Raw genomic sequence first — 57,671 nt, forward strand, 5'->3', positions numbered from 1 at the left:
GGCAACAAGCTTCTTTTCTTCAAACCGGCCCGTAAGAATTTCATAGGCGGATTCTCTGTCGATTATATCCTTGTACTTATAAAGAAGGGGAGACTCTTCAACAATAGCTTTAAGTTTTGCCTCTCCTACGGTTCCTATCTTACTCTTAGGGGGAGCTATCAGAACCCTTTGACTTACAGATGGACTTCCGTCTTCCTGTAAGAGGGAAACAAGGGCTTCACCCGTTTTAAGTTCGGTAAGGACCTTAGCCGTATCGAATTTAGGATTAGCTCTGAAGGTTTCGGCCGAAAGCTTTATGGCCTTTTGGTCTTTGGGAGTAAATGCCCTGAGAGCATGTTGAAATTTATTTCCCAACTGGCTTAAAATACTTTCAGGCAAATCGGCAGGATTTTGCGTAACAAAAAAAACTGCAACACCCTTTGAACGGATAAGCCTGATCATTGTCTCTATCTTTTCGATGAGGACTGAAGATAAATTATTAAAAAGAAGATGAGCTTCATCAAAAAAGAAAACGATTTTCGGTTTTTCCGTGTCTCCTGCTTCAGGGAGGTTTTCATAAAGCTCGGACAAAAACCAAAGCAAAAATGTCGAATAAAGATTAGGCCTTTGATAGAGGCTTGTAGAATTTAAAACATTTATATAGCCCCTCCCGTCCGAGGTAAGCTTAAAAAAATCGGCAATTTCCAAGGCAGGCTCTGCAAAAAAGTTATCGGCACCCTCTCCTTCCAAAATGAGGAGAGCCCGTTGAATTGCTCCTATAGAAGAATCGGAAATATTACCGTATTTAAGCTTTAAGTCTTTGCTGTTTTCGCCTATATAAACCAAGATCGATTTTAGGTCTTTTATATCCAAAAGAAGTAATCCATCCTCGTCTGCTACTCTAAAGGCAATGTTTAGAACACCTGCTTGAACCTCGTTTAAATTTAAAAGTTTAGATAAAAGAAGGGGTCCCATCTCAGATATGGTAGTGCGTATCGGATGGCCGGTTTCTTTTAAGATACTCCAAAGGCGTATAGGATAGGATTTAAACTCGAATTCGGAAAGACCTAAAAGGCCAAGCCTTTCGTTTATTTTTTGATTAGCCTCGCCCTTTTCGGCAAAACTGCATAAGTCTCCTTTTACATCGGGCAAAAAAACGGGAACACCCATGTCGCTAAAGGCTTCTGCAATTACCTTTAAGGTAATAGTCTTTCCCGTTCCCGTAGCTCCGGCAATAAGGCCGTGCCTATTTGCACGATTAGGCAGAAGTTCTACCCTGCTCTCTCCTACTCCGACAAAAATTCCTTTTTCCATTATAAGCCTCCTAATCCCCCAAGACTTCCATATTCGGAATCATAATGCTTTTAGGACCGAGATAGTTTGAATGTTGCACCCTTTCCTTTGAAAAGTAAAATTCTTTTTGGGCATCAAACATATTTCCCGAAATTGAGCCGTTATTTATTATGTGCAGAGCCTTTCCGTCAAAATAGCGGGCAAGCCTAAACTCGCCGCCGAAGTCTCCGGTTACTTCATCCTGAAAAAAATCGGAAAATGTTAATATTTCGACATAGGGTTCTTTTTTTAGGTCGGCTTCCGTTTTAGCTCCTGCACCGACTTCAAAATTTATTATATTGCCCGTAGGTTCTACATTTAAGTAATGAGCAAACTTTATAGAGCCGTGGTAAGTTTTTACAATGCCGTCCTTATAAAGCTCATGCTCTTTTAAAAGAAGACCGTCCCCGTCGTAGGGAGCGGAATAAGGAGATCCCGCCATATTGGGAACGAGCTTGATGTTAACCTTGTCTCCTTTTACCCCGCTTCCTTGAAAGTTTTCTCCCAACTTAGCAGCGGAAGACTTTGTATAAACCATTGAAGCGGAGGCTTGCAAAATATAAAAGTCAAAAAAAGAAGCGGCTGCCGTATTTGTGATTATTACATTGACCGATTTAAGGTGCTTGGCTTTTTCGGCGAGAGCCCTTTCTTCAGTTTCCTTTAATTGCTCCGAAACCATATTATCTATGAGCTTTTCACTTTCAGTCGAAAAAGAATTGTCCCCGTAAATTTCAACTTCTTCTTTACCGATAGAACAATCCGTTATAACTTCGATATAGCCCTTGTATTTTTTAAACCGAACATCCACACCTTCGGAGTTTAATATTTGAACTTCCATGTTGTCGATAAAAATTTCGGTAGAATTGATTTCGGCCTTCGTATCCCGCTTTTTATAAATTGCTTTTTGAATCTTGACCAATTCTTCATTTAAGTTTTCGGTATCGAATGAAGAAGAAAGACTAAAGGGCTTTTCGGAAGAAGGACGGCTAAGAGGATACCATTCGTTTTTAACAAATTGGGCGGCAAAAGCAGCCTCTTCAATTTTTTTGTTTATTTCCTCCTCGTCCATTGTGGGCGAAAGGCTTACATCGGCAGAACCCCTGTATTTTTTTCCGGCCTCTTCAAAATCTTTATAAACCGTGAGCGAGGTATGAAGAACATTTTTTGCACGGTTCATATCCATCTTATCCCTTACCAAAAACATCTCACCCGATCTTATCTTTGTAAGAACAAGCCTGTATCCGTCTATGTTTTTTTTATTCTTTAAAATAGAAATTATCTTATCTTTCATTATCCAAGTCTCCCGCGTGCCTTAATATATCCGCCTCCTGCAGAGGTTCTTACATATTCTTTATAACCCTTTCCGCAAAAACCTGAACCGCCGAGCTCAAAGTCTTCATCGCCTGAAATCATAGAAATCGAGGAAAGAAGTTCGGGAACATAGCCGGTCAAAAAAATCGGGCCGACTATTTTACCTGTAAGTTTTCCGTCCTTTATTTCGTATCCCTTTTCGACCGCACATTGAATACCCCAGTTTTTAGGATCTTCCATTCCGCTAAAATAGCCGTCCAAAAGATAGCCAAAATCGACCGATTTTATCATCTCATCGAGGGAAGAATTTTTTGTACTGAAAAATGTGTTGGTCATTCGGGTGTATGCCTTGCGCTCAAAGGATTCCCTTTTGCCGTTACCTGTGGGTTTTATACCTAAGCTCAAGGCCGAAAGGGTGTCACAGATTCCCCGCTTTAAAATTCCTTTTTCGATAATCCGCGTATCTTGAGCCAAGACTCCTTCATCATCAAATAGATATGAAGAAACCTGCTCCGCAGCGGCAGCCCCGTCGTGCATATCGGTAATTTCGGAAGCGACCTTTTTGCCGATAAACTCCTTAGCCTTTGCACGGTTTTTAACGAACATATCCATCTCGACCCCATGGCCGAAGGCTTCATGGGCTATAAGGCCCGTAACATTTTGCTTACAGATAATATCGTAAACTCCCGGCTTAATCCTTTCGGCATCCAAAAGCTCCTTTACAGCATCAATGCTTTTTTTGATATTGTCTTCAACCTTGTGTAAAATTTCCATACCGCAGTTTCCCGAAAAAGCTTGGTAACTGTACTTTACAGCTTCGCCCTTTTTTAAATAAGGAATAAGATAAGAAATTGCATAAGCATAGGCCTGTTCCAAATCTTTTTTTTGCGAAAGGAAGATTTTACAAACGGAAACCTCTTCATACCTGACCTGAAAATCTATCATTTCGGGGCAATAGTCAAATCCCTTTTTCATTACGGATTCAAGCCTTTTTATTTTTTGCTCGTCATTCATCGAATCAAAACTTTCTTTTACTTCGGCATAAAAACTTTTTGTTAAAGCCTCTTCCTCGATTACGGGATACTTAATTCTTTCAAGGTTTTTCGATTTTAAAAACTCGATATCGGTTTTTGCAATACGCCTGATTTCTTTTTTGATATTTTCGGCATCAATTACATCGAAAGAATATTCCGAATATCCAAGGCCGTTATAAACCCGCAAGACAAAACCCCTTTCGGTCGAAAAAGAATCCCCAACCGAAACAGCCGTTTTGCGTACCGAATAAGATTTTCCCTTTGAGTCAGTCCCCAAAATTGAAACATACTCAAATTCTTTAGAAAGTTCTTCTATCAGTTTTTTTAAGACAGGTTTACTGTCCGTTAAAAACTTACTCATCTTTTGCTTCATTTTTATAATACCTCCAAATTGGGCTTAAAGTTCAAATAAAATTATTAATTTTTCTCTATCAGCTTTGCCAAGTTTTCTGACGTGAAGCCTAGGTGTTCTGCGACCTTGGCTCCGGGGGCTGAGGTGCCGAAGCGCTCAATCGAAAAATTGTCGCACTTGCAGCCCGTCCAGCCTTCCCAGCCTTGGGCGACTCCCGCCTCGGCGGTAACGACACGGATATGCTTTTTACATCCGCCTAAAACTCCATGTTTAAAATCCTTAGGCGAGTTTTCAAACCTTTCTTTAGACATAACGGAAACAACTCTGACCTTTTTATCCTTTACAAGACTTGCAGCCTTTACTGCCATACTTACCTCGGAACCCGTAGCCAAGACTGTTACATCAGGAGTCCTTTCCGGCTTGCCTACCGTACAGCCTGAGGCCGAAGCCTCTACATCCTTTACAATGTATGCACCGTTTTTAATCGATTCCCTCCAAAAAAGATCGCTCTTTTCCAAGACAGGTAAATTTTGGCGGCTCAAGATCAAGCAGACGGGGCCGTCCTTGTGTAAGAGAGCCTGCTTCCACGCCTCCCCTGTTTCCTCCGCATCGGCAGGGCGTAAAACAAGCACATTCGGAATAGCCCGCAATGAGGCTAAAAGTTCTACGGGCTGATGGGTGGGGCCGTCCTCCCCTACAAAGATTGAATCATGGGTAAAAACATAGATTGAAGGAAGCTTCATCAGGGCTGCAAGACGAAGTGCCGGGCGTAAATAATCGGCAAAGACCAAGAAGGTCGCACAAAATGCCCTAAAACCTCCGTGAAGCTGAATGCCGTTTGTGATTGTCCCCATTGCAAATTCCCTGATGCCGAAATAAATATATCTTCCCGAAGGATTTTGATGGGAAAAGGCTGAGATTCCGTCCAAGCCTACGGCATTGGGGCCTTCCAAGTCGGCAGAACCTCCGACAAGGTTGGGAAGAACTTTTGCAAACTCGTTTAAGGCCTTTTTTGAGGCGGCACGGGTTGCAAGACTCTCATCTTTTTTGAATTCGGGGAGCTTTACAGATTTTACAAGGGCGTCATCAGCTCCGCCTTGGGCAAAGGAAAGATCCCATTCTTTTCTTTTTTCGGGATTGGCCTTTGACCAGACTTCAAAGGTTTTATTCCATTCGGCTTCAGCAAGAGCCAGCTCTTCATTTCTCTTTTTAAAGAAAGCATAGGCCTCTTCTGCAACATAAAAGTCGCCTTTTCCTTCGAGTAAAAGATTTTTCTTGGCTTCGGCAATGCCGTCTTTTCCTAAGGGAGCGCCGTGTGCCTTGTTTTTGCCTGCAACCGTCGGAGCCCCCTGACCTATAACGGACTTTAAGATAATAAGAGTAGGCCTTTCATCTTTTTTGGCTTCAAGAGTCAGGCGTTCAATATCTTCAAAGGAGTACATCGAGCCCCGCAATACCTGCCAGCCGTAGGCCTTGTACCTTTCTTCGATGTTTTCGGTAAATGTTAAGTCGGTTGAACCGTCAATCGTAATCTTATTTTCATCATAATAAACTATGAGCTTTCCTAATTTTAAGTGGCCTGCCAAACTTGAGCTTTCGGAGGAAACGCCCTCCATCAAACAGCCCTCACCTACAAGGGCATAAGTATAGTGGTCTACTATTTTATGCTCGGCTGTGTTAAAGCGGGCGGCAAGCATTTTTTCGGCAATAGCCATACCTACGGCTGTAGAAATTCCTTGACCCAAGGGGCCTGTGGTAGTTTCAACACCGGGAGTGTCGCCGTATTCGGGATGCCCCGGACATTTGGAGCCGAGCTGCCTAAAACTTTTTATATCTTCGATCGAAACATCGTAGCCTGAAATATGTAAGGCTGAATACAAAAGCATCGAACCGTGGCCTGCAGAAAGCACAAAGCGGTCCCTGTCTTTCCAATCCGGATTTTTAGGATTGTGTTTTAAGATTTTAGCATACAGGGCAGCACCCAATTCGGCAGCGCCCAAAGGCAACCCCGGATGCCCTGAGTTGGCTTTTTCGATTGCGTCCATCGAAAGACTTCTGATTGAAAGAGCAATAGCTTCCAGTTCGTTTTTCATAAAAAACCTCCAAGATTATTTTTAGGTGAGGGCCGATATTTTATTTCTGATTTCGACCTTCACATCAGTATATACATAAGACAGATTTTCAAGAGACATAGACATTACTTCAATAAAATTAGAATCTTCCGGAGACATAGAAGAAACGAATTCGCTCCACTGAAAAATCTTGTCAAAAATTTGATAAATCATTAAGGCTGATTGACCATCAAAGTCCGATGTTTTTAATTTACGTTCATCAAGCTCATTAAAAAACAGAACAAGATTTTTATAAAAGTCTACCAAGTCTGCGCGTAAATCTTTTGAACCATCGTCCTTAAATGGATTATATAGGTTAACCCAATAATCGTAATGCATCTCCAAATAAGTTTTACACTTTGAAGATACGGTTTTATAGTTATTTATAAACTCCGGAATAAAGAAGTCTAAAGATTCTTTTATAAAAAGTCCTTTTACCTCATCATCAAAGCGGGCCACATAATGTGAAGATAAAAAATCCAGAACAAAGCAATCTATAACGGCCTCCGTAACAGGCCTGTTTATAGAATTAAAAAAATTGTCCTCTTTACTTTCGTTATAAGGATAATAAAACCAGCTGTTGGGACAGGCTATCGGTTCATCTAACACTCCAAATTTTTCCTCGATGCCGTAAGGCATAACACCGAATACATCCTTACGTTCAAAAAACAATTCCATCGGCGCTGCATTTTCATTAAAAAGAGCATCCTCAGCCAAAAAGAAAGCAAAGGAAAGAATCTCTTGAGTTGTCGAGTCCATAGGTAATATCTTTAAGGAAGAGCGGACGGCCGTTTCAAAGAGACTAAACCAATTCGAAATATCATCTTCTAAAAGCTCATGGCTTTCTTTTAAGATTTCAAATTCCGCATTTGCCCAGTCCTTGATATGCACAAAAAAACGCATAGGATAATCAAAATTACATTCATCAAAAACAGCCGAAAAATCCCAAGCAGTTACGGCAAAACGGGCTTCGGGATTAAAACTATCATGTAAACGGGAAAAGGTCTCTACATTTTCTTCATGGTCTTCACATAAAATATTGGAAAGATCGCTTTCGGTATATAAAAAATAAAAGGAAAAAATTCTATCAAAGCTCAAATACACCCTGCGTTTGGGGATTTCTTTTCCCTGATAAAAAAGCTTTGCCTCATGAGCATATTTATCTGCCGGCAAAAAGGGTAAAAACCTCGAGCCGGGGATAAAAATTTTCATTTCATTTTCCGTATCCGAAATTTGTACACAAAATTTTTTGCCGGTAAAAAATCCGTGCTTGCTAATCCATACCCCGTCATCCGAATCGGGATCAGGGAAAAAATACGCGAGCGACAAGGAAATTAAAAAAATACCCAGAGTAGAATCATCAAAATTTTTTAGACCGATAAAATTTTTAAGATCTTCAAGAGTAAAGGCTTCCCCAACATTTTTTAAAAATAAGTTAATTTTAGGCAATAATGGTTCTAATCGGTCAAACATTGTGCGGTATTTTAGCATATTAATCGTTTTTTTTCAAGATCGAGGAAAAAAGGTGTCGAAACTTGATTGAATGACAGAATGTGGGAAAAATGATATAATGGGATGGACGAGAAATTGACAAGTTAGAATTTAGAGGTAAATATATTAATGATGGATTTTATACATGATAGAAGCAGTAATATTCCTTTTAGCCTGCATGATAGTAAAATAAAGAAAATCATCTTTAATGACGACATATTGACATTAAAGATAGATAAATTATTTCGGTATACCGAAAATGGAGAAAAAAAATATTCCGGAGATGTCGTATTTTACGGCAGCGACTTAGATGAATGTAGTGTTTGGATATTCGACAAAATTGTTTATGAAGGAGATTTTTCCGGGAAAGCCATCGGGTTAAAAGAGTATATTGAAAAATTTTCCGGCATGGAGTTTGAAATTTTAACGGAAGGATACTTCGGGTATAACACAACATATACAGGATGGCTTTGGGAAGAAGGAAAAGAGCCTGTGTCAGCCGCTATGTATATTTGGAATACCGGCGATATGTTTTATAGGATTGATGAATAAATTAGAATCTTTAACAATAAAGGAGCATAGACAAATATGTTATTTGAAGAAATTATGTTAAATCATAGTGAAAAGAAAATCATCTATATAAACCGCCCTGCGTCTATACCGAAGATTTCAGAAAGCAAATAGGCGGTTTTGCGGCTTATAGGCTTTTGTCCTGTTTCCATGTTGGAGATGAACTGTTTTGTAACACCTAGTTTTTCGGCCAATTGTACTTGAGTAAGTTTATTAAGTGTTCGATAAAAACGCAAAGTCTTAGCAGGGGTTTGTCTTTTTTCGGCTTCTTTATACCAGTCCATCGTTGAAGCTTCAACATATTCATTTTTTTCGTCTTCAAGTATAAGATGTTCCTTATAGTAAGTTTTTAATATACTTAAAATATTTTCAGGAATATCGCCCGATACGGTAAAACTAGTATGGGGCATTTTCACGACTGCCAACATATTCGACCTCCACTATGAGTTTATTTTTTTCGCATCTCCATACCGCTACCCATTTATAAAGTAAATGGCAGTGATAGGTATTTGCACTCAATTTACAGTAGTTATGATATTTAGGCTGTACGGGACCTGATTTTTTTATGTCTAAAATTAGATTATGCAGAACATCTTGAGCTTTTTCAGGCATAAGTCTGATTATTTTATCCAATTTTTTAGGCATAACTACCGTATATTCCATATTCATATAGTAATATATTTTTTATTACTTGTCAAGACTAGTTTAATTTTTCAGTCTCTCGTGTAATTTATATTACAATATCTATAACCCGCTCCTTCCCTTGACTTTTTTTGATAATAAGTTAAAATAGTCTTATGAGTGAAATTAAAGGTTTTGAGTGGGAAGACTCATTAAGCGTAGGGTATAATACAATAGATTTACATCATAAAAAACTTTTAACCATCATGGGGCAGTTTAAAGATTTGTTCGACTTGCCTCAAGAAGAATACAAACTAAAAATCGGTAAAATACTGAAAAATTTATCCGACTATACCTATTATCACTTTGAAGAAGAAGAAAAAGTAATGAAAGAGTATGGGTATCCCTATTTAAAAGAACATGCAGAAATACATAAATCTTTTATAAAAAAAATAAGAGAAGCGATTGTGCCTTTAGCCTCCGGCAATATCGAAACGGGACTTCAATTTTACGATTTTTTGGGCAGGTGGCTTGTTGAACATATAGCCGGAGCCGATCACGACTGGGCGGAATACATCCATAAAGAGCATCCCGAAGCCCAATTTTAAGCATTCTCACTTTGACATCTGTACTTTGTTACGTCCTACTTGAAATTTGCTGTATTTTGGTCTATACTTGAAAATGTTGGAATTTAAGGAAAGTAAATGCTTGAAAATATATCGGTAAAAAACATAGCTCTAATAGACAGTCTCTTTGTAGAATTTGAAAACGGCTTAAATGTTTTAAGCGGTGAAACGGGAGCCGGTAAGTCGATATTAATCGGCTCCTTAACGTTCCTCCTCGGAGGAAAAACCTCAACAGATTTAATCCGTTCAGGTACCGATGAGGCAGCCGTATCGGGAAGTTTTTTTATCGGGAATGAACACAGCGAGGCCTTAAAATGGCTTGCAGATCACGGAATTGAGCCCGAAAACAGCCGTATTCTTATCCGCCGCAATTTAAAACAAAACGGCCGATCCAATGCTTGGATACAAAGCACGCCGGTAACAAGGAACGAACTTGAAGACTTCACCTCTCTTTTGGTGGATATCCACGGCCAACACGATCATCAATCTCTTTTTAGAATTGCAGAACACCGCCGTTTTTTGGACAGCTTTGCAGGCATAAACAACGAAGTGAAAATGTTTACCTCGCTTTATGCCGAACTTGCCGAAAAAAGAACAGAGCTTGAAAACTTAAACCTTTCCGAAAAAGAACTTGCCGAAAAACAAGAGCTTTTGCAGTTTGCCATCGATGAAATAACAAAAGCAAAATTAAAAGAAGACGAAAAAGAAGAACTGGAAGCTGAAGAAAAAAGATTAAACCAATTTGAAAAACTCTTCGAAGCCTTAAACACGGCATCTCAGCTTTTTTCCGATGAATCGGGAATAATCAGTCTTACAAAAAAGGCAATGCATAACCTTGAAACTGCCAAAAATTGTGATGAGGGGCTTGAAGACCTTTCAAAAAGACTTGAAACCGGCTATTACGAATTGGACGATATAAGATCTTCGATAGATTCTTATCTTTCAAAGCTTATCTTTAATCCTGAAAGGGTGGAACAAGTGCAAGAAAGGCTTTCTTTAATATATAAGTTGACAAAAAAATACGGGGCAACGATACACGATGTCTTAAACTATGCTCAAAATGCCGAAGAACAGCTTGAAAGTCTTTCCAAACGGGAGGCCGGAAAATCGGAGCTCGAACAGAAAATAGGAATTTTGCAGTCAAAGCTCTTAAAACTGGGAAGAATCCTATCCGAAAAACGCAAAGAGGCATCTTCAAAACTCCAAAAGGAGGTTGAAGAAGTTCTTTCCAATTTAGGAATGCCCAAAACAAAATTCCAAGTGCGGGTTGACACTCGGCTCCCTGAGGGAAATAGGCTTTCGGCAAATCCTTACGGGTTTGACGATATCGAATTTATGATAAGCCCCAATGCCGGGGAACCATTGCGGCCTCTTGCAAAGATTGCATCGGGGGGAGAGCTTTCTCGCGTTATGCTTGCCTTAAAAACGGTACTTGCAGAAGGAGATGAAGCGGACACCTTAATATTTGATGAAATCGATACCGGCATCGGCGGAGAAGTTGCGGTAAATGTAGCTTCCCATATGAAAAAGCTGTCGAAAAAAAAGCAAATTCTTTGTATTACTCACCTTGCGGTAATCGCATCTCATGCCGATAATCACATTAAGATAGAAAAGAATACGATAGGGCAAACTACCAAAACCTCGGCAGCAGCTGTTTCAGGCAAGGCGAGGCTTGAAGAAATAGCAAGAATGCTGGCCGGAGACGAATTAAGTGAGGCTTCTCTCAGACATGCTGAAGAGCTTCTGTTAAAATATGTCCGATAGAGGAGATTATTGTGGACGGGGAAAAAAGCGGAAACAGAGAACTTTATACAAAACGGGTTTATGAATATGATCAGGTAATAAACCAAGTTTTAAAACATGAAGAAAATATTCTTTCGCTTATAAAAAAAGACACATTCGGTGCCGCTTATAAAAGGCTGGTACTTGCCGATGAGATGATTTACTTGGCAACCCTTTATCTGGCCAAATTCAGGCTATCGGTAGCCCTCCTCGGCGGAAAAAACGAAAACATTCTCAATGAAGCACGAAAAACCCTGTATAAGCCCATAATCTACCTTGAAGAAATTGTAACCGACCTCATAGATGCTCCTTTTTCCGAATATGAAGAAGGAGTTGACCGGATTTCAAAGATTACCGAAAAACAAAGATATTATCTTATACGAAAACTGGGCCTGGTAATAAACTTGGTAATAGATGCATACGGGGAAAATACCAAATGGCGTTGGTCCTTTATCGACATAGAAGCCCGTTTTGCAGTAGTTGCAAAAAACATAATGGACCTAAAAGAAATAAGCCAAACAGGCTTAAACCCTCATGCGGAGGATTATGATACCGTAATATATCATCTTAGACTTGTAAAAAAACTTTTTACAAAGGCAGCCGACAAATACCGCGAAAAATACGAAATTGTTACAAACAACATAAGCGACTTCCGCACTGCAATCCTTTTTTTGGAAGGCTTAAGAAGGGTACACATGGTTTTAAATGAGCACAGGGAAGTTGAAGAAATTAAACGTAAAATCGAAATCTGGAAAGATAAGATGGAAAAAGATCTAAAGCAAAAGGATAAACCTAAAAAATGATTTTTACGACAAAAACCGTTTTAAAATTATTTGAGGCCTTCTCAATCCAGCGCTGGAACGATCTTATCAGGCCATTTGAAATAGTCGAAATGGATAAAACAGCCGAAAAGACCTTTTTAGCCTATATAATCGGAAAATACGAAGAAAAAAAAGGTAAAAAAATCGATTGGGATAGGATAATCGACGGTTCCGTTTTCGATATTTTAAGAAAAATAGCCCTTTGCGATATAAAGGCACCGGTGCAAAGAAGAATACGAAAAGAATACCCTGAAGAATACAAAAAAATTAACGAATGGATATTCGAAAAATATAATGATATTTTTCCCGACGGAGAATTTAAGGCTAAATTTCATTCTTACCTTTTTGAAGAACCCGATAAAGACGATATAACATGGAAGGTTTCACGGGCAGCTCATAAATATTCTACAATAAGAGAATTTGAAATGCTTAAACCGGTAAACGAAGCTTTCCGTTTAACCGAAATTGACGGCTTTTTAAAGGAAGAAATCTGCGAGTTTATGGATTTAACAGGCATTCAACTTCTCCTTGCAAACCAAAATCCTCATAAACTTATAACCGAAATAGAAAAATTGAGATTTCAGATCCGCTGGAATCAGACGCCGAGAGTTCCTCCGACAACAGTGCTGGGCCACTCCTTTTATGTTGCAGCCCTAACCCTTTTAATGTGTTACGATTTAAACATTAATAATGAAAGAAGATATAACAACTTTTTTTCGGCCCTATTTCATGATCTCCCTGAAGCGGTTACAAGGGATATTATTTCACCTGTAAAACAGGCAACGGATCACTTGCCCGCTGTCGTAAAAGAAATCGAAGATCGCATAGTAAAGGACGAGCTTTTACCCTTGATGGACGAATCTTTTATAGATGAGGTTATGTATTATATATCCGATGAATTTGAAAACAGGGTTATTGTAAACAAACAGGTAAAAATTGTAAGCTTTGAAGAGTTATCGCAAAAATATGCCGATAAGGAATTTAAGGCTACGGATGGACGCTTGGTGAGGGTTGCCGATCAGATAGCAGCCTTTGTTGAGGCCGAAAGCTCAATCAAATACGGAATTACCTCCAAACATTTGGAAGAAGGCCGTAAAAATATACTGGGAGCTTATCCTGTAGGAACAAAGATAAATAATTTAAGCACGGATGTATTTTTTAATGCATACCGATAATTGGGAGTAGATATGAACAAGGTAGAAATGGATAGAGACATTTTTTTTCAAGAAGTAAAACAAACAGCTTTTTTTTCGTGCATGGAAGATGCGGATTTAATGCAGATAATAGATTTTTCTGAAATTCTTTCCTATGAACGAGGAGAAAGCATTATTACCGAAGGTACCGAAAACAACGGCTTTTTTGTATTATTGAGCGGAAAACTTGAAATAGTAAAAAGCGGAAAATGGGGAGATGTGAAAATAGGTATTTTACAAAACAATGCAAGTTTCGGTGAAACATCTCTCTTTAAAGATCAGCCTGCAACGGCCACAGTAAACGCCTTAGATCCTTCGACAATCCTGCTTATATCTAAAGAACAATTTACGGCATATATAAATGCTCATCCAAAGGCAGGAAACGTTATCTTAACATATATAGTTTTTAGCCTATTGCAAAAACTCAATACTACAAATAAAGAAAGGGTACAGGAAAAGAACCTTGAATTCTCTCCGGAAGATTTAGCTTTTATGGTTGATATGTTTACCCCTCCAACAGAGGCTTAATGTATAAAAAAAACATCTTAAGGCCTTTATTTTTTATTTTGTTCTCATTTTTCTGCTTTGCAGAAGATATCGTGCATATAATCGAAAAAGGAGACACTCTTTATTCTATCAGCAAAAAATATAATACGCCTATAGATTCTATTCTCAAAAAAAATAACTTAAGCGACCCTTCAAAAATAAAGATAGGGCAAAAGCTCATAATTCCGGTAGAAAGTTCTGCAAAAAACGATAAAAAAACTAATGCCAAGACCGGTCCGGAGGAGATCACCCATGTGATACAAAAAGGAGATACTCTTTATGCCTTGGCAAAAAAATTCGGCGTCAAATTTTCCGATATACTTAAACTAAATGGCCTTAACGAAAAAACGTCCTTAAAAATAGGCCAAATTTTAAAAATCCCTCAAGGAAAATCCCAAGGCACGGCCCAAGAGCAGGAGAGCAAAGCACCTCAAGACGGCAAACAAGAAAAAACCTCAATTACAAAGGCAGGCTCCGATAAGGAAACTCAGGCCGTAAAGCCGAGCACTTCTACAAAGCAAGCCGATTCCAAGCTCCTTTGGCCCGTTCCGGCCTCAAAGGTTGCCTATCTTTCAGGAAAAATCACCGGAGTCGTTATAGATTCGGTAAAGGGACAGGCCGTAAAGGCTGTAAGCTCAGGGAAAGTCGTATCCACAGGCCCTCACCGAGGCTTCGGTCAGGTCGTATTTGTTCAATCTAAGACAAAACACATCTATGTTTACGGCGGAATGGAGAAAATCGTCGTAAAAAAGGGAGATACAATCGCCGTAGGCCAAAAGCTGGGAGAGCTGGGAGTAGAATTGCTCACAGGCAAAGCAAGGCTCTACTTTATGGTCTATGATAAAAATAAGCCCATCGACCCTGCAAAGGCCCCGAGAGGCCTCTAGTTTTTAATAAAGTCAGTTTTCCGCTCAATTTCATTTTTTTACCATTTATCCGTATTTTAAGCTCGACTTTTGAGCAAAAGTGTAGTATCCTATAAGTACAATGAAATTGTGTGGAGGAAATTATGAACATTAATATTCAAGCAGTAAAATTTACGATGGACGAGGATCAGAAAAAATATCTGGATCAAAAGTTTAAAAGAATCGAATATGCGGATAATCTTATTACCGATATTCAGTGCTTTATCAAACTGGACAAAAAGTTTATCTACGACACAACAATTAACTTTAGGTGGGGGGGCACGGCCCATGTTTCAACCGAAAACTATGAGTTTGAGGCCGGCGTCAATAAAATGATGGATATAGCCGACCAAAAAGTCAAAAAAGAAAAGGACAAGGTTCAAGAAAAGAAGTAAGCTTAATTTAAGTTTTTAATTTTGGGGGAGCTCTAAAAGGGCTCCCTTTTTTATTTTAAACTCATAAATTTTAAATTATGAAAACAACCGAAAATCAGGCAAAGTCTGTTTACAAAACAGCCTTAAATGTGTATATTAAAAACATGGCTAACATAAGCTTTTCGGTGCTCAATCTTTTGGAATTAGACCTTAAAAAACATGACTCCCTTGAATTAACCTGTGTATCGGGAAGAATGGGGCTTTCCAATAAGATTCTGGAACCCAATATCAACCGTCCGGGGCTTGCCCTTTCAGGCTTTTTCGATTCATTTGCAAATGAAAGAGTTCAGCTTTTCGGACGAGGAGAATACGCCTATCTTGCCACCCTTACGGAAAAAAAAGACCTGTCCACAATCGAAAAAATGTTTTCTTTTAAGATTCCATGCTGTTTATTTTCAAACGATTTAAAACCTCCAAAGGAATTTTTAGAAATAAGCGATAAGCATAATTGCCCTATTTTGACTTCAACTCTTTCTTCAAATGAACTGGCCTTACGCCTCTTACGAATCCTATCAAATACCTTTGCCCCTAGAATTTCTTTACATGGAGTCTTGGTTGAAGTTTTCGGCCTAGGCATTCTCATAATGGGCAGCTCAGGCGTCGGAAAAAGCGAAACAGCCCTTGAACTTATTGAAAGAGGGCACCGCCTCGTAGCCGACGATGTAGTCGAAATCTCCTGCATAAACGGAAACACCCTTGTAGGACGGGGAGCCAATAAGATTATAGGCCATCACATGGAAATAAGGGGCTTAGGAATAATAAATATACGCCAGCTTTACGGTATAGGAGCTATACGGGAAGTAAAGCAGATTCAGCTGGTTGCAAAGCTTGAAGAATGGGATGCCGAAAAGGTTTATGATAGATTGGGAACTGAGGAACTTACAACGGAAATTCTTGATGTTAAAATTCCTCTGTTGGAAATACCGGTTAAACCCGGAAGGAATGTGCCGATTATTTTGGAAACGGCAGCTAAAAATGAAAGACTAAAGAGTATGGGGTATTTTTCTGCAAGAGAATTCAGCAGAAATGTTCTTAGATGGATCGAAACCGATTCTGCAAGGGCACCCTACTACACTGATAACGACACCTATTAGAAGGAATAAATTATGATTTCAAAAACTATTAAGGTTCAAAATCGGGCAGGAATACATGCCCGGCCGGCAGCTCTTATTGCACAAAAATCGAACAATTTTTCTTCGGAAATTTTTTTATGCAAGGAAGATGCAAAAATCAATGCTAAATCGGTAATAGGGATTATAACTATGGCTGCCGCCTACGGCACAGAGCTCACCCTTACCTGTGATGGGCCTGATGAAAAGGAAGCCTGCGAAGCAATCGAAACTATTTTTAACAATAAATTTGAAGAAGAATAAAATTTTTCGGAAATTAATATTTCCTGCAAAAACTTTTTATGGAGGTATATCATGAGATTTGATGATTTAAAGAGCCATGCAAGGCTTTTTTCGGAGTACACCGAGCTTAGGGTTCAAAATGACAGCTTTATGACTGTGGCAGCTGTAAACGGAGACCTTATAAACAATGTTCAAGCCCGAAAAGCCGGAGTTTGCGCCCGCTCTTTTAAGGACGGGGTATGGGGCTTTGCCTCATCGCCTGAACAAACGGACGAGGCCATAGCCTCATCTATAAAATCGGCAAACGAAAACGTTAAGTTTTTAGCCAAAAAAACGGGGAGAGGTCAAGCAGAACTTCCTGCCTTTACGGGACAAGGCACCTACGGAAAGTACGATCCTTCCAAGGATGCCGATCAAAAGGAAGCAATAGACTTTATAAAAGACCTTGAGAACTACACGGCAAAAAAATATCCCGAACTTCAATCAAGAATTTTTAGAATCTCGGCAAACGGAACCGAAAGGCATCTTATTACATCGGACAAGGCTGATGCCCACACCTATATTTCAAGAGCAAATTTAGTGATGAGCTTTAAGCTCCTCTCGGAAGGCCAGCCCATAGACCTCTACGATGTATTCGGAGGCTACGGCCAATTTAAAAATCTCTTCGATAAGCCTAATCTTTACTATTCTAAAATAGATGAAATGGTTGAAAACCTAAAACAAAAGGCGGCCGGAGTCTATGCCAAGCCCGGTATTCATGATGTTGTACTCGGCCCCGACCTTGCAGGTATCCTTGCCCATGAAGCAATAGGACATACCACAGAATCGGACTTTGTAATGTCCGGTTCCATTGCGGCAGACTTTATGAATAAGGAAGTTGCGACTCCACTGGTAACTCTAGTAGACTTTGCCTACGAGTGTAACGGCAAAATATGCCCCGTTCCGATCTGGATAGACGATGAGGGAGTTGCTGCAAAGGATGCCGTTATAATAAAGGACGGAATCTTACGATCCTATATGCATAACAAACAGTCGGCAGCCATCTTTAAGGTAGACCCGACAGGAAACGCCCGTGCAAACGAATTTTCGGATGAGCCTTTGGTGCGTATGCGGAACACCGCAATTCTCCCCGGAAAAGATAAGCTAAAGGACATGATAGCGAGCATTGATGACGGCTACTATTTTGTACGCTCATCGAATGGGCAGGCCGATTCTACAAGCGAATTTATGTTCGGCGTAGTGCTCGGTTATGAAATTAAAAACGGAAAAATCGGCAGGGCCGTAAAGGACTGCACTATAGCGGGAGTAGCCTTCGACATGCTTAAAACCGTAACAATGGTAAGCGACGATATGAGTTGGAGCAATGCCGGCATGTGCGGAAAAAAGCAGCTCATCAATGTAGGAATGGGCGGACCTGCAATCAAGTGTAAAATCGGAGTAGGAGGACGGGAATAATGAGCGGATTTGACGGAATAAAACATGCGGAATTTATCTTGGATACCCTTAAAAAAGAGGGAGCCGATAAGGCAACAACAAGGGTTTCAAAAAGCGTAAAAAGCGAAATGAATATTGATGCAGGCCGTTTAAGCCTTTATAGGAGTACCACTGATATCTCAGTTGCAATGACCTCTCTTGTAGAAACCAAGAAGGGGCATATTTCGGGAAATGATTTAAGCGAAAAAACCTTAAAAGAAGAGGCTGCAAAAGTTGTTGCCCTTTCACGATCTTCCGAAAAGGATGATGGAAACGATATTGCGCCTATGCAAAAGGGAGAAACTCTTTCCTACGGTGATACTGCACCCAATAACGAAAAAATGTATGAGAGGCTGAAAGAATTTTTGGATTATACAAAATCAGCCTACCCTACCTTACAATTAAATCAATGTGTTTTAGACTTTACAAGAAGCGAGCAAATCCTTGCAAACTCAAACGGAGTGCGCTTTACACAAAGCTCAGGCATATACAATTTTGCTGCAATGTTTTTTGCAAAAGACGGCAAGGGTACGAGCAGCTTTAACTATAGCGGAGCCGCTCACCTTAACTTGGATAAGCCCTTAAAGGACTGGGGAAACCTCGATGAGATAATGAGGGAAAACTGCGGTCAAACGGTTACCGCCCCTCTTTCAGGTTCCTTTACAGGCGATATAGTCATAACTCCTATGAGTATGATAGATTTTGCAGGTACGATGATAGGGCTTTTTATGAGCAACATGCCCCTAATTACAGGAACCTCTATTTGGAAGGATAAATTAAACCAAAAAGTACTATCGGATTTATTTACCCTCCATTCATTTCCCCGAAGACCGGCGGGTACTGAACTTGAAAGCCTTTACACCGGAGACGGCTTTAAAACCGAAAACAAAACACTTATTGAAAATGGTGTTTTAAAAGACTTTGTTTTGAGCCTTTACGGTTCCAAAAAAACAGGCCTTCCCCGCTGCGTTTCGGGAGGAGAAGGCTTAATAATAGAAAGCGGAAATACGGCAAAGGCTGATATGATTAAGAATGTCAAAAAAGGAATTTTACTCGGCCGTTTTTCAGGCGGAAGTCCTGCCGCAAACGGAGACTTTTCGGGCGTTGCAAAAAACTCCTACCTCATCGAAAACGGCGAAATTACAAAACCTCTTTCCGAAACGATGATAGCAGGAAACATCGTAAAGATGTTCAGCGATATAATTTCCGTTTCAAAAGAAAAAGTAGACTACGGAAACGCAATAGTTCCGTGGATGCATTCTACGGGAATTACAATTTCGGGAAAGTAAACGCTTAAAATCTTATAAAACCGCTTTAAGGTGCCGAGCTTACAAGTTCTATAAAAAGCTAGGGCTTGAGCACCGGGCGGTTTTTTTGAGGAAAAATGTTACCTTCTAAAGAAGAAGCTGAAAGATTACTTGAAGAAGCCTATTTAAAAAATCCAGGTCCTTGGAAGGATCACTCCATTGTTGCGGCCAAGTGTGCGCAAAAAATTGCTTCCGCATGCAAGGACTTAAACCCCGACAAGGCTTATATTTTGGGACTCCTCCACGATATAGGAAGGAGGGAAGGCGTAACAGGTCTAGCCCATGTAATAGACGGTTATGAGTATCTTATGAAATTAGGCTATGATGAGGCTGCCCGAGTATGTATAACTCATTCTTTTTCTATAAAAAAAATAGAAACCTACATCGGCAAAAACGATGTCAGCCCTGAAGCGTATAAAAAAATAAAAAAGCTTATCGACAAATACGAATATGATGACTACGACAGGCTCATTCAGCTATGCGACAGCATTGCTCTCCCTCAAGGCTCTGCAAAAATCGAAGAGAGAATGAGCGATGTAAAAAAGCGCCATGGTTATTATCCCCAAGACAAATGGAATAAACATATCGAACTAAAAAAATACTTTGAACAAAAATCCGGCTTGGATATAGATGAGCTAGGGATTAGGGTGTAGAGATTGTTTTGATATGTTCTTATTTATACAAGTCCTTTACTGCTTCAATAATACTTTTAAGATGATGCCGCTTTATTTGTGCATCGGAAGCGTTACCTTCATTAATTTCTTGAATGGGCCATTGGTTAATCGGATACCATAAATGTTCTTTTGCATATTCAATATTATCCTCGTTAATAAAATCTTTGATCGGTGTTACTCCTTCATATTCGGTAAAAGGGCCTTGACAAATATAACCGTCACAAAAATCCTTTAACATAAAAGGTTCATAACCATATTTATAATAACTTGTTTGCGATGTCAGTAAACCGAAAGGTGAAGAAGCCGTATCTACACCGAAGTGACGGTTTTCTTTAGGAAGGAGTGCCATAGCATAGTCAATTATACCGTCAACCGGTAAAACACTAGGAGCTTCATAGCCTTGTGCAGACACCCACGGATAATGCAGCGAAATAGTAAATACCTTATCTTTAATTTTTTCATATAGATAGTTTCCAAATCGAATATCGCCAAAACGGATAAAAGCTCCTAGACTTTCATCTGCAATAGGTTGGCGGTATTTGGAAAAAGCATGATGCATACCGCAATAGCAAAGCACCTTTTCTCCCCTATCGAGCACTTCGGTTTTTACTCTATACGCCCAATTTTTTTCAGAAAAATTACGGAAAATTTTTTTACGTATTTCAGGATTATTTCTATCTGCTTCCGTTTTTTGAAGAGACCAATCGAGAACATCGTTTATTCCGAGTATGCGCATTTTTTTTGAATCGGGAGGAAGTGAGGCATTTAATTTCCATGCTGCTTTAAAAATATCGCAGTACTCATGATAACCTCCAAGTCCTATACTCAAGAATGCATTTAAATTTATCTTTTGAGCCAGTTTTTCATCATATTCCGATGCAGTAACAAGAGCATCGATAAGAGGCTGATCTTCATATAAGGCAAATTCAATTGCTACAGTGTAAATTCCGTTTTCATACAACAAGGGAATTAGCCTTTGTACAAGAAGAGGATCATGTTTTATTCTATGGTTTTCGCCTAAAATAACGGCATCATGATCTTTAAATTTTTCTATAACATAGGATTCGGGTGTCATATAGTTTTGTAAAACATAATCAGCACAATCCTTAGCCTCTTTCGGAAATTCCTGTTTTGTATTATCCGAAAAACAAGAAATAAATAAAAACACACATATTGCCGCTATTCCGAATAGATAGATTTTCTTTTGTAAGTTTTTCATATTTTCCTCCAAAAATGTTTACATAAAATTCACAAGATATATAATAGCATATAAATTTTAATCGGTAAAGGGTAAGCTTCATAAATTTCAATAATTTATAAAATGTCAATTCTTTTTAATAAATTCGAATATTTTCAACATCTAAATATGCTTAGTTTTCAGTCTCGGCTAAAGTATCGGTTTTTACTTCATTAAAAGTTTTTCGCACTTTTACATATTTGATAATATCAATTATCAGGATTATGAGAGCCATAATAAAAATTATAAAATAAATAATTATTAAAAAATAAAAATATACATACTTAAATAAAAATATAAAAAAATTATTAATTGAATGAACAAGAATAGGAACATAAATATTATCGGTTTTTTCATAACAATAAGTCAATAAAATTCCGTCAAGCACAAGAGAAAACATTTTTATATTAAATCCATAACCTGGTATATGTAAAAAAGCAAAAAATATTGAAGAAATAAATACAGCAATAAATACATTGCTTATTTCTTTTAATTTATTATACAGAAGCCCTCTATAAAATATTTCTTCAAAAATAGGGCCAATGATTACGGTACCTATAAGCATAAAAGGTTCAAAGCGGGGTCTTTGCAATTTTTCTAAAACCAAAATATCATATACAGTAATATTTTTTTTACCCGTTAAAACATCATTAAAATATTTAAAAAAATTAAAAAGAAAAGTATTATCAAAGATAAATTGTATTATATAATATATCATCGTGATTGATGACAAATAAATCAAACCTTTTACAATAACAGATAAATTTAATTTTTTATAAGTAAATATTATCTTTAAATCTTTTGAATAAAATAAATAGAAAATGATTATAAACAGTAAAAATAATAAACTACCGAAAATTCCATTATATTTACCGAATAAGGTATAATAGTAATTATAAAAATTTTTAAAAAGAAATTTACCAGTGTAAGAAATTATCAAAAAAACAAGAATATACAATACAAAAAGAATGCACAGATCTTTTATTACTTTTTTATTAATATTTTCCTCCAAAGATGTTTACATAAAATTCACAAGATATATAATAGCATATAAATTTTAATCGGTAAAGGGTAAGACACATAAATCTCTTTGCACTCTTAGCGGCCGTTGCGGTTAAGTTTCCTACATCAAGCTGCCGAGTTTTTCGCGGATGAATTCGCTTTTTTCTTTTAAGCCGATTTTGCCGGTTTGGAGGATGAGGACATTCGGGGCTTTTGGGTCAAGGCTTACACGGCCTGCGGATTCTTTTATCATACGCAAAAGTTTATCCACCGAGATTTTTGATACACGGGCAAACTCTATGCGGGCGGCAGCCTTTCTTTCTTTTAAGCTTGCAATCGAAAGATGATTACAGATAATTTTTATTTCGGAAAGAGCCAAAAGACTTTCCACTTCGGAGGGGGCCGGGCCGAAGCGGTCAAGAATTTCGGAGTAGACTCTGTCGAGGTCTCCCTGCACCTTAACGGCTGCAATTTTTTTATAAACTTCCATTTTGGTTTCGGGACTTGAAATATAGGAATCGGGAATAAAGCCCGAATACTCAAGCTCGATAACGGATTCTTGAACAGGCTCATAATCTTGGTTTTGAAGTTTTTGAACAGCCTCGTCCAAAAGACGCAAATATAAATCGAAGCCTACGGAATAAATATCCCCCGATTGTTCCCTGCCCAAAAGATTTCCGGCTCCTCTTATTTCCATATCCTTCATCGCAATCTTAAAACCGGAGCCGAGCTCGGTAAAGTCTGAAATAACTTGAAGCCTCTTCATAGCAATTTCGGAAAGAGCCTTATCGTCAGGATATAAAAGATAGGCATAGGCTTTTTTGTCGGAGCGGCCTACCCTTCCCCTCAACTGATAAAGCTGGGAAACGCCGTACATGTCGGCTCGGTCTATGATGATGGTATTGGCATTCGGAATGTCAATGCCGTTTTCGATAATGGTGGTCGCAATTAAAACCTGAAAGCCGCCCAAACTAAAGCGTTCAAAAATTTCTTCCAGTTGGTTAGGAGACATTTGGCCGTGTGCCGTTTCAATCATAATTTCAGGCAAAAGAGATTGAAGCATAAAAAGAGTTTCATCCAAACTTTCAACCCTGTTATGAAGATAAAAAACCTGCCCGCCTCTCTCCGATTCCCGTCTTATAACTTCGGCAACTTTTTCCGCATTGAACTCGGCGATGACCGTCTCAACAGGTTTTCTGTTTTGAGGAGGAGTTGCGATTACGCTCATGTCCCTTATTTTTAAAAGCGACATGTGAAGGGTTCGCGGAATAGGAGTTGCAGAAAGGGAAAGACAGTCCACATTGTGCTTCATCTGTTTTAATCTTTCCTTATCCTTAACACCGAAGCGTTGTTCTTCATCGACAATCATCAAACCCAAATCCTTAAAAACAACATCTTTTTGAATTATGCGGTGAGTTCCGATTAAAATATCCACTTCGCCTTTTTTTAATTTTTCCAAAACTTTTTTTTGTTCACCCTTTGGAACAAAGCGGGAAAGACGGGCTAACTTTACAGGGAAGTTTTTAAACCTCTTGTCCAATGTTTCAAAATGCTGCTCGGTCAAAATAGTTGTAGGCGATAAAAAGGCAACCTGCTTACCGCTCATCACGGCCTTAAAGGCTGCCCGCATTGCAACTTCTGTTTTACCGTAACCTACATCTCCGCAGATAAGCCTATCCATGGGAACAGGCTTTTCCATGTCCTCTTTTACCTCAGCGATGCAGGTAAGCTGGTCATCGGTTTCTTCATAAGGAAAAGCCGCTTCAAAGGCTGTCTGCCATTCATCATCTTTTTGAAAAGCAAAGCCCGTACTCGCCTTTCTTTTAGAATAAAGGTCGATGAGTTTTGCGGCTATATCTTCAACCGATTTTTTTACCTTGTTCTTTCTATTCTCCCACGATTTGGAGCCGAGGATATCGAGATGAGGCGCCTCTCCCTCGTTTCCTATATAACGCTGAACAAGGTCGGCCTGCTCAATCGGAATAAAAACGGTTTCATCATTTGCATATAAAAGATTTATATAATCCCTTTCCGTATCCAAAATTTTAACGCGTTCGATACCGCGGAATTTTCCTATACCGTAATTTACATGAACAACATAGTCTCCCGGATTTAATTCGATAAAGGCATCAATAACAGAACTCTTTGCAGTCTTTACCGATTTTGGAATTCTTCGGCGGCGGCCGAAAATTTCGTTTTCATGGATTACCAAAATTTTTAGATCAGGAATACCGAAGCCGCCTGAAAGGTTATAAGGTAAAATTTTTATTCTGTCTTCGTGCAGAATTTCTTCGATACGGAGGGCTTGATTATCGCTTTCGGCAAATACGAAGATAGACCAATCATCATTTAAAAGATTATTTAATTCTTCGCGTAAATAAACTATGTTCCCAAAAAAACTGCGGGGCGGATCGGTTTTAAATTTAAGAGTTTTATTTTTATCTTCTTGTTCGGCTAAGGTTCTAAAATAAATCGACTTATTATATTTTTGTACATTGTTTTCAAATTGAAGTAAGATGCGTTGAGGTTCGGGATATTCCGAGATAAGAGCTTTTCGTTTTTCGTTTTCGTCAAATTGAGTTTTTGTTTTTTTATAAAGCCCCATATATTCTCTAAGTAAAATTTCCGAAGAATTTTTCTGCCTGTCATAGTCCGAATAAAAAACAGGAATCTTATTTAATTCCGCATATTCTAAAACGGAAGAAGATTTTTGAAACGCAAGAGGATAAAAAATTTCTTCTCCCTCAAAGGTTTTATATTCTTTTAAGGCATCAATAATTTTAAAAATATTTTCAGAAAATTCCGAATAGGTTTTTAAATTTTTTTCCAAGCAGTCAATACGCTCATCATTCCAAATTACTTCCTTTACGGGATAGAAGTTAATTTTTTTATATTCCTCTAAAGAACCTTGGCTTGCTATATCAAAGCTTTTTATTTTTTCTACCTTATCAAAATCAAATTGAATTCGGTAAGCCGTTTTTTCCGAACCCGAATTAGAAGCTAGGCAGATATCCAAGACCTCTCCCCTAAGAGCAAACTCGCCTCTCACGCTTACACGCGGAACTCTTATATAACCCCAAAGACTTAAAAGCTCTGCAAGGCTTAAAATATCAAGGCTTGAACCTGCAGCAATTTCTACCTTGTTTTGTTTTAAATAATCTGCCGGAGGAACCGGAGTTAAAAAAGAACGCTGACAGGTGATAAAAACCGGAGGCTTGTTTTTTGTATAAGATTCATTTCCGGATTCAAGCAGTCGGATCAGCACTTCGGCTCGTTCGGAAAAAACGGGGGCTGTCGGCGAAATAGGCCTATAGGCAAGAGAGCCCCACCAAGGCAATACAAAATTTTCTATTCCTGAAAAATCCAAGTCGGCTCTTACGGCCTCCGTTTCCTTTTCAGTCGGAACAACCACGAGGACAGGTTTACGGGTTTTGTACAAATATTCCGTTAAAAAAAATCCGAAAAGACCTCCGGAAATTCCTGTAATGTTGTAGGGATAAGAATTTTCATCTATCTCATCGAAGGCATTTTTCATGTCCTTCCATGAGCGGATAGAATTTTGTAAGGAATCTATTAGAGGCTGAGGCATTTAAATCTTTACCCGTTTGAGGGCTTCGGCTGCTTCCTTAAACTCGGGGCGAAGTTTTACTGCCGTTTGATAGGCTGCAATCGCACCTTCTTTTTCTCCGGCCGCTTCACGGACAATTCCAAGCCTATACCACCAAAGAGAATTGGAAGGCTCCAAGTGCACTGAAATGGAATAAGCGATATCGGCCTTGTGATATTTTTTTGTATTTCGGTAAATCTCTCCGACAAAAAAGTGGGCAACGCTTATGCGCTCGCCGTTGGGAGCCATCTCGATATACATTTCCATATTCCGCAACGCATCTTTATAATTTCCAAGGAAAAACTGAGCCTCGGCCAAAGTTTCGATAATTCGTGCATCCCTCCCGATTTTTAAGGCATCACTACATACCAATTCGGTGTCCTTATATCGGCCCAATCGAAAAAGGCACCATGTATATACGGCATAAGAATCCATATTCTTAGAATTTACCTTTAATTCGTTACGGCAAATTTCTATGGCGGACAGATAAGCGGTTCTGGCATCTTCGCGCCTTCCTATGGAATCAAGGCTTCGGCCCTGCCTGTAAAGCTTTAAAGCATCAGGTTTATCTTGTGCAAAAAGGCCTGCAGCAAAAATAAAAGTCAATAGAATAAATTTAAAACGTTTTCCGGTTATCATAATTTTCTCCATCCATTATTTTACATAAATTTTTATTTTATTCAATCGGGGGAATCGAACAGAACCTAATACACAAATTTATCGTCTTCATCTTTTACTATAATAACTCTTCCCCGCTCTGCTTCATTTTTCACTCGGGCTAAAAAGTGGTCAACGGTATTATTTAGATCACGCTTTAGAACAGGTCCCATATACTGCTCTTCATCGAGAACCAAGGCAGCACGGCTTTTAGACATATTCGCCAAGATTACCTTTCTAAATTCTTCACTTTGATTATGTATTAAAAGAGCCAACTCTTTATCGGTCATAGGAGAGATTAGATATTGAATGTGCTTTGGATTCATATTTATAACATCATCAATGGTAACAAGTTTGCGTTTTATAGTTTCGGTCAAATTTTCATCTTCAAGATCAAGAGAATCCAAGATACTCGAGCCGGTCTCATAATCCAGTTTACGCAAAATATCGGCCAATACGGAAACACCGTCAACCGAGCTTGTGCGGTTTAAATTTACATCGGCAAGTTTCTTTTTTAAGGCCTCACTTACCTGAGTAAGAACTTCAGCATCTATCTTTTTGAGTTTTGCAAGGCGTAAGATTATGTCTTTTTTTTCGTCTTCATCTTCGATGGAACTTATATAGGCAGCAGCCTGTTTAGGCTCCAATTGAGAAAGAACTATGGCCTTTGTAGCCGGAAGCTCGCCTTGTAATATCCTCGTCAGGCGATCCTTATCCATACCTTCAAGATACTCAAAAGGTTTAGGCATTTTAGGAGGCACGGCAGTTTCAAGAATTTTTTCTGCCCTGGCCTCGCCGAAGGCTTCGGTTAAGATTGTCTTAGCCGTATCGACACCGCCCAAAAGGTTTTTGTTTTTATTGTAGATATCGTTAAATTCATTTAGAATATCATAGGCTTCTTTTTTATCTATCGATTGAACCGTAACAAGTTCTGCTACAACCTTGTCTATCTGCTCCTTGGTTAGCTGCCGCAAAACGTCGGCAGCCTGCTCCGCCCCGATTATAAAAAGAAATTTGGCGACCTTCCTATACGGGCTTTCTTTTCCGGCACTTTTTTCATCTACAGGAACCTTTATAAGACCATTCTTTAACATTTGACTTTCAATATCGCTCATAAAAACCTCAGGGGATATTATAGCACGGATTAGCCTAAAAGGGCAAGAGTAAAAGAAGGATGTAATTTTTTTCAAGCTGCCCTATACTTTAAATTTATTAACCTCAAATGCCAGATTTTCAATACTGCTTTTATTTTTTTGTGTAATTTCATTTACTTCCTTCATGGCATTACTTATCTGAACGGCACTGCAAGCCATCTCATTCATGCTTAATGTAATTTTTCGGGTTAAGCCGTCTAATTTAGTCATCTCTTCAGCAACCTGTTCTCCGCCCCTTAACATTTCAGCCGAACCGTTACTTACTTCAAAAGTTACGGAATTAATATTTTTTATAGCATTTAAAATTTCTACACCGGCATTTTCCTGCTCACGCATGGACTGGGTTAAAAATTCACTCATAGATTTTACTTGTTCGGAAAAACTAAAAATTAAACTGAATTTTTCTTCAGCCGTTTTAGAAGATACTGACAAGGAATCGATTTCGCCGCTTAAGGCTTTAAGCGTTGCTGTAATTGTTTTTCCCTGTGCACTTGACTCTTCAGCTAATTTTCTGATTTCGTCGGCAACTACGGCAAATCCTTTTCCGGCTTCTCCTGCATGAGCTGCTTCAATAGCCGCATTCATAGCCAAAAGATTTGTTTGACTTGCAATATGTTGAATAACACTGCTTGCCTCTAAAAGACCGCCCGATTCTTCCGCAATTTTTTGAGTTACGCTATTTGATTTAGAAACAATTTCTTTTCCGTCCTCAGTCGATTCGGCAAGAGTTTTAATAAGCTCATCGGTCTTTTCCAAGGTTTGAGTTATGGAAGCAATATTGGCAGTCATCTGTTCTATTGAAGCCGACGAGCGTGAAACGCTTTCAGCTTGATTTTCAATTGAAGCATTTAGCTGTTTAATATTTTTGATTATCTGTTCAATTGTTGCAACCGTTTCCGTAACACTTGTAGCCTGCGTCAAAGCCTGCTGTTTTACACCATTGATATTCTCGGTAATTTCATGAACGGAATCTGCTGTCCGGTTCATATTTAAAGCTAGGTCTGATCCGATTTCAGCCATTGAGCGGCTGTTAACTCCTACGGACTGCATTGAATTTCCTATTTTTTCAATTGTTCTATTAAAATATTCAGACAGCTCGGTAATTTCATTATTACCGATTAAAGGCAGTCTTACAGTTAAATCGCCCTCGCCTTGCGAAATATTTTTAAGAACTTCAATTACTTTATTAATCGGTTTGACAATATTATTTGCAGTAAAAAATCCTATGAGTACCGCAATAAGTATACCGCACAAAGCAACAACGATAAAAATATTTAACAGGTTAGATACATTCTCCGAAATAAATTCGGAAGCCGGAGCCGTTATCAATAATTTCCATCCTGAATATCTCATTGCAGATAGAGCCGAAATATGTTTTACGCCGTTTATTTTAGAAACTTGCACAGCCGATTTTTTTGACTCTAGAGCATCTTTTAAAAATATTGAAAAATCCGTTTTCTCCGAATTTAATATTTCGGAAAAAAAATTCTTATATAAAATTTCCGGCCTACGGCTTCCCAAAATAATTCCTGAAGGGCTGATAAGATAAGCCTGCCCTGTTTCACCGACAATTATATCGCTGATTAAATTCGATAAAGAATCGCCTAAAATTGAAGCAGTAATAGTTCCTACAATTTTTCCCTGTAAATCGCGTAAGGGAATTGCAAGTATGGAAACATATTTTCTTTTTGTTAAAGACATTTCAGGTTCCGTAATTATATATTTCCCCTTTATGACAGATTTAAACCACTCGGTATTGTTTATCTTTTCAGTTTTACCGTCCGTATTATACAAGACGCCGTCAAGACCGCTTATTCCGAAACTAATCCATCCGCTTTGTTTTAGCATTTGAATTTCATTTTTAAATAAATTAATTTTCTCAGAATAAGGAACAGAGTCATCTTGAATAATCGGCATATTTGAAAATGTATCCAGTTTTTTAAATATTGAATCAGCCCTCTCATTTAAAACTTTAGAAGAACCTTCAGCCAATTCTTTGATAAAATATTCGGTATTACGCATAAGAAAAAAAGAAGCAAGGTATACCGATATTATACACATCACTGTCAAAAGAGATACGGCAAAAAATATAAAAACCGATACCATCTTATTTTTTATTGAAAATAATTTAAATCGTTTATCGATATTTTTGTTTTCTTGTTTCATAATTTTTTATTCTCCCAATGTGCGGTCTGCGTCTTTTACAAAAGAGTTAAGAACATTTTGTATATCTTTACCCGATGAAGCTTCTTTTAATGCCTTATTCCAATACTCACGCATTTTAGAAAATCCGGTTATATTATTATAATATTGGCCGAAAAATTTTTGAAGAACGGAATTATATAATATTTCGTCATCGGAAGTTTCAATTTGAATTTTAGATGTAGCCGGAAATCCTCCCGTAGCCTTTACAAGTTTATAGGCCCAAACCTCATCAGTTGCGGCAAATTTTAAAAACAGTTTTGCCGCTTCTATTTTCTGTTTATCGGAACCTTTAAACACACATGCTCCGCCTGCTAAAAATTCCAGTAAAGGTGCAGAAGAATCATTTGGGAAAGGCATATAAATCGGAGTAAAATCTTTACCCTTATAGTTTCGTTTTCCGTCATACATTTTATTAAGCTGCGGTGAATATAAAATAGTGTGAGCTGCCTTTGATTCGGCAAACATAGAAATTGCATCATTGGAAGTAAGCTCTGCACCATCAAGCAAAAGGCCTTCTCTCATTGCATTAATAGTCCACTTCAAATTTTTTACGGCTTGAGAAGAATTAAAAATATATTTTGAATAGTCTTCATTTAAAAGATTGGCATCTCCGAAAAGGTTTACCAAAAAAGCTCTTGTTCCTTGATCACCGCCCATAGTCTTATAATAGAAGACTCCAGGGGTTTTCCCTTTGGGAAGTTTTTCTTTTAAAGATTTAAGAAGGGTCTCATATTCGGCTACGGTCCAGCACCGATCTAAGCGTTTGTAGGGTAAAAGATCTATGAGCCCCAAATCTTCAAGCATCTCTTTATTAAAAGCCATAGAAAAAGGGCCTCCGTGCATGGGATACATGTACGAACGCCTGTCTTTACCGGCTGAAATTTCCAAAAGCCCTGTGGTAATATAGGGCTTTTCGGTTGCAAGAACATCATCTAACGGTTCCAATAAACCTCTGTCCGCCCAAGCAAGAATACGGCCGGGTGCGTCATAAATGACATCCGGAGCCTTGCCTTCAGCTATGGCAGCTTCGATTTTTGCCTCACCATCTGCAAAACTTATAAGCGTAAAATTAACCTTAACGCCGGGGTATTCTTTTTGAAAGGCCTCTATAAGACTTTTTTCAAAACCGCCGCCTTCTCCTGTTTCAGATGTAAAATTGGGAAAGCTCCAAAATTCGATTTCGGCAGTAAGCTGCTTTTTTCCTTTATTTGTACATCCTGCAAGAATTAAAAAAGACATACACAAATATAAAATTTTCATCGAAAAAGATTTTTTCATATATCTTCTCCCTAATAATCAATTTCGGTTATTATGTTCTCAAGTCCGACCTGTTTTATAAAAATGATTTTTTTTAGTTTTGCATCAAGATAATATCTTACAAATTCTTTTTCAGAGTATTTATAGATATTGGTTAAGTTAGCACCTCTCTTATTGCAAATCCAAAATTTTATCTCGCCGTTTTTGCTCTTTGTTTTTATTATGATATTTTCGGAAATTTTTCCGTCTGTTATATCAACATTATTTTTTACCATAGAATGAGATTTGTCATAATAAGAACTAGTATTTGAACTATAGTCAATACGATTTTGAGCGTTATTTAATTTTTCTTCAAATAGAAAAAAATCGATTATATCGGTATTGTTTTTTGGAAAAATATAGACAGTTTGTTTTTTCTTTATATCATTGACCTGTATATTAACTATAGAAAGATCAGAAAAATAATTTTTCTTTGTACCTTCCGATACGGAATAATATGCAATATTGCTTACAGAATCCACAATTATAAAATCATTACTCCCATAACCACCTGCAAAAACTTGTAATGCAAAAAACAACACCACAAAACAAATACATAAAGATTTCTTTTTTAAAAGTTTCATATAAAACCTCCCGGTATAATATTAATTGTTAAAAAACATTTGCTTTTTTATCGGTATCCATAGCTTGTCTTAAAATAGTATTTATACGGCTTTGGTAACCTTTTCCGTATGATTTAAGCCAAGCAATAATATCGGAATCAAGTCTTATTGATAAAGGCTTTTTAATAGGGCGGTACATTTCCAAAAAATCAGCTTTTGTTAGTTCAGGAATGTCTGAAGTATCTATAGGTCTGTCATTTAAAGCTTTTAATTCTTCAATTTTTTCTTTTGCTAAGTTTTTCTTAGCTTCCGCAATATTCATCGATTTTTCCGCATTTTATTGTATATACAAGATAGTATTTTGTCAAGCCCAACCTCTTCTCCTCGACAAAAATCAAAAAAAGCGGTATAATAGCTTTGATGAAAACAAAACAAACACTAATCCAAACCAGACTTTTTTCCTTTGAAGATAAAGAGTACAAAGACTTTAATAAAAAGCTGATTCCCAATATTGACGAAAATACGATGATAGGCATCAGAACTCCCGTCCTGCATAAATTTGCAAAAGAGTTTTTTAAGGCCGAGCCGGAACAAGTTTCGGACTTTATGAAGGACGTGCCGCACAAGTATTTTGAAGAAAACAATCTGCACTGCTTTTTTATTGAAAACATAAAAGATTTTAATGAAGCGGTAAAAGAGACCGAAAAATTTTTGCCCTACATCGACAATTGGGCAACCTGCGACAGCTTTTCTCCCAAGATATTCAAAAAACACCATGAAGAAATTTACAAAAAAATTTTGGTATGGCTAAAATCGAAGCATACCTATACCGTTAGGTACGCCATCGGGCTTTTATTATCAAATTATCTCGATGAACATTTTAGCCCCGAAATGTTGGAACTTGTTTCAAAAATCAGATCCGATGAGTACTATATAAATATGATGATAGCTTGGTATTTTAGCTTTGCCCTCATCAAGCAATACAAAACAGCCCTCCCCTACATCGAAAACAAAAAGCTTGATACCTTCACCCACAACAAAGCTATCCAAAAAGCCATCGAAAGCTACCGCATTCCGAAAGAAGTAAAAGAGCTTTTAAGAGCGATGAAGGTGAAAAACTAATTTTTAGTTTTGCGTATTCGTAGACTTCGCAGTTCCGTATACAATTCCCTTGCTGCATATGCATCCGGCTGAGCATTTTGTAACAGCTTCTCGGCTTTTTGTATGGCCGTAACAAATTTTTTTCTATCAGGGTTTTCGGGAATAAAGTAATCTTCAGTTCCGTGATAGTAGGCATCGGTTATTTTTGACAGTAAAAGCTCTGTCCGCAATGCAAAAGTTCCGGGCACTTCTCGTTCCGGTTTGTCGGTTTCATCTTTGAGCAGATCCGACGGCAATGGAGCCTCGCCGAGTTTTTGCATGGACGAACCGTCGTAACTAATTGCGTACAGAGCATTGCCAGTTACTCCATGGTTTTCGGCATAATCTATAAAGTAGATTTTTTCTTTGCCGAATTCGATTCTGTGTAGTTTGGCATAATTGGGCTGATAGACCGCGCTATTTGTGTGATACATTTTTTGATACAGTCTTCTTTTATCGCTCCCGTCAAAGCGGCTGCGGTAAATACTCATATCTTCGTACGAAAAATAGTACCAATAACCTTGATGATAAAACGGATCGCTTTTTTCATCTCCGTTACGGAAAATGTAATCGGTACTTTCATAGCGGACATCGTTTGCAGCCGGCACCGGCAGGTATTTTTGATATATCAACGGATGATTTAACGCATCGGCTCCGTAAAAACGGCTGTCCGATGTTAAAAAATATTTTCCCTCGCAGTGTGAGCGCAGATATTGTCCGGCAAAGGGATAATCATCCCATGTTGCATCTGCATTGTACCATTGACCGTCAAGGTTAATCCTGTTCCACATATGAGCTACAGTCGGTTCCGTATATACGGCTCGGTCTTTTCCTTCCACACAAACTGTTTGAATACCTGCACCGTTCATCAGTTTTTTATAACTGAGACTGTAGTCCTCACATACGCCTTTGCCGTCCAAAAGCGCTCCTGCCGCCGTCCTTTGGTATTGCGAACTTGAGTTTACTTCATACACAATGTTTTTTTGCAGTTCGCGGTACAAGGCATAACTTATTTCCGCTTGCGACATACTTTCGTGCACGGCGTTATAGAATTTTTCAAAAGCCTTTATAAGCCGTTGATAGTCTGTGTCGACTGTAGAGCTTTCTATAAGAAAGGTAAGCTCATACGAGGCTGTTTCGTCTTCATTATCGTTTTTATACTTATATGCAATATCTTTTGACGGCGGCAAATGAAAGAGAAAAAGCGAATTTTCGTCCAGATAATCCAAAAAATCTGAATACAGTTTTTTACATTCGCTTTGTCCATTGCTGTCTGTTTTGCAGCTTATGTGTAAATCACCGACATCGACCGTTTTTTCAAAACGTAGAGCCGCATTTAAAAGGCGTTTAAAAAGTACTTGTTTTTTTGCTTCGGCACCGGGTGTGCTTTCGGGCGGCGTATGGTGTTCTTCGCCTGTCGGCGGAGTGGAAGGCGGCTGCGGATTTTGAGGTTGCGGTTCTTTAGGCTGTTTTAAAGCCATACCTCCATTATTGGTTAAAGCAAGGTTTCTATTTACATTGTCCAAACAGGACACGGTGCACACTATAAGCGCGACTAAAAAAATATATGCTGTTTGTTTTAGTTGCTTTTTCATAAATACTTTTAAATATACTGAAAAAACAGATTTTATTCAATATCTCTATCAACCACTCCATTCCTAATTAACCTTTGCTATCTTGGAGAGCTTCGCTCTTAAATAAAATTATTGTTTGGTTACAACCTATCTGCACTTTTGCTTTAAGAGCATTTTGTAATTATTTCGAAAAATTAAGATTGGCATTTTCGGCAGCTTCAAACATAAAAAATTTATTCTCATCTCTTGACAATACAACTTATATATTGTATTATCTAAATATGACAGGTAAAGAAATAACCAAAATATTAAAGAAAAATGGATGGACTATTGATAGAATAAAAGGTTCACATCATATCTTTATTAAAGGTGACAAAACTATTCCTGTACCTGTTCATGGAAGCAAAGACTTGCCGATAGGCACTGTAAAAAATATTTTCCGCCTTGCCGGAATTAAGGAGTGATGATGAAATACTACTGTACGTTAAAAAAAGAAGACGGAGTTTATTATGTTGCTTTTCCTGATCTGCCGCATGTCTTTACTTTTGGCTATACAAAAAAAGAAGCCTTAGAAATGGCAAGAGAAGCATTAAACGGAGTTCTAGAAAGTGAAACATCACGTGGAATAAAAATAGCTCTTCCAAATTTTATCTCCGAATATGCTGTTGAAGTTGAACCTAATATTGCATTTGCTATTATGCTTCGTAAAAACAGAGGAAATAAAACGCAAATTGAAGTAGCAGATAAACTCAATATATCATATCAGCAATATCAGAATTTAGAAAACCCTAAAAAAACAAATCCGACACTAAAAACAATAGCTAAATTGCAAAAAATATTTAACTATAAATTTATAAATTTTTAAACCATAAAAATTTTCCCCACCAAATTCCAAACTCAACACTCCGCCCCTACCTTGAATTTTTCCCTCGCTTCAAGTATACTTAACAATATAGAATCGTTCAAAATCCACCGGAAGTTAAGAGGTTGTCTATGAATATTTACCGATTTTGTGTTAAAAGCAAAGAAGGCTTACACTTTCAAATACCCAAAAATGAAGAGCTCTTAAAGCAGGCCCATGTTCTCGGCTTTAAAGCCGTTAAAGAAATAAATACCGAAGCCCTTTATTTTGTACGCGGAGATCTTTCAAATGAAGAAAAAAAGGTACTGGCCGACTTTTTGTTTTGCGATGAGCTTTATGAGTACAGCCAAACCGAAGGCTTTATAATAGAAGATAAAAAAAATATTTTCCATATCGAAACAGCCTTAAAGCCGGGAGTTACGGACTCATCTTCACGCGAGGCCTTGAGGGCCGTCAAAGAACTCGGTATTCGCGGCGTTGAAGAAATTACCAGCGGAAAAGCCTACGATATTCAGGGCGAACTAACCCAATCCGAAATAGAAAAGATTGCAAAAAGCCTTTTATGCAATGATGTTATAGAACAGTATAAAATAGGTTTTGTAGAACCTGCATGGGCTCATGAACATGACGGAAAAAATGAGCCTAATACAAGAGTTGAACTCATAGACATAGCCTCCATGAACGATGAGGAACTTTTAGCCCTCTCAAATGAAAGGCGGGCTGCCTTGGATATTTACGAGATGAGGGCTATCAGGGAATTCTACAAGACGGAAAAACGGCCTTGTACCGATGCGGAATTTGAAACCATAGCCCAAACTTGGAGCGAGCACTGCGTTCATAAAACCTTTAAGGCAAAAATAGACATTGACGGCACCTCTCTAACAGAGGAGCAAAAAAAAGCCTATCCCGGTCTTTGCGTAAACAGCATAATTAAAACCTATATCAAAAAGGCAACCGACGACATCGATGCTCCTTGGGTGCTCTCCTCCTTTGTGGACAATGCCGGTATTATCGAATTTGACGAAAAATACGAAGTTTCCTTTAAGGCGGAAACTCATAATCATCCTTCCGCTATCGAACCCTTCGGAGGAGCCAATACGGGAGTCGGCGGCGTTATCAGAGATGTTATGGGCGTTTCAGCCCGACCCTTCGCCGTAACCGATGTCCTTTGCTTCGGCCATCCCGACACTCCGGCAGAAAATGTTCCCAAGGGAACCCTTCATCCTAAACGCATAATCTCAGGCGTTATAGAAGGAGTTAAGGACTACGGAAACAAGATGGGCATTCCGACCGTAAACGGAGGCGTTCACTACCACGAGGCTTATGCTTCAAATCCTTTAGTCTACTGCGGATGTGCAGGTATTACTCCCAGAGGCAAGCACCGCACAAAGCCCTCGGCCGGAGATCATATTATTTCTTTAGGCGGAAAAACGGGACGGGACGGTCTTAGGGGAGCTACATTTTCTTCGATGGTAATGGATGCAAGCACCGGCGATGTTGCAGGCTCATCGGTTCAAATTGGAGAACCTATAATTCAAAAAAAAGTAGCGGAAGTTCTTATAGATGCCCGCGATCAAGGTCTTTATTCTGCAATTACCGACTGCGGAGCGGGAGGTTATTCTTCTGCCGTAGGCGAAATGGCTTCGACACTCGGCTGCGATGTAGACCTTGCAAAAATCCCCGTAAAATATCAGGGGCTTGCCCCATGGGAGCTCTGGCTTTCGGAGGCACAAGAAAGAATGGTTATCGCCGTTCCCGATGACAAACTTGAAGCCTTACAAAAACTTTGCGATGCCAACGATGTGGAATTAACAAACCTCGGCCGTTTTACCGGAGATGCCGTTTTAAGGGTACGCTTCGGCGAAAAGGAAATAATAAATCTTTCATGCGGCTTTTTACATTCGGGCCCGCCGCAGAGAAAACTAAAAGCGGCTCCTCCAAAAAATGGAAAACCTTTTATAAAATATCCTGAATATAAGGAACCCGATCTGAATGCGGCTCTAAAGGCTGTGATAAATCATCATGCCGTAAATTCAAAAGAAGACATAGTAAGGCTTTACGACCATGAGGTTCAAGGCGGAACAATTCTACGCCCATACGACGGCCCTGAAGGAAATGTGCCTCAGGACGCAGCCGTTATAAAGCCCATGGAAACGGAAGGTAAAAAAGCCGTTGCTATCTCAAATGCCTTAAATCCGAGGCAGGGACTTTTGGATCCTTATGCAGCCGCAGCAAGTGCGATAGACGAAGCTGTCCGAAATGCCGTTGCAGCCGGAGCAGACCCCGAAAAAACAGCCATCCTCGATAACTTTTGCTTAGGAGATCCCAACCGTCCCGAAACCATGTGGGCTCTGATAGAAATGGCACGCTCTTGCTATGACACAGCCCTCGTCTTTAAGACCCCCTTTATTTCGGGAAAGGATTCCTTTAATAACGAATACCTAAGCTCAGAGGGAAAAAGAGTTTCCATTCCGCCGTCACTTTTAATATCGGCGATGGGAATAGTTCCCGACATCGGAAAGGTTCCGGGCTCTGACTTTAAAAAAGAAGGTTCGGCTATTTACCTCGTAGGTAAACCTCAATTTTCTTTCGGCGGCTCGGTTTTTGCAGAACTTTTCGGCATTCCTTCAGGAGAAAGCGCTGCCGTTCCACCCTTTAAAAAAGAAGCGGCTGAACTTTATAAAAAACTTCACTCCAATATAATGAAGGGCTTGGTGCTTTCATGCCACGACCTAAGCGAAGGAGGCCTTGCTGCCGCCCTCTACGAAATGTGTTTAAGCGGCATAGGAGCCGAGTTAAAAAAAGACTTCTACACAAGGCTGGGAGCTTCAAGGATTGCAAGCCTCTTTGGGGAAACCACAGGCTGTCTTATTGTAGAAATAAAGGAAGAAAACCGTTCGGCCTTTGAAAAGGAAATGGAAGGTGCTTCAATTTACGAGATAGGAAAAACCTGCGGAAAGACAGGATTAAAACTTTAAAAAGTTAATTTAAGGGCAAGAAAATATGAGCGGGATCGATTTAGAAAAAATAAAAGAAGAAACTATAGCCGCCTTAAATGAGCTTCTTGAAGCGGCTTCTTTAAAAGCCGGAGACATACTTGTTCTAGGCTGCAGCACCAGCGAGGTTTCGGGAGGAGTAATCGGTAAGGCCTCAAATGAAGAAGCCGGAAGAACAATAGTCTCCGCCCTGCTTTCAGTCCTTGAACCTAAGGGAATCTTTTTGGCGGTTCAAGGCTGCGAACACATAAACCGAGCTCTCGTTATCGAAAAGGAATCTCAAGAAAAATACGGCTTTGAAGAGGTGTCCGTAGTTCCCGCCCTCCACGCAGGAGGAGCCGCATCCCTCGCCGCCTACAATCTTTTTAAGTCTCCGGTTATGATAGAACACGTAAGGGCCCATGCCGGCATGGACATAGGAGACACCGAAATCGGAATGCATGTAAAATTTGTGCAAGTCCCCGTAAGGCTCAAAACCAAGTACATAGGCTCGGCGAGGCTCACAGCCCTCAAAAGCCGCCCCAAATTGATCGGCGGCGAAAGAGCCGTGTATGAAAGAGGATAGTTTTTGCTATCCAATAACTCTTGTGAATTCTCTGTTAAATTTTTCCTTTAATTCGGAATCAGTTCCGTTAAAAAACGGGAGTCCTATTAAAACATAAGGATCATTTTTTATAAAGCTTATTGGCTCAATACCATACCTCTCAGTAATTTGAATAAGAAAATCCTCTTTCCATTTATCGGCTTCAATTAAATGACTTCCTTTAGGTTCTATAAATACTTGATAACAGGTATTTTTCTTTTCAGTTTTTCCGTGCAAAAACAAAAGAAAATCCGGCTGGAAACCTTCTCCGTTGTCAAACGAAAAAATTTTATATACTTGTTCATTCCTAAGTAACTGAATAGCATCATAATTTTCCGAAAGATTTTTGATATGATCTTCTATATACCGTATTAAATTGCGTTCTTCCGCTGTACCCCAAAAATCGGTCATCAAATACCAATTACAAGCAGATGAACAAATTTCTTTTTCCAGCATACGGTTCTCAACTGTGTCATATTTTGATTCATCAATCAGAATCAATTTTTCTTTTGTAAGACATGTTTTTCCGGATTCTTCTGTAAAGGAAAAAATATCCGAAAATTTTACCAATTTAAAATCAGAACCGTTATATGGTTTATCGTAAGTTTCAAGTTCTTTTTGAATATATAAAAAGAATTTTTCACAAAAATCAACCAGATTCTTATTTGGTATATCTTCAAATTCAGTATCATAACTTAATTCAATTTTTACATCTTTTAAGAATTCAAAAAAACTATTCATTCCTTTAATGTCAAATCTTTTTCTTAGATTTTCAAAACTGTAATATGATTCAGGGTGGTTGTTTAATCTATGTATTGCTTTTTGTAAAATATGAAGATCCATATCACAAATACTAATTCTTTTTGTTTGAAACTTTCCGGTATCGGCTGCAATATAATCATCATCATTTTTATCAAAATTAACAAAACGAACTTCAGAATAAAGACCTGTTATAATTTTATACTCAAAGGGAGGAAAATTTTTAAAATCTTGAGGCAGTTTTTTTAATTTTCTTTTAGGATTTTCTATTCTCTCATTGATAAAAATATACATATCGTTAAGTTTTTTTTGCAAAGATGATTTTATGCCAATAGTTTTAGCAGTACGGTTTTCATAAATTAATCCTTGATTTTTTAACTCATTTGATAATTCATTAATATATCTATGATCTTCATTACTATGAAAGTAGAATTCTTCAAGAATTCTTAACTTATTTTGTAAATCATTATCAAATTTACGCTTATTTTTTTCTTTATCTTTATATATAAAAGGATAATATCTAACTCCGCGTCCGATTAATTGCACTTCACTTGTTGTTGCAGCGCCGGCTTTTTTATTTTTTGTGTTGGTATCCCGACCCTCATATAATCTCACAATATCGTAAAGATTTAATACATCCCAGCCTTCCGTTAAACGGTTCACTGTAAAAATAGCCCGGATATGATTATCAAAATCTTCAAGACTATTTAATAATTTATCCTTTTCAGGAGATGTTTTTTCATTTTTTCCATCTTTACTATTTGTTATAATAATATTTCTTTCTGAAAAAGTTTCTTTTATATATAGAACAACATCTGAAAAAGAAATTTTCTTATCACGCATATATGCAGTAATTCTATCAAAAATGGAATTATTTAGTATATGTATATCTGAAGAAGTATCGTCTGCATTATCCAAATTATTCTTATTTAATTTATTTATAAATAAAAAATCTCTTTCAGTCAAGTTTTTACACAATTTAATGAAATCAGCATAGTCTTTTCTTGAGTCATTAATTTCTTTACTTCTGAAAAGAATAATAGGCTTAAAATTAGGTATACCGGCCTCAGCAGCAATGCGATAACGATACCAATTAAGCAATAAGGCTTGTAAAATCCTTTCTTTATATCCAAGATTTGACCGCACAAGCCTAATATGTTTTGTATATCCATTTTGGACAAAATCCTTTAAATCAAACCGGAAAATAATCTTATCGTCATATTTTTTATGTATTGAATCTATATCAGGAATTGTAGCAGTAAACTCAAGAAGAACATTATTATGTAATGAATTTTTTACACCCTTATTAAAAATATAATGACATATAGTATTTTCCCAAGATTTTTCAATTTTTTCATTAAATTTTTTTGTAAAAGAATTACCGCTAATCTCCCCAATAAATGAAATATCTTCAAAGTCTGTCTGTTCTTTTTGCTTTTTTGCATCTGCATTTAAGTGATGAGCCTCATCACCCAACAAAACTAAATCTCGTTTTTGTAAATCGGAAAGCAAAAGAGCATTTTCACTTTCCTTATAAATATCATTATGCAGCTTTTGAATTGTTGTAAATTTAATTTGAATATCATCTGAAGATTTTCCAAATATTTCCACTTCACGAAGATGAATCCGTTTTCCATCAATAACAATATTTTCTTTAAAAAGATATTTACTGTGATTTTGATTTATAAAATTATCCTGTGTCTTTCCCAAAATTGCATTTTGATTAACGAAAAAAACAAAACACCGATAACCTTTTTTATAATAGTATAAAATCAGAGCTGCCATCAAAAGTGTTTTTCCGCTTCCGGTTGCCATATTAAACATTAGGTGAAGAGGAGGAATAGATTCATTTTTTATAAGTTTTGCATCTCTAATCCTTTCATTAAGTAAAAATAATTCAAAGGCCTCTTTCTGCCATTCATAAAAAGGATATTTTAAATTTTCGGTAATATATGAATAATCTTTTGGTTCTATCTTAGAAATTTCATACTCATATGCAAGTGATTTTAAATCTTTAAAAAGCATTTTTACCTCTTTGTATTACAGTTGATAAAAATTTTCGGTAATAGCGATGTCTTCTTTTTTTAGACCTGTATTTTCGTCATACCGATCATCCGCATTTATATAGAGCTGATTTAGATCTAATATTCTAATAAACATTTCTTTTTGTTTTTCTAACGGCAACAATTTAAATTCCGCTTTTTCACATATCTCTTCACGGAATTTATTTATACTGACATTATAATGCAGAAAATATTTTTTTGTTAAAATATCAAAAAGACTAATAAGCTCATCAAGATTTTTACATGATGAAATAAGCCGGACTGCTTCCTCATTTTTTTCTGCGAGTTCCAAGTAAATAAAAGAACCTCCTTCTTGCCAATCTACTTGTTTTGAAATACCGCCTTGCTCACCTTCAATAACTTTTTTTAGTCTTTCTACAGCAATAGTTTCTATGTAATCCATTTGTTCAACACCTATATACTGCCTATTCATTTTATGAGCAACAGCAGCTGTTGTTCCCGAACCTAAGCAAAAGTCAAGAACGATATCACTGACCTGCGTAGATATACCTACTATGTAAGATAAAAAACTTTCAGGTTTTGGATAATCAAAAACCTTGCAAGAAAATAAATTTCTCAATTCGGTACTTCCATTTTCAGTTGTGCCAACTTTGATATTTTTATATTCACTACATAAAGGATTATTACCATTAGTAAAAATAATTGTTTTAGGAGAGACAATGGATATTTTATTACCTCCATAAATTATTCTTGGGGAAAATTTTTTAGATTTTATTAATATAGTGCCTCCTTCAGCTAAGGCTTCTTGTAGAGTATCATTAGTCCATCGGCTTTTAAATGCCATACGAAACATATTTTTATTTTTACCATTTTTTACAACTACATTATCTAGTAATTCATATTTATCTGGATCTTCACTTTCAGTATATACACCATCTTCTATATTAAATTCACATGCTCCCTTTTTGAATTCAAGTATCTGCTTATTATTACTTTCATTATACAATGGAGCATCTTCAAATTCTGTTTGTATATTCTCAATTAAAAGTCTTTTTATCGTTCCATCTCCCACTCTAAGCTGTTTTGCAAAACAAATAACATACTCTTTATTTGAATAATAATTTATTTTTTGCTTACCAAAATGTTGAGTTTTTTCCCAAATAAAGCAAGTGACAAAATTATCCCTTCCGAAAATACTATCCATTAATACTTTTAAATAAGCCTGTTCATTATCATCACATTGAACAAAAATACAACCATCATCCTTTAATAAATTTCTAGCAATTTCAAGTCTATTTTTCATAAAGGTCAGCCAAGTGGAATGATTAAAATTATCATTATATTTAAATCCGTCATTTCCGGTATTATAAGGAGGATCGATATAAATTAATTTTACCTTTCCGGCAAATTCCTTTTTTAAAGAATGCAGAGCCAAAAGATTATTTCCCTTTATAATTAAATTATCGGTAATTGTATTATCCGGAAGACCTCTTTCTCGATTAAGATTTACATCGCGAGTAAAAGAGGTGCATTTTTTATTTCCATTTTTCTTATAAAGTTTTGCATTACAAAAGGCTTTCGGACTCAAAAGATTATCTATTTCATCATGGGCTAAAACTTCATTATAAAAAATTTCACGTCTTTCAATATATTCATGATTCTTTTTTGGCTTAACCACATTTTCAGTAAAGTCATTTTTTGTTTCATTCCATTCAAACCCTATATCTATACCACCCTCTTTACTTTGCCCGCCCTCAAGAATACAGTCTTTAAAAGGAAAATTAAGTACAACCTCATTTCTTTCCGTCAAAGCTTCATCGCCCATATAAAGCCCTATCTCTTTACCCAAATATTTTGAATAAGAATTACAGCCTGAACCGTATTCAAGTATTTCTTTAAATTTACTGCTATTAAAAACAAAACTATCCAGCACAGGAGTGAAAAATACTTCTTTCATTCCCTTATTTTTCATTAATTCAGCCAGTAATCTACTGTCTCCTTTTTCTGCCGCCAGTTTTATAACATTTAATTTTAATTGACTTTCTTTGGTAATAAAGTCAGGAATCGATTTTAAAATTTTTTCCACCTTTGATTTTAAAGCATTTGATTCAACTGTCATTGTAAGGCCTCATTTTAGATTAATTTGTATAATCCCCCTATAAGAAGGACTTCACCTTCTAATTGTCGGTATTATCATCTCAGTACTTAAACTTTTAGATAGTATATTATATCTAATAGAATTATATTTCTATCTATTATATAGTTGCATTACTTTAGCTTTCTATTTAATTTTATAAAATGAATGAAAAAAATCTACAAGAAATTTACTCGAAAAATATTCGGGAATTGAGAGAAAAATTAAATTTAACTCAAGCACAGCTTGCAGAAAAAACAGGCATTACCGAGAAGTATTTGAGCGCTATAGAAACAGGAAAAAAATGGGGCTCATTTTATACACTGAGCTCCCTTGCAGAGGCATTAAAAGTACAACCATTTGAATTATTGCTCCCGCAAGATAAAACCATAGCATATGACACAAGACGAACAAAAAATTTGATGAAGAACTTAAGAAAAAATTTAAATGATTTGATGGACACCTTAGACAATTACTTAAGTGATGCTTCAGGCAAATAAAACATTTTCAATCAACACAAGCACAACAATAAGTATTAAATTCCGGTAAAAAACAAGTATTAAAGTTTTCTACCGCCAGTCTGCAATAGTACGTTTTTCTTCATCAAAACTTGAACCGATTGCTATAATTTTTTTACCACTGCCTGAGTACATGTCTTTGTATCCTTTTTCTTTGATTTGTTTTACGGCATCTTCTGTGTTTCCGTTTGAAGTCGGCTTGAACTCGAAGATATAAATCTTATCCTTGAATTCAACAACACAATCAGCCCGTCCGGTTGCACACTGCACTTCCGTATACACAAACTGATTCATAAGAGTGAACACAAGATAAACCGCCGTCTGATAGTTTTGTTCACGCAAGGCTAAATACTTTTCGGTTAAGTTATCGTATGGTACTACCGAAATTATTCCCTTCATCTTTTGCATAAAGCCGTCTACATCTTCGGCTTCAATTTGCTCGTAGAATTCCCAAATTGAAAGTCCCGTTTTATCGGCTCTTATTGAAGTGTAAGCAGGCAACAATTTATCCAAAATCCGTACCTGACCTTATCATCCGGAAAACCTAAGCGGTAAAGTCTTGAAAAATCGTTATAATCTTTAATTGTCAAATATCCCGATTGGAAAAGAATGGGCAAAGGATTATACATTGCCTTTCCCTTTCTTGCAAAAAGGTAACCGTCATATCTTTGCTTTAACTTTGCAAGAGCTTCCTCATAAGTCAAGCTATTATTTTCTGCGAGGGTTGCAATCTCTGGTTTAAAATCGGCTTCAAGTTCTTCTTGCGAAATACCGCAGACAGCAGAGTAATCCGATAATAGACTTAAATCCTGTAAGTTATTTAAATCGCTGAATATGCTGACCTTACTGAACTTTGTAACTCCGGTTAAAAAGACAAAGCGGAGGTATTGGTCTGCACTTTTTATAACCCCGAAAAAACTTTTAAAAATTGTGAGGTAGGTTTCGTTTAAGGCTTCATCTTTCCACATAGTTTGAAGTAGAGACTTATCATATTCATCTATCAGAATAACAGTCTGCCGGAAACCTGCAATCAAAGGTTGCGGAGAAAATCTACATTAAATCTTTTTCCCTCGAATAAGAAAGTCCTTCGTCTGCGTATTTTTTTAGTTGGCTTGCGGCAAGTTTTTGGTTTGTGATAACCGAAGGCCCGCCTATGCAGCCGCCTTCACATGACATAACTTCTACAAGGTTGGGCGTAGACGAATCATGAGGAAGCTCTCCGCTTTGAATTTTACCATAATAGGCAAGCTGTTTCATTCCTTCTTTATTAAGGCCGTTTATAAGCACGGGCCGGAGGTTTTCAGGTTTTTTAAGACGAACTCTTACAGCTTCGGCAACTCCGCCTGAGGCTGCAAAGCCCCTTCCCGAAGAGGTCGGCGTAATTTTTCCGGGCAAGGCTTCTTCCTTGGAAATATCTATTTCTTTGGCAGTCAGCAAGGCTCCCAATTCTTCTATCGACAAAACATAGTCTACAAACTCATCTTCCAAGCCCTCTCTCCTCTTTGCAAGACAGGGACCTATAAATACTGTAACACAGTCGGGATCTTCTTTTTTTGCCAATTCGGCCGTATAGTGCATCGGGCTTCTTGTATCCGAGATACAGGGGACAAGGGCCGGAACGTGTTTTTTTACTGCCCTGACATAGGCAGGACAGCAGGATGTAGTCATTAAGATATGTCCGTGTTCCATTCTCTCTTCAAACTCGGAAGCTTCACGGTCAGCCGTTATGTCCGCACCTATAGCTACCTCCCAGACCTTATTGAAGCCGGCTTTTTTTAAGGCAGACTCAAGCTGTCCCGGAACGGCCTTAAACTGGGCTGCAACCGCAGGGGCATAGAGGGCGGAAACTTTTTTTCCGCTCATTAAATGTTTTATGACATCCACAATCTGCCCCTTATCCATCATGGCACCAAAAGGACATTCCCTCATACAGTTTCCGCAAAAGATACATTTATGGTAATCGATCCTTTCTTTTCCGTTTTCGTCTTTTGAGATAGCGCCCACCGGACAGGCTTCTTCACAGGGAACTGGAATTTTTATAACTGCATGGTAGGGGCAGTTTTTTAAACAGATACCGCAGTTTATACATTTTTCTTCATCAATACGGGCTCTTCCTCCCGAAATCGCTATAGCGGTTTTAGGGCAGTTCATCATGCAGGGACGGGCAACGCAGGCTTGACAAGCATTTGTAATCATATATTTGCTTTTTACGCAGGCATTACAGGCCTCATCCAAAACGGTGAGCATGGGCCATGTCGGCTTTTCTCTTTCTAAAGCTTCTTTTGCAAATTGAGCCAAGGTCTTTTCTTCATCATAATTTTCCAAAGAACAGCCGAGCCTTGCAATTACCCGATGCCTCATTATTTCTCTGTCATGAAAAATACAGCACCTTATAGGTGTACTGTTTCGCGGAACCATTTCTCTCGGAATATAGTGAACTCCTTCTTGAAGCTTACCTTCGAACTGGAGCTTGGCAATACGTACAAGAATTTCTCTTTTAATATTAGATGTGTTATTATTTATGTTAAGCATACTCTCCCCTAAAAGACGGCACATTAAATGTATATAAAAAAATATTTATGTAGTCAAGGGGGATGAAGCAGCAGAAAATAGTCGGAGGTTTTATGAATTTACAAACCAGTATTGACAAATAATAAAAATAAAGTTATCATCAAGGCCATCAAGTTTACGAATAAAGATTTTATAAACTTAGATCTTTTTATTTATAGAAGGTAAAATATGAAACTAAAATATGTAATTAAAAGATTACTCATAGCCATCCCCACTTTTTTGGGGATAACTTTTTTTACATATTTAATTCTTTCTATGGCCGGAAGTCCGCTTGATGCATACTTGGCAGATCCAAGAATAACGGTAATGGAGCTTGAAAGAAAAAGAAATTCCCTTGGGCTGGATCAACCAATAATCATTCAGTATTTTATATGGTTAAAGAATTTTTTTAACATGGATCTTGGATTTTCGTTTCAATCACAAAGGCCTGTAACTCAAATGATTTTTGAAAGAATGGGTATTACAGCTTTATTGGCAGGTTCTTCGCTGATTCTCTCCTTATTGATTTCCATTCCATTAGGAATATTCTCTGCATCTAAACCTAATAGCTTTAGAGACCACGCCAGCAGTGCATTTTCATTTATTCTAGTAGCTACACCTAATTTTTTTATGGGGTTAATATTAATATATTTTTGTGCAATTAAATTAAAACTCCTTCCTTCGGGAGGTTTGTTTGATGCAAGCGGAAAGAAAACAACTCTTATGTTACTCAAACATATGATTTTGCCTACCTTGGTTCTGTCATTCCAACAAATAGGTAGCTGGATGCGTTATATGCGGGGCAGTATGCTTGAAGTTTTACAAGAAGACTATATCACTACAGCAAGAGCAAAAGGTCTAAAAAGAAATCAGGTTTATTATACACATGCACTTAAAAATTCTCTTATACCCATTATAACGGTAGTAGGAATGTCAATTCCTTCATTAGTGGGAGGTGCAGTAGTTACAGAACAAGTTTTTGGATGGCCGGGAATAGGAACTTTAATGGTTCAAGCTATTAATGCTAAAGACTATCCTGTAATTATGGGTATTACAGTAAATATATCTATTGCCGTATTAATTGCGAATTTAATAACGGATTTAGCTTATGGATTAGTCGATCCTAGAATTTCATATAAGTAGGTGTATATTATGGAAAACAATATGACAGAAGACAAAACATATTTTTCAGAAAATGTATCTGAAGAAAAAAAGAACACTTATTTTAATGAAGTTGTAGAAAAATTATTAAATAATAAATTAGCAATGGCTGGGTTAATATTTTTTTTACTTCTATCGTTTTTAGTAATTATTTTACCTTTTATTTTAAATTTAGATCCGTATACATCAGATCCGGCGGCATTTAATTCTGCACCAACTCGTTCACATATTCTTGGTACCGATGCCATAGGCAGGGATTTGTTTGCAAGATTAATATACGGGGGCCGTACATCATTGATGGTCGGAGTTATATCGACCTTCATATCCCTTAGCATAGGAGTTCCTTTAGGATTAATTGCGGGCTATTATAAAAAAATCTGGGAAGTATTTATCATGAGATTGGGAGATATATTTTTATCCTTTCCTTCAATAATTTTAATTTTAGTATTAGTTTCCGTAATAGGACCGTCAATATGGTCTGTTACCATTGTATTGGGTGTTTTGCAATGGACTGTATTTGCTCGATTAATATATGCAAATGTACTGAGTATAAAGGAAAAGGAATATATTGAAGCTGCAAAATCAATAGGTACTTCAAATTTTTCAATTATTTTAAAATATATTTTACCAAATGCTTTTCCCCCAATTTTAATAACCGTTACATTTAATGTTGCAAGAGCAATTTTAAGTGAGTCAGCTTTAAGTTTCCTTGGAATGGGTGTTCAACCGCCAAAAGCAAGTTGGGGTAATATGCTGTATGATGCACAATCTATTACCGTCCTATCCAGATATTACTGGGTATGGCTTCCTCCCGGCTTGTGCATTGTACTTACAGTACTAAGTATCAATTTCTTTGGAGATGGAATTAGGGACGCTCTGGATCCGCGTTTAAAGATCCAAGTAAAATAAAATAAGGAAGGTTTCAAAATGAAAAAAGAAATCAAGAAAATGAGATGGATTATGAGTACTATGTTATTCATAATAGCAATTATCCTATCGGCATGCGGAAACTCTGAAACTACAAATGTACAAACAAAAAAAATTGTTTCGGTAGCTATTGCAAAGCCATGGGATTCAATGATGCCGCTTAATACAAACAGCAATTACAGCAGATTTGTTTATGATCAAATCTATGATAGACTGTTTATGTCAAAGGCAAACGGAGATTATGAACCTCGATTAGCAAAAAGTTGGAGTTTGAATGCAGACAGTTCTGCAATCACGTTTAAACTACAAGAAAACGTAAAGTGGCACGATGGAAAACCATTTACGGCTGCGGATGTTGTTTTTAGTTTCCAAATGTATTCTAACCCCGAAGTAGATGCACTGAGCCGATATCATTTGCAATATATCAAGGGTGTTGATTCATCAGGCGTTCAGATTTCAGATAAATCCATAGCAGTATTTGCAAACAGTGATTACGAAGTTACATTTGAATTTAAAAAGCCTATGTATTTCGGAAGTTTCATGAATGATTTAGACACGGTGTTTATTATTCCAAAACATATTTTTGAAGGAAAAACTCCACAAGAAATAAATGCACCTGAATTATGGGCAAAAGCAATAGGCACAGGCCCCTTTAAATATGAAAGTGAAATTAGCGGTGAAAGAATGGAGTTGGTCAGAAACGAAAACTATTTCCAAGGAGCACCCGATATTGAACGTTTAGTTATAAGAGTTGTAGATACTACAAGTTTATTGGCTAACTTAATGAGTAAAGATATAGACATAAACGTATTGGGCTCTATCCCATTACAAGATTGGAGTGCCGCTGTAGAAGATAAAAATATCAACACAACTTCGGTTCCCACAACAAATTATACTATGCTCATTATCAACACCCAAAAACCATATATGACAAAACCGGTACGACAAGCAATAAATATGGCTCTAAATAGGGGAATATATGTAAATTCTCTTTATCAGGGACAAGCTGTACCGATTGTAACGCCTATTTCACCTCTTAGTCCATATTACAACGAAAAGGTAAGTATTTGGTTTGATAAAGAAAAAGCAAAGCAAATTTTGATCCAAGAGAATTTTCCGTTTGATACAACATTAAAATTCTATACTTCAGCGGGAGGAGATAATCAGCGGTTAGCGGCTTTAATTATTCAGGACTTAGAAGCAATTGGTTTAAAAGTAGAAATCATTCAAGCGGACTTTTCAAAATTAATGGCTGACATGAGAAAAGGCAGTCATGATTTTGGAACAATAGGATCCGGAGGATCAATGGACCCTGGAGAAAGCCGAGAAATGATTGCGACAGATAGTGCAGTAAACTTTTCACATATTAAGGACACAAGGCTCAGCGATTTAATTGATGAAGGAAATGATAAGCTTGATTTTAATGAAAGAAAGATTATTTTCGATAAGTATCAAGAAGCTGTTAAAGATGAGTCCGCTATTGCTTATTTGTTTACAAAAAATAGTCTGGTAGGTTATAATCCAAAACTGGATAATGTTATCATTGAAGACTTTTCCAATCTTAACTGGAAAATTTGGACGTGGAAAGTAAAATAATATTATGAAGTAACAGACTTAAAAAGTCTGTTACTTCAACAAAAGGAAACAAATGCCAAAACTTTTATCCGTAAAAGAATTAACTGTAAGATTTGCAGGAAAAGAAGGATATACTACAATTGTTGATAGAGTCTCGTTTGATGTTCAAAATGGAGAGATTCTTTGTGTTGTTGGGGAATCCGGATGCGGTAAAAGCACTATTGCAATGTCAATCTTACAATTATTATCAATCAACGGGGAAATCTCCGGAGGACATATTATCATGGATGGGCAAGAACTCACAAATCTTACCGAAGATGAAATGTGCGAAATTCGAGGGAATAATATTTCCATGATTTTTCAAGATCCTATGTCCTCCTTAAACCCAACTAAAACAGTTGCATCACAGCTAATTGAGCCATATATTATACATAAGGGGATGAAAAGAAAGGCAGCCAGAGCTGAAGCTCTTAATATATTAAAAGATGTGGGGATTCCAAATCCGGAAAAAAGATTAGATGAATATCCGCATCAATTGTCCGGAGGTATGCGCCAGAGGGTAATGATTGCCATGGCCTTAGCCTGTCAGCCAAAACTTTTGATTGCAGATGAACCGACTACAGCCTTAGATGTTACTATACAAGCTCAGATACTTGATTTGATGAGGACATTAAGAAAAGAAAGAGGAACTGCCATTGTTTTTATTACACATGACCTTGGTGTTGTAGCAGAAATGGCCGATAAGGTGCTCGTGTTGTATGCAGGCCATGCGGTTGAGTATAATACTGTAGAAAAAATTTTTAACTCCCCAAAGCATCCCTATACCATGGGATTGCTAAAATCAGTACCTCCCGTAGACAAGCATATTGATTTTTTACCTTCAATTGAAGGAATTGTACCTACTCCGGGGAATATGCCTAAGGGTTGCAGATTTTATCCGAGATGTAAAAATAGAATGGACATCTGTAAAAACAGCGAGCCGAAAGAATATAATCTTGAAGATGGTTGGGTAAAATGTTTTTTATACAGTAATTTAAAAGAGGATAAAAATGAGCTCTGAGTACCTACTGGAAACAATAAATTTAAGCAAGCATTTCTCTGAATCAAAAAGCCTTTTTAATTGGAACCCTAAATCGGTAAAGGCCGTAAACAATGTAAATATCAAAGTTAAACCTAAAGAGGTTCTTGGCTTGGTTGGAGAATCAGGCTGCGGAAAAAGTACACTAGGCAGAACTATACTCCGTCTATTACCTGCAACAAGCGGAAAAATATTATATAAAGGCGATGACATTCTAAAATATAATAATAAACAGATGTTTGAGCTCAGAAAAAAAATGCAAATTATATTTCAAGATGTATACAGCTCTTTAAATCCGCGAATGACTGTCGGTGATATTGTTACAGCTCCCTTAAATGTTTTTAAAGAGGGAGATAAAAAATATAGGCAAAATAAAGTTATAGAAATGCTCGAAGAAGTAGGCCTTAGAGCACAATATTTAAACCGATTCCCCCATGAATTTTCGGGAGGTCAGAGACAAAGGATTGTAATAGCCCGCTCTTTAATAATGAATCCGGAACTGGTGATTTGTGACGAACCTGTTTCGGCACTTGATGTGTCGGTAAGAGCTCAGGTTTTAAATTTAATGAAAAAACTTAAAGAAGAAAAGGGGCTTACATATATTTTTATATCTCATGATTTAAGTGTAGTAAATCATATCAGTGATAGAATAGCAGTTATGTATCTTGGGAATGTAATTGAATTGGCAGAACGGGACGAGTTATTTAAAAATGCTTTTCATCCATATACTAAAGCTCTTTTATCTGCCGTTCCCATAGCAAGTACAGAAGCTAGAAAAAATAGAATTATTTTAAAAGGGGATATTCCTAACCCCTATGATCCGCCAAAAGGATGTTGTTTTAATACACGATGTCCAAAAGCTACTCAAAGGTGTAGAGAAGAAATTCCGGAATTAAAAACGCTGGCCAGTGATCATTTATGTGCCTGTTTTTATCCCGATTAAATATTTATGGAGGTTTTATGTCAACTTTTAGAGCGAAGGTAAAAAGAGAAGAAAAATTCAGAATGAAATGCGAATCCGGCAATCATACTATGCTGCTGGATGAACCCTTAAAAGCAGGAGGAACGGACTTGGCCATGAATCCTGTTGAAGCACTTTTATCAGCCCTTGGAGCATGCAAATGTATAAATGCTTGGATTTTTGCCGAACAATTTGGTATTAATCTTAAAGATATAGTTTTTGAAATGGAAGGGGATATAGGAGCACTGGAAAAGGTAGATAATTGCCTCCCCTTGATTTTTAAAAGCATTCATACTAAAATTACCGTGTTCTCAGATAATACGGAAGAAGAGATCAAAAAATTTATAGAATATATTGAACTTCGTTGTCCTGTAAGAAATACTATTATCAATCAAGTACCATGTACAAGTGAAATTATAATAGGGCATCTCTAAACAATTGAAGTTTTTAAAAGCGTCCTATAATAAATTATATTTGGAGGCATAAAAATGATTCTATTTAAAAATTATATAAAAAAAATAAGCTTTGTTTTATTTTTAAGCCTAGCCCTCTCCGCTTACGGATTTGACCTCAATTCTTATTGGTCCTTGGGAGATGTAAAATTTGGAGGTATATTCCAAGCACAAAAACCTAAGGCTGCATGGGACTTAAATATTTCTGCCTTTAAGTTTTATTTTAAAGACTTGGATTCGGGGTTTAATTTATCTTTAAGTCCTTTTTATATGGATATAAAAGGCGGCAATAAAGAAATAGAAAACATCAACGAAGAATCCGCTCAAAGATCGTTTTTTTTAAAACACGGACTCTTTATTATGTCTTTTATAAATGCAGAATTAAGCTTCAATACCTTAAATTCCATATCCGACACTTTTGAACTGAATCTTTTTACAGGTATTCATGCTGTCGATCCTGTCATAATCTCACGGTTTCAAATAAATGCAGGCTTGGAGTTTGCAATTATAAAAGAAATATATCCCTTTGCCGGAAGAAAATATCCCTTAAAATCAAAACTTTTAAGTGCAAGGACAGGATTCAGATATACCGACAATAAACCCTTTTTCTTTTGCGACATAGGTTTTGACCTAGGTACTATTTTATTTATTTTTAAAGGCGGCGACTACGAAGAAGCAAAAGCAAAGGCAGAAAAAGAAACCGTAAAGGATATTTTTGATAAGGATTAAATTTAAGATTAGTTGATTGGTAGAAAATTATTTAAGATTGTGGTAGAATCAACGGATGAATTACTTAACGGTAAAACCTTTTGTCAAATGGGCCGGAGGGAAAACTCAGCTACTAGAGAAGATTCGCACAAAATATCCTAAAACTATCGAAAAATATTGTGAGCCGTTTTTGGGAGGCGGAGCGGTACTTTTAGATGTTTTGGCTAATTTTACACCTAAAGAAGTACTTGTAAACGATATAAATAAAGACCTTATAAATACTTATAAACAAATTCAAAAAGAACCTGAACATATAATACAACAACTTTCAGAACTTCAATATTTTTTTTGGAATGCAGAAGCGTCAGAGCGAAAATCATTTTACCTTAAACAACGAGAAAAATTTAATACATTACAACTTGATACCGGAAAAAATATAGAAAAAGCAGCCTTATTCATTTTTCTAAATAAAACCTGCTTTAATGGTTTATACAGAGTTAATTCAAAAGGACTTTTCAATGTTCCTATGGGCTCATACAAATGGCCCCCAATCTGTGATAAAAAAAATATAAGATTATGCTCTCAATTATTACAAAATGTACAAATCAGTTGTGCGGATTTTTTTTCAGTCTTGGATTTTATTGATTCAAAAACATTCGTTTATTTGGACCCGCCATACCGTCCTATTTCGAAGACCTCTTTTTTTACAGCATATTCGGAATTCGGTTTTACCGATCAAGAACAACAAAAGCTTAAAGACTTTGTTGATTCAATAACAAAAAAAGGAGCAAAGGCTGTTATAAGCAACTCTGATCCTAAAAATAACAATATTGACGATAATTTTTTTGACGATTTATATAAAATGTATAAGATAGATCGTATCGCAGCAAAAAGAATGATAAATAGCAGAGCCTCAAAACGAGGAGACATTAATGAGCTTTTAATTTATAACTTTTAAGTGGAGAAAATAAAATGATAAAAGATTTCAAAAAATTCTTAGATACTTTAAGCGAGACCAATGCAAGCTTAAATTATTTTACCGACTTTTCTAAAGTAAGGAAAAATACTGCAAAAATAGAAATAAAATTAAACCAATTAAATTACTTAATAGGCAAAACCGACCTGCCAAAAGCAATAGAAGAAGTATATAATGAAAATCCTGCAGCATTTGAAGTACTCGGCATACTCATTGCCGTCAGAGATAATGATAATAAAAAAGTTTTAAATGATGACGGAAAAACTGTCTTTTTAAAAACTTATTTTACATCACTTCAAAATATAATTGAATATATCGAAAAAACAGGATTAGCCGATATTCTAAAAAATAAATCCATCACAAACCTCGTTGACTATGTCTTCGGAATTGAAGTAGGTCTTGATACAAATGCAAGAAAAAACAGAGGCGGAGATAATATGGCAAATTTGGTTGCTCAAACTTTTATAAAATCGGGGATAACTTTTAAGAGAGAAGTAAACAGTTCTGAATTTGATGATATTAAAAGCCTTGGCCAAGATTTAAAAAGATTTGACTTTGCCGTTTCAACAAAGAAAAAGACATATCTTATTGAAACAAATTTTTATAATGTAGGCGGTTCTAAATTAAACGAAGTAGCAAGGGCTTATTCAGATATTGCACCGAAAATAAATAAATATCCAAATTATGAATTTGTTTGGATCACTGATGGAACAGGCTGGCTCTCTGCAAAAAATAAATTGGAAGAAGCATATTCAATTATTCCAAGTATTTATAATCTTGCAAATATTAAGAATTTTATACAAAAACTAAAAAGTGAAATGTAAATATAATGTTAAAAGCCTTTTATAAATCAAAGAATCATGATTTTAATCTTCTACATGGAGACTGTATAGAACTGCTGAAAAACTTAGATTTTCAGTTTGACATGATTTTTGCCGATCCCCCTTATTTTTTATCCAATGACGGCATCTCTGTCCAAAGCGGAAAACAAGTCAGTGTAAATAAAGGACTTTGGGATAAATCACAAGGATTTTTCAAAGACAATGAATTCAATTATAAATGGATAAGTATTTGCAGGGAAAAATTAAAAGAAAACGGTACAATTTGGATTTCGGGTACATATCATAATATTTTTTCTGCCGCACAAGTACTTACAGAATTAAATTTTAGGATATTAAATTGTGTTACATGGGCAAAGACAAACCCTCCGCCCAACCTCTCTTGCAAATTCTTTACCCATTCTACAGAATTTATTCTTTGGGCAAGAAAAAATAAAAAAATTACTCATTTTTATAATTATGAGCTTATGAAGCAAATAAACGGCGGAACACAAATGAGGGATTTATGGAGCCTACCAGCCATAGCAAAATGGGAGAAATCATGCGGCAAACACCCCACACAAAAACCTCTTCCTTTATTAGCAAGAATAATTCTTGCATCGACAACTCCTGCTGCATGGATTTTAGATCCGTTTACAGGGGCAAGCACGACAGGAATTGCATCAAGCCTATTGGATAGGCGGTTTTTAGGAATAGATAAAGAAATAGAATTTTTAGAACTTTCAAAAAAAAGAAGAGAAGAAATTGATGCCCCTCAAATCAGAGAGGAATATAAAAAGAGGATTTACAAATACTCAAACAAACCTATACAAGACATCATAGAAATCCAAAATAAAGAACCGTATTACGGTATTGATTTACCTATCTTATTTTGATATACTTAAAACTCAAAACATCAGTACCTTATTTTGGAGGAAAAGATGAACATACTGCTTGTCGGATCAGGCGGAAGGGAACATGCAATAGCTTTAAAGCTAAAAGAATCACCTTCTCTCGGTAAACTTTTTATAGCGCCCGGAAACGGAGGCACAGCTCTTTTGGGCGAAAACGTTCCCATAAAGGCTGACAATATCGAAGAACTTGCCGATTTTGCTCTTTCTGCCTCAATAGACCTTGTAATTGCAGGCCCCGAGGTTCCTCTGTGTTTAGGCCTAGAAGACCTGATAAAAGAAAAAGCAAAAGCGCAAAACAAAAAAATAGCATTTTTCGGGCCGTCAAAGGCTTGTGCCCGATTGGAAGCCTCCAAAGATTTTTCCAAAGAGATGATGAGCCTTCTTTCCATTCCAACGGCAAGATATTCTTCTTTCACAGATTTTCAAAAAGCAAAAAAATATATTGAAGGCTTGGACTACCCCTTTGTAATAAAGGCTGACGGCCTTGCGGCAGGAAAAGGTGTTATCCTGCCTGACTCAAAAGAAGAAGGCATAGCCGAACTTAAAAATATAATGATCGAAAAACAATTCGGAGCCTCAGGCGACAAGGTTGTTATAGAAGAACGCCTTGAAGGAGAAGAGGTTTCCATCCTTGCTTTTTCGGACGGAGAAAAAATAGCCGTAATGCCGCCCTCGCAAGATCACAAGCGTCTTAAAGACAATGATGAAGGCCCCAACACCGGCGGCATGGGAGCCTATGCCCCTACTCCGATTTGCTCATACGAAGAAGCCGAAAAATATGCGGCTCTTACGATTCTTCCAATTGTAAAAGAAATGAAAAAAAGAGGCACGCCCTACATCGGGGTTCTCTATGCAGGCCTCATGCTCACAAAGAATGATGAGGGCTTTACACCCAAAGTGCTTGAATATAACTGCCGCTTCGGAGATCCCGAAACCCAAGTCTTAATGCAGCTTTTTGACGGAGACCTAGCTCTAACCATGAGCTCTTGCGCAGAAGGAAGCCTCGACAAAGCTATGCCTAAATGGAAAAAAGGCTATGCGGCAACCGTAGTGCTTGCAAGTAAAGGCTATCCTCTTTCCTCATCAAAACCGGTAGAATTATCCGCTTCGGAATTGGAAGGCAGCCCTGAGGTAAGCGTAATACATGCAGGCACAGTCCTTAAAGACTCCAAAATATTTGCATCGGGCGGAAGGGTTCTTTGTATAAGCTCAAATGATAAGAGCTTACAAAAAGCTATGGATAATATCTATGCAAAAATAAAAACCATACATTTTCCCGGAGTGCAGTACAGAAAGGACATTGCAAAACGCGGACTGGAACATCTA

Annotated in this window: 50 protein-coding genes and 1 pseudogene (2 of these 51 only partly in view); 30 read left to right on the plus strand and 21 right to left on the minus strand. The window is 37.2% G+C overall.

Translation table 11 applies throughout. The features are described 5' to 3' along the window. The 5 genes in view from HYB91_RS06715 to HYB91_RS06735 are tightly spaced (at most 44 nt apart) and all read right to left on the minus strand, a layout consistent with a single transcriptional unit that may run on beyond the window. Window positions 1–1,293, minus strand: the 5' portion of a protein-coding gene (locus tag HYB91_RS06715) for a helicase HerA-like domain-containing protein (protein WP_002677865.1). The gene continues 255 nt to the left of window position 1, outside the view; 1,293 of the gene's 1,548 nt are visible here — the first part of the coding sequence; its start codon is at window positions 1,291–1,293; its stop codon lies off the left edge, out of view. Between the two features lie 10 nt (window positions 1,294–1,303). Beyond that, a complete protein-coding gene (locus HYB91_RS06720) occupies window positions 1,304–2,602 on the minus strand; it encodes a metallopeptidase TldD-related protein (protein ID WP_002677863.1) in 1,299 nt (432 codons plus the stop codon). After that, window positions 2,602–4,029: a TldD/PmbA family protein gene (locus HYB91_RS06725; protein ID WP_002677861.1), complete on the minus strand. Its 1,428-nt coding sequence runs from the start codon at window positions 4,027–4,029 to the stop codon at window positions 2,602–2,604. Before HYB91_RS06725 ends, HYB91_RS06720 begins: the two co-directional genes overlap by 1 nt. Before the next feature lie 44 nt (window positions 4,030–4,073). Beyond that, a complete protein-coding gene (tkt, locus tag HYB91_RS06730) occupies window positions 4,074–6,101 on the minus strand; it encodes a transketolase (RefSeq protein WP_002677860.1) in 2,028 nt (675 codons plus the stop codon). Window positions 6,102–6,122: 21 nt separating this feature from the next. Continuing rightward, on the minus strand, window positions 6,123–7,610 hold the full coding sequence (locus HYB91_RS06735; protein ID WP_002677858.1) for a hypothetical protein: 1,488 nt from the start codon (window positions 7,608–7,610) through the stop codon (window positions 6,123–6,125). A 129-nt stretch (window positions 7,611–7,739) separates the two neighbouring features. Here HYB91_RS06735 and HYB91_RS06740 point away from each other — a divergent pair, with 129 nt between their 5' ends. Then, window positions 7,740–8,162 (plus strand): hypothetical protein, encoded by a 423-nt coding sequence (locus HYB91_RS06740; RefSeq protein ID WP_002677851.1) that lies wholly within the window; start codon window positions 7,740–7,742, stop codon window positions 8,160–8,162. Between the two features lie 83 nt (window positions 8,163–8,245). Here the strand turns inward: HYB91_RS06740 and HYB91_RS06745 are convergent, their stop codons facing one another. Then, window positions 8,246–8,608 carry a helix-turn-helix domain-containing protein gene (locus tag HYB91_RS06745; protein WP_002677849.1) on the minus strand — a complete coding sequence of 121 codons (363 nt, stop codon included), beginning with the start codon at window positions 8,606–8,608 and terminating at the stop codon, window positions 8,246–8,248. Then, complete coding sequence (locus HYB91_RS06750; protein WP_002693508.1) at window positions 8,577–8,843, minus strand: hypothetical protein; 267 nt, start codon at window positions 8,841–8,843, stop codon at window positions 8,577–8,579. The genes HYB91_RS06745 and HYB91_RS06750 overlap by 32 nt, the downstream gene beginning before the upstream one ends. 134 nt (window positions 8,844–8,977) lie before the next feature. On the opposite strand from HYB91_RS06750, the gene HYB91_RS06755 reads away from it, so the two are divergent. The 12 genes from HYB91_RS06755 to HYB91_RS06810 all read left to right on the plus strand — a co-directional run bounded on the left by HYB91_RS06755 (window position 8,978) and on the right by HYB91_RS06810 (window position 19,893). After that, entirely contained in the window at window positions 8,978–9,409 is a 432-nt protein-coding gene (locus tag HYB91_RS06755) for a bacteriohemerythrin (RefSeq protein ID WP_002671531.1), read from the plus strand. A gap of 96 nt (window positions 9,410–9,505) precedes the next feature. Beyond that, window positions 9,506–11,191 carry a DNA repair protein RecN gene (gene recN / locus HYB91_RS06760; RefSeq protein WP_002677847.1) on the plus strand — a complete coding sequence of 562 codons (1,686 nt, stop codon included), beginning with the start codon at window positions 9,506–9,508 and terminating at the stop codon, window positions 11,189–11,191. An 11-nt stretch (window positions 11,192–11,202) separates the two neighbouring features. Beyond that, window positions 11,203–12,012, plus strand: a complete 810-nt coding sequence (locus HYB91_RS06765; protein ID WP_002668611.1) for a hypothetical protein — start codon at window positions 11,203–11,205, stop codon at window positions 12,010–12,012. After that, entirely contained in the window at window positions 12,009–13,205 is a 1,197-nt protein-coding gene (locus HYB91_RS06770; RefSeq protein WP_002671534.1) for an HD domain-containing protein, read from the plus strand. Before HYB91_RS06765 ends, HYB91_RS06770 begins: the two co-directional genes overlap by 4 nt. A gap of 12 nt (window positions 13,206–13,217) precedes the next feature. After that, on the plus strand, window positions 13,218–13,751 hold the full coding sequence (locus HYB91_RS06775; protein ID WP_002668609.1) for a cyclic nucleotide-binding domain-containing protein: 534 nt from the start codon (window positions 13,218–13,220) through the stop codon (window positions 13,749–13,751). After that, window positions 13,751–14,656 (plus strand): M23 family metallopeptidase, encoded by a 906-nt coding sequence (locus tag HYB91_RS06780; protein WP_002677846.1) that lies wholly within the window; start codon window positions 13,751–13,753, stop codon window positions 14,654–14,656. Before HYB91_RS06775 ends, HYB91_RS06780 begins: the two co-directional genes overlap by 1 nt. A 122-nt stretch (window positions 14,657–14,778) precedes the next feature. Continuing rightward, window positions 14,779–15,069, plus strand: a complete 291-nt coding sequence (locus HYB91_RS06785) for an HPF/RaiA family ribosome-associated protein (protein WP_002671537.1) — start codon at window positions 14,779–14,781, stop codon at window positions 15,067–15,069. A 77-nt stretch (window positions 15,070–15,146) separates the two neighbouring features. Further along, the gene (gene hprK / locus HYB91_RS06790; RefSeq protein ID WP_002671539.1) at window positions 15,147–16,202 is read left to right on the plus strand and encodes an HPr(Ser) kinase/phosphatase; all 1,056 of its coding nucleotides are present in this window, start codon (window positions 15,147–15,149) and stop codon (window positions 16,200–16,202) included. A gap of 12 nt (window positions 16,203–16,214) precedes the next feature. Further along, window positions 16,215–16,481: an HPr family phosphocarrier protein gene (locus tag HYB91_RS06795; RefSeq protein WP_002677845.1), complete on the plus strand. Its 267-nt coding sequence runs from the start codon at window positions 16,215–16,217 to the stop codon at window positions 16,479–16,481. A 51-nt stretch (window positions 16,482–16,532) separates the two neighbouring features. Then, window positions 16,533–17,915, plus strand: a complete 1,383-nt coding sequence (locus tag HYB91_RS06800) for a TldD/PmbA family protein (RefSeq protein WP_002677842.1) — start codon at window positions 16,533–16,535, stop codon at window positions 17,913–17,915. Continuing rightward, entirely contained in the window at window positions 17,915–19,222 is a 1,308-nt protein-coding gene (locus tag HYB91_RS06805) for a TldD/PmbA family protein (protein WP_002677839.1), read from the plus strand. Before HYB91_RS06800 ends, HYB91_RS06805 begins: the two co-directional genes overlap by 1 nt. A gap of 95 nt (window positions 19,223–19,317) precedes the next feature. After that, the gene (locus tag HYB91_RS06810; RefSeq protein WP_002677838.1) at window positions 19,318–19,893 is read left to right on the plus strand and encodes an HD domain-containing protein; all 576 of its coding nucleotides are present in this window, start codon (window positions 19,318–19,320) and stop codon (window positions 19,891–19,893) included. A gap of 19 nt (window positions 19,894–19,912) precedes the next feature. Here the strand turns inward: HYB91_RS06810 and HYB91_RS06815 are convergent, their stop codons facing one another. The 9 genes from HYB91_RS06815 to HYB91_RS06855 form a co-directional block, all read right to left on the minus strand. Continuing rightward, window positions 19,913–21,133, minus strand: coding sequence for a hypothetical protein (locus HYB91_RS06815; protein ID WP_002677835.1), 1,221 nt, complete (start codon window positions 21,131–21,133; stop codon window positions 19,913–19,915). Window positions 21,134–21,284: 151 nt separating this feature from the next. Beyond that, window positions 21,285–22,151: a CPBP family intramembrane glutamic endopeptidase gene (locus tag HYB91_RS06820; protein ID WP_044910026.1), complete on the minus strand. Its 867-nt coding sequence runs from the start codon at window positions 22,149–22,151 to the stop codon at window positions 21,285–21,287. A gap of 123 nt (window positions 22,152–22,274) precedes the next feature. Next, a complete protein-coding gene (gene mfd / locus HYB91_RS06825) occupies window positions 22,275–25,742 on the minus strand; it encodes a transcription-repair coupling factor (protein WP_002677830.1) in 3,468 nt (1,155 codons plus the stop codon). After that, on the minus strand, window positions 25,743–26,399 hold the full coding sequence (locus tag HYB91_RS06830) for a tetratricopeptide repeat protein (RefSeq protein ID WP_002677828.1): 657 nt from the start codon (window positions 26,397–26,399) through the stop codon (window positions 25,743–25,745). 65 nt (window positions 26,400–26,464) lie between these two features. Further along, window positions 26,465–27,532, minus strand: coding sequence for a flagellar motor switch protein FliG (locus HYB91_RS06835; protein ID WP_002677827.1), 1,068 nt, complete (start codon window positions 27,530–27,532; stop codon window positions 26,465–26,467). A gap of 81 nt (window positions 27,533–27,613) precedes the next feature. Beyond that, window positions 27,614–29,737, minus strand: a complete 2,124-nt coding sequence (locus tag HYB91_RS06840; protein WP_002677825.1) for a methyl-accepting chemotaxis protein — start codon at window positions 29,735–29,737, stop codon at window positions 27,614–27,616. Between the two features lie 6 nt (window positions 29,738–29,743). Continuing rightward, window positions 29,744–31,054 (minus strand): ABC transporter substrate-binding protein, encoded by a 1,311-nt coding sequence (locus HYB91_RS06845; protein WP_002677824.1) that lies wholly within the window; start codon window positions 31,052–31,054, stop codon window positions 29,744–29,746. An 11-nt stretch (window positions 31,055–31,065) separates the two neighbouring features. Further along, entirely contained in the window at window positions 31,066–31,656 is a 591-nt protein-coding gene (locus HYB91_RS06850; protein WP_002677823.1) for a hypothetical protein, read from the minus strand. A gap of 28 nt (window positions 31,657–31,684) precedes the next feature. Beyond that, a complete protein-coding gene (locus HYB91_RS06855) occupies window positions 31,685–31,957 on the minus strand; it encodes a BrnA antitoxin family protein (protein WP_002677822.1) in 273 nt (90 codons plus the stop codon). A gap of 98 nt (window positions 31,958–32,055) precedes the next feature. Here HYB91_RS06855 and HYB91_RS06860 point away from each other — a divergent pair, with 98 nt between their 5' ends. Continuing rightward, on the plus strand, window positions 32,056–32,757 hold the full coding sequence (locus HYB91_RS06860) for a DNA alkylation repair protein (protein WP_002677821.1): 702 nt from the start codon (window positions 32,056–32,058) through the stop codon (window positions 32,755–32,757). Here HYB91_RS06860 and HYB91_RS06865 read toward each other — a convergent pair. Continuing rightward, window positions 32,754–34,256: a transglutaminase domain-containing protein gene (locus HYB91_RS06865; RefSeq protein ID WP_252508198.1), complete on the minus strand. Its 1,503-nt coding sequence runs from the start codon at window positions 34,254–34,256 to the stop codon at window positions 32,754–32,756. The genes HYB91_RS06860 and HYB91_RS06865 overlap by 4 nt on opposite strands. A 374-nt stretch (window positions 34,257–34,630) precedes the next feature. On the opposite strand from HYB91_RS06865, the gene HYB91_RS06870 reads away from it, so the two are divergent. The 4 genes from HYB91_RS06870 to HYB91_RS06885 all read left to right on the plus strand — a co-directional run bounded on the left by HYB91_RS06870 (window position 34,631) and on the right by HYB91_RS06885 (window position 38,772). Further along, window positions 34,631–34,813 (plus strand): type II toxin-antitoxin system HicA family toxin, encoded by a 183-nt coding sequence (locus tag HYB91_RS06870; protein ID WP_002668586.1) that lies wholly within the window; start codon window positions 34,631–34,633, stop codon window positions 34,811–34,813. Continuing rightward, window positions 34,813–35,214, plus strand: coding sequence for a type II toxin-antitoxin system HicB family antitoxin (locus HYB91_RS06875; RefSeq protein WP_252830115.1), 402 nt, complete (start codon window positions 34,813–34,815; stop codon window positions 35,212–35,214). The genes HYB91_RS06870 and HYB91_RS06875 overlap by 1 nt, the downstream gene beginning before the upstream one ends. Before the next feature lie 128 nt (window positions 35,215–35,342). Then, window positions 35,343–38,189 (plus strand): phosphoribosylformylglycinamidine synthase subunit PurL, encoded by a 2,847-nt coding sequence (gene purL, locus HYB91_RS06880; protein WP_002677818.1) that lies wholly within the window; start codon window positions 35,343–35,345, stop codon window positions 38,187–38,189. A 25-nt stretch (window positions 38,190–38,214) separates the two neighbouring features. Then, a complete protein-coding gene (locus tag HYB91_RS06885) occupies window positions 38,215–38,772 on the plus strand; it encodes a TIGR01440 family protein (protein ID WP_002677817.1) in 558 nt (185 codons plus the stop codon). A 6-nt stretch (window positions 38,773–38,778) separates the two neighbouring features. Here HYB91_RS06885 and HYB91_RS06890 read toward each other — a convergent pair whose 3' ends face one another. Together HYB91_RS06890 and HYB91_RS06895 are read right to left on the minus strand one after the other, a co-directional pair. Then, window positions 38,779–41,574 (minus strand): DEAD/DEAH box helicase family protein, encoded by a 2,796-nt coding sequence (locus tag HYB91_RS06890; protein WP_002677816.1) that lies wholly within the window; start codon window positions 41,572–41,574, stop codon window positions 38,779–38,781. A gap of 15 nt (window positions 41,575–41,589) precedes the next feature. Then, a complete protein-coding gene (locus tag HYB91_RS06895) occupies window positions 41,590–43,692 on the minus strand; it encodes a site-specific DNA-methyltransferase (protein WP_002677815.1) in 2,103 nt (700 codons plus the stop codon). A gap of 179 nt (window positions 43,693–43,871) precedes the next feature. Between HYB91_RS06895 and HYB91_RS06900 the strand changes: the two genes are divergently transcribed. After that, the gene (locus HYB91_RS06900) at window positions 43,872–44,207 is read left to right on the plus strand and encodes a helix-turn-helix domain-containing protein (RefSeq protein WP_002677814.1); all 336 of its coding nucleotides are present in this window, start codon (window positions 43,872–43,874) and stop codon (window positions 44,205–44,207) included. Window positions 44,208–44,276: 69 nt separating this feature from the next. Here the strand turns inward: HYB91_RS06900 and HYB91_RS06905 are convergent. Both HYB91_RS06905 and HYB91_RS06910 read right to left on the minus strand, forming a co-directional pair. Next, window positions 44,277–45,244, minus strand: a pseudogene (locus tag HYB91_RS06905) (AAA family ATPase); the annotation flags it as partial. A 31-nt stretch (window positions 45,245–45,275) separates the two neighbouring features. Next, window positions 45,276–46,757 (minus strand): 4Fe-4S dicluster domain-containing protein, encoded by a 1,482-nt coding sequence (locus HYB91_RS06910; RefSeq protein WP_002677807.1) that lies wholly within the window; start codon window positions 46,755–46,757, stop codon window positions 45,276–45,278. Between the two features lie 207 nt (window positions 46,758–46,964). Between HYB91_RS06910 and HYB91_RS06915 the strand changes: the two genes are divergently transcribed. The 11 genes in view from HYB91_RS06915 to purD are tightly spaced (at most 55 nt apart) and all read left to right on the plus strand, a layout consistent with a single transcriptional unit that may run on beyond the window. Then, the gene (locus tag HYB91_RS06915; protein ID WP_002668579.1) at window positions 46,965–47,918 is read left to right on the plus strand and encodes an ABC transporter permease; all 954 of its coding nucleotides are present in this window, start codon (window positions 46,965–46,967) and stop codon (window positions 47,916–47,918) included. A gap of 9 nt (window positions 47,919–47,927) precedes the next feature. Continuing rightward, on the plus strand, window positions 47,928–48,845 hold the full coding sequence (locus HYB91_RS06920; protein WP_002677805.1) for an ABC transporter permease: 918 nt from the start codon (window positions 47,928–47,930) through the stop codon (window positions 48,843–48,845). Between the two features lie 18 nt (window positions 48,846–48,863). Continuing rightward, complete coding sequence (locus HYB91_RS06925) at window positions 48,864–50,459, plus strand: ABC transporter substrate-binding protein (RefSeq protein WP_002668569.1); 1,596 nt, start codon at window positions 48,864–48,866, stop codon at window positions 50,457–50,459. A 52-nt stretch (window positions 50,460–50,511) separates the two neighbouring features. Further along, window positions 50,512–51,498 carry an ABC transporter ATP-binding protein gene (locus tag HYB91_RS06930; protein WP_002671572.1) on the plus strand — a complete coding sequence of 329 codons (987 nt, stop codon included), beginning with the start codon at window positions 50,512–50,514 and terminating at the stop codon, window positions 51,496–51,498. Beyond that, window positions 51,488–52,459 (plus strand): ABC transporter ATP-binding protein, encoded by a 972-nt coding sequence (locus HYB91_RS06935; protein WP_002677802.1) that lies wholly within the window; start codon window positions 51,488–51,490, stop codon window positions 52,457–52,459. Before HYB91_RS06930 ends, HYB91_RS06935 begins: the two co-directional genes overlap by 11 nt. Window positions 52,460–52,476: 17 nt before the next feature. Beyond that, window positions 52,477–52,911, plus strand: a complete 435-nt coding sequence (locus tag HYB91_RS06940; RefSeq protein ID WP_002677801.1) for an OsmC family protein — start codon at window positions 52,477–52,479, stop codon at window positions 52,909–52,911. Window positions 52,912–52,965: 54 nt separating this feature from the next. Continuing rightward, window positions 52,966–53,658, plus strand: a complete 693-nt coding sequence (locus HYB91_RS06945; RefSeq protein ID WP_002677800.1) for a hypothetical protein — start codon at window positions 52,966–52,968, stop codon at window positions 53,656–53,658. A gap of 55 nt (window positions 53,659–53,713) precedes the next feature. After that, window positions 53,714–54,595 carry a DNA adenine methylase gene (locus HYB91_RS06950; RefSeq protein ID WP_002677799.1) on the plus strand — a complete coding sequence of 294 codons (882 nt, stop codon included), beginning with the start codon at window positions 53,714–53,716 and terminating at the stop codon, window positions 54,593–54,595. Between the two features lie 14 nt (window positions 54,596–54,609). Then, complete coding sequence (locus HYB91_RS06955; RefSeq protein WP_002677798.1) at window positions 54,610–55,437, plus strand: type II restriction endonuclease; 828 nt, start codon at window positions 54,610–54,612, stop codon at window positions 55,435–55,437. Window positions 55,438–55,442: 5 nt separating this feature from the next. Next, window positions 55,443–56,327 carry a DNA-methyltransferase gene (locus HYB91_RS06960; RefSeq protein WP_002677791.1) on the plus strand — a complete coding sequence of 295 codons (885 nt, stop codon included), beginning with the start codon at window positions 55,443–55,445 and terminating at the stop codon, window positions 56,325–56,327. A 45-nt stretch (window positions 56,328–56,372) separates the two neighbouring features. Then, window positions 56,373–57,671: the 5' portion of a phosphoribosylamine--glycine ligase gene (gene purD, locus HYB91_RS06965; protein ID WP_002677790.1), read on the plus strand. 15 nt of this gene lie beyond the right edge of the window; 1,299 of the gene's 1,314 nt are visible here — the first part of the coding sequence; it begins with the start codon at window positions 56,373–56,375; the stop codon falls past the right edge of the window.

This window comes from Treponema sp. B152, assembly GCF_024181665.1.
Classification (GTDB): domain Bacteria; phylum Spirochaetota; class Spirochaetia; order Treponematales; family Treponemataceae; genus Treponema_B; species Treponema_B denticola.

Coding starts and splice junctions, on each gene's coding strand:
- HYB91_RS06770 (WP_002671534.1), top strand. CDS start 12,009: ATGATTTTTACGACAAAAACCGTTTTAAAATTATTTGAGGCCTTCTCA.
- HYB91_RS06750 (WP_002693508.1), bottom strand. CDS start 8,843: ATGGAATATACGGTAGTTATGCCTAAAAAATTGGATAAAATAATCAGA.
- purL (WP_002677818.1), top strand. CDS start 35,343: ATGAATATTTACCGATTTTGTGTTAAAAGCAAAGAAGGCTTACACTTT.
- HYB91_RS06775 (WP_002668609.1), top strand. CDS start 13,218: ATGAACAAGGTAGAAATGGATAGAGACATTTTTTTTCAAGAAGTAAAA.
- HYB91_RS06875 (WP_252830115.1), top strand. CDS start 34,813: ATGATGAAATACTACTGTACGTTAAAAAAAGAAGACGGAGTTTATTAT.
- HYB91_RS06940 (WP_002677801.1), top strand. CDS start 52,477: ATGTCAACTTTTAGAGCGAAGGTAAAAAGAGAAGAAAAATTCAGAATG.
- HYB91_RS06900 (WP_002677814.1), top strand. CDS start 43,872: ATGAATGAAAAAAATCTACAAGAAATTTACTCGAAAAATATTCGGGAA.
- HYB91_RS06855 (WP_002677822.1), bottom strand. CDS start 31,957: ATGAATATTGCGGAAGCTAAGAAAAACTTAGCAAAAGAAAAAATTGAA.
- HYB91_RS06780 (WP_002677846.1), top strand. CDS start 13,751: ATGTATAAAAAAAACATCTTAAGGCCTTTATTTTTTATTTTGTTCTCA.
- HYB91_RS06720 (WP_002677863.1), bottom strand. CDS start 2,602: ATGAAAGATAAGATAATTTCTATTTTAAAGAATAAAAAAAACATAGAC.
- HYB91_RS06840 (WP_002677825.1), bottom strand. CDS start 29,737: ATGAAACAAGAAAACAAAAATATCGATAAACGATTTAAATTATTTTCA.
- HYB91_RS06745 (WP_002677849.1), bottom strand. CDS start 8,608: ATGTTGGCAGTCGTGAAAATGCCCCATACTAGTTTTACCGTATCGGGC.
- HYB91_RS06945 (WP_002677800.1), top strand. CDS start 52,966: ATGATTCTATTTAAAAATTATATAAAAAAAATAAGCTTTGTTTTATTT.
- recN (WP_002677847.1), top strand. CDS start 9,506: ATGCTTGAAAATATATCGGTAAAAAACATAGCTCTAATAGACAGTCTC.
- HYB91_RS06795 (WP_002677845.1), top strand. CDS start 16,215: ATGATTTCAAAAACTATTAAGGTTCAAAATCGGGCAGGAATACATGCC.
- HYB91_RS06830 (WP_002677828.1), bottom strand. CDS start 26,399: ATGATAACCGGAAAACGTTTTAAATTTATTCTATTGACTTTTATTTTT.
- HYB91_RS06810 (WP_002677838.1), top strand. CDS start 19,318: ATGTTACCTTCTAAAGAAGAAGCTGAAAGATTACTTGAAGAAGCCTAT.
- HYB91_RS06925 (WP_002668569.1), top strand. CDS start 48,864: ATGAAAAAAGAAATCAAGAAAATGAGATGGATTATGAGTACTATGTTA.
- HYB91_RS06865 (WP_252508198.1), bottom strand. CDS start 34,256: ATGGCTTTAAAACAGCCTAAAGAACCGCAACCTCAAAATCCGCAGCCG.
- HYB91_RS06910 (WP_002677807.1), bottom strand. CDS start 46,757: ATGCTTAACATAAATAATAACACATCTAATATTAAAAGAGAAATTCTT.
- HYB91_RS06885 (WP_002677817.1), top strand. CDS start 38,215: ATGAGCGGGATCGATTTAGAAAAAATAAAAGAAGAAACTATAGCCGCC.
- HYB91_RS06785 (WP_002671537.1), top strand. CDS start 14,779: ATGAACATTAATATTCAAGCAGTAAAATTTACGATGGACGAGGATCAG.
- HYB91_RS06870 (WP_002668586.1), top strand. CDS start 34,631: ATGACAGGTAAAGAAATAACCAAAATATTAAAGAAAAATGGATGGACT.
- HYB91_RS06800 (WP_002677842.1), top strand. CDS start 16,533: ATGAGATTTGATGATTTAAAGAGCCATGCAAGGCTTTTTTCGGAGTAC.
- tkt (WP_002677860.1), bottom strand. CDS start 6,101: ATGAAAAACGAACTGGAAGCTATTGCTCTTTCAATCAGAAGTCTTTCG.
- HYB91_RS06845 (WP_002677824.1), bottom strand. CDS start 31,054: ATGAAAAAATCTTTTTCGATGAAAATTTTATATTTGTGTATGTCTTTT.
- HYB91_RS06890 (WP_002677816.1), bottom strand. CDS start 41,574: ATGCTTTTTAAAGATTTAAAATCACTTGCATATGAGTATGAAATTTCT.
- HYB91_RS06835 (WP_002677827.1), bottom strand. CDS start 27,532: ATGAGCGATATTGAAAGTCAAATGTTAAAGAATGGTCTTATAAAGGTT.
- HYB91_RS06735 (WP_002677858.1), bottom strand. CDS start 7,610: ATGCTAAAATACCGCACAATGTTTGACCGATTAGAACCATTATTGCCT.
- mfd (WP_002677830.1), bottom strand. CDS start 25,742: ATGCCTCAGCCTCTAATAGATTCCTTACAAAATTCTATCCGCTCATGG.
- hprK (WP_002671539.1), top strand. CDS start 15,147: ATGAAAACAACCGAAAATCAGGCAAAGTCTGTTTACAAAACAGCCTTA.
- HYB91_RS06915 (WP_002668579.1), top strand. CDS start 46,965: ATGAAACTAAAATATGTAATTAAAAGATTACTCATAGCCATCCCCACT.
- HYB91_RS06935 (WP_002677802.1), top strand. CDS start 51,488: ATGAGCTCTGAGTACCTACTGGAAACAATAAATTTAAGCAAGCATTTC.
- HYB91_RS06725 (WP_002677861.1), bottom strand. CDS start 4,029: ATGAAGCAAAAGATGAGTAAGTTTTTAACGGACAGTAAACCTGTCTTA.
- HYB91_RS06805 (WP_002677839.1), top strand. CDS start 17,915: ATGAGCGGATTTGACGGAATAAAACATGCGGAATTTATCTTGGATACC.
- HYB91_RS06815 (WP_002677835.1), bottom strand. CDS start 21,133: ATGAAAAACTTACAAAAGAAAATCTATCTATTCGGAATAGCGGCAATA.
- HYB91_RS06950 (WP_002677799.1), top strand. CDS start 53,714: ATGAATTACTTAACGGTAAAACCTTTTGTCAAATGGGCCGGAGGGAAA.
- HYB91_RS06960 (WP_002677791.1), top strand. CDS start 55,443: ATGTTAAAAGCCTTTTATAAATCAAAGAATCATGATTTTAATCTTCTA.
- HYB91_RS06930 (WP_002671572.1), top strand. CDS start 50,512: ATGCCAAAACTTTTATCCGTAAAAGAATTAACTGTAAGATTTGCAGGA.
- HYB91_RS06895 (WP_002677815.1), bottom strand. CDS start 43,692: ATGACAGTTGAATCAAATGCTTTAAAATCAAAGGTGGAAAAAATTTTA.
- HYB91_RS06955 (WP_002677798.1), top strand. CDS start 54,610: ATGATAAAAGATTTCAAAAAATTCTTAGATACTTTAAGCGAGACCAAT.
- HYB91_RS06920 (WP_002677805.1), top strand. CDS start 47,928: ATGGAAAACAATATGACAGAAGACAAAACATATTTTTCAGAAAATGTA.
- HYB91_RS06850 (WP_002677823.1), bottom strand. CDS start 31,656: ATGAAACTTTTAAAAAAGAAATCTTTATGTATTTGTTTTGTGGTGTTG.
- HYB91_RS06860 (WP_002677821.1), top strand. CDS start 32,056: ATGAAAACAAAACAAACACTAATCCAAACCAGACTTTTTTCCTTTGAA.
- HYB91_RS06740 (WP_002677851.1), top strand. CDS start 7,740: ATGATGGATTTTATACATGATAGAAGCAGTAATATTCCTTTTAGCCTG.
- HYB91_RS06755 (WP_002671531.1), top strand. CDS start 8,978: ATGAGTGAAATTAAAGGTTTTGAGTGGGAAGACTCATTAAGCGTAGGG.